The organism is Microbacterium sorbitolivorans (genome assembly GCF_003327285.1).
GTDB classification, from domain to species: domain Bacteria; phylum Actinomycetota; class Actinomycetes; order Actinomycetales; family Microbacteriaceae; genus Microbacterium; species Microbacterium sorbitolivorans.
The window spans coordinates 455713-507328 of record NZ_KZ848475.1 but is presented as its reverse complement, the minus strand read 5'-3'; the positions used below and the strand labels follow the sequence as shown (position 1 = coordinate 507328).

Annotated in this window: 39 protein-coding genes and 2 pseudogenes (1 of these 41 cut by a window edge); 28 read left to right on the top strand and 13 right to left on the bottom strand. The window is 69.0% G+C overall.

Annotated elements, in window-relative coordinates:
- Positions 1 to 75 precede the first annotated feature (75 nt).
- A complete protein-coding gene (locus DTO57_RS11205; RefSeq protein WP_114118308.1) occupies positions 76 to 1644 on the bottom strand; it encodes an aldehyde dehydrogenase (NADP(+)) in 1569 nt (522 codons plus the stop codon).
- A 22-nt stretch (positions 1645 to 1666) separates the two neighbouring features.
- Positions 1667 to 2596: a 5-dehydro-4-deoxyglucarate dehydratase gene (locus DTO57_RS11200; RefSeq protein ID WP_114118307.1), complete on the bottom strand. Its 930-nt coding sequence runs from the start codon at positions 2594 to 2596 to the stop codon at positions 1667 to 1669.
- 75 nt (positions 2597 to 2671) lie between these two features.
- Here DTO57_RS11200 and DTO57_RS11195 point away from each other — a divergent pair, with 75 nt between their 5' ends.
- Positions 2672 to 3556, top strand: coding sequence for a LysR substrate-binding domain-containing protein (locus tag DTO57_RS11195; protein WP_114118306.1), 885 nt, complete (start codon positions 2672 to 2674; stop codon positions 3554 to 3556).
- A 27-nt stretch (positions 3557 to 3583) separates the two neighbouring features.
- On the opposite strand, the gene DTO57_RS11190 is transcribed toward DTO57_RS11195, so the two are convergent.
- On the bottom strand, positions 3584 to 6451 hold the full coding sequence (locus tag DTO57_RS11190; RefSeq protein WP_114118305.1) for a glycoside hydrolase family 2 TIM barrel-domain containing protein: 2868 nt from the start codon (positions 6449 to 6451) through the stop codon (positions 3584 to 3586).
- 181 nt (positions 6452 to 6632) lie between these two features.
- Here DTO57_RS11190 and DTO57_RS11185 point away from each other — a divergent pair, with 181 nt between their 5' ends.
- Entirely contained in the window at positions 6633 to 7628 is a 996-nt protein-coding gene (locus DTO57_RS11185; RefSeq protein ID WP_162785757.1) for a lactonase family protein, read from the top strand.
- Between the two features lie 3 nt (positions 7629 to 7631).
- On the opposite strand, the gene DTO57_RS11180 is transcribed toward DTO57_RS11185, so the two are convergent.
- On the bottom strand, positions 7632 to 8510 hold the full coding sequence (locus DTO57_RS11180) for a LysR family transcriptional regulator (protein WP_114118303.1): 879 nt from the start codon (positions 8508 to 8510) through the stop codon (positions 7632 to 7634).
- Between the two features lie 146 nt (positions 8511 to 8656).
- Between DTO57_RS11180 and DTO57_RS11175 the strand changes: the two genes are divergently transcribed.
- The 14 genes from DTO57_RS11175 to DTO57_RS11110 all read left to right on the top strand — a co-directional run bounded on the left by DTO57_RS11175 (position 8657) and on the right by DTO57_RS11110 (position 24900).
- Entirely contained in the window at positions 8657 to 9802 is a 1146-nt protein-coding gene (locus tag DTO57_RS11175; protein WP_114118302.1) for a tyramine oxidase subunit B, read from the top strand.
- 5 nt (positions 9803 to 9807) lie between these two features.
- Entirely contained in the window at positions 9808 to 10998 is a 1191-nt protein-coding gene (locus tag DTO57_RS11170) for an FAD-dependent oxidoreductase (RefSeq protein ID WP_114118301.1), read from the top strand.
- The gene (locus DTO57_RS11165) at positions 10995 to 12218 is read left to right on the top strand and encodes an allantoate amidohydrolase (protein ID WP_308420499.1); all 1224 of its coding nucleotides are present in this window, start codon (positions 10995 to 10997) and stop codon (positions 12216 to 12218) included. The genes DTO57_RS11170 and DTO57_RS11165 overlap by 4 nt, the downstream gene beginning before the upstream one ends.
- Positions 12219 to 12237: 19 nt before the next feature.
- On the top strand, positions 12238 to 13509 hold the full coding sequence (locus tag DTO57_RS11160) for an ammonium transporter (protein ID WP_114118299.1): 1272 nt from the start codon (positions 12238 to 12240) through the stop codon (positions 13507 to 13509).
- A 15-nt stretch (positions 13510 to 13524) separates the two neighbouring features.
- On the top strand, positions 13525 to 13866 hold the full coding sequence (locus DTO57_RS11155; RefSeq protein WP_114118298.1) for a P-II family nitrogen regulator: 342 nt from the start codon (positions 13525 to 13527) through the stop codon (positions 13864 to 13866).
- Positions 13867 to 14011: 145 nt separating this feature from the next.
- A complete protein-coding gene (dnaK, locus tag DTO57_RS11150; RefSeq protein ID WP_114118297.1) occupies positions 14012 to 15850 on the top strand; it encodes a molecular chaperone DnaK in 1839 nt (612 codons plus the stop codon).
- On the top strand, positions 15850 to 16443 hold the full coding sequence (locus DTO57_RS11145) for a nucleotide exchange factor GrpE (protein WP_114118296.1): 594 nt from the start codon (positions 15850 to 15852) through the stop codon (positions 16441 to 16443). The genes dnaK and DTO57_RS11145 overlap by 1 nt, the downstream gene beginning before the upstream one ends.
- Before the next feature lie 25 nt (positions 16444 to 16468).
- Complete coding sequence (locus tag DTO57_RS11140) at positions 16469 to 17422, top strand: DnaJ C-terminal domain-containing protein (protein WP_114118295.1); 954 nt, start codon at positions 16469 to 16471, stop codon at positions 17420 to 17422.
- A gap of 75 nt (positions 17423 to 17497) precedes the next feature.
- A complete protein-coding gene (locus DTO57_RS11135; RefSeq protein ID WP_114118294.1) occupies positions 17498 to 17929 on the top strand; it encodes a heat shock protein transcriptional repressor HspR in 432 nt (143 codons plus the stop codon).
- 555 nt (positions 17930 to 18484) lie between these two features.
- Positions 18485 to 18952, top strand: coding sequence for a low molecular weight protein-tyrosine-phosphatase (locus DTO57_RS11130; protein ID WP_229730407.1), 468 nt, complete (start codon positions 18485 to 18487; stop codon positions 18950 to 18952).
- Between the two features lie 194 nt (positions 18953 to 19146).
- Complete coding sequence (locus DTO57_RS11125) at positions 19147 to 21465, top strand: beta-galactosidase (protein WP_162785756.1); 2319 nt, start codon at positions 19147 to 19149, stop codon at positions 21463 to 21465.
- A gap of 254 nt (positions 21466 to 21719) precedes the next feature.
- Positions 21720 to 23021, top strand: coding sequence for an ABC transporter substrate-binding protein (locus DTO57_RS11120; protein ID WP_162785755.1), 1302 nt, complete (start codon positions 21720 to 21722; stop codon positions 23019 to 23021).
- A gap of 62 nt (positions 23022 to 23083) precedes the next feature.
- Positions 23084 to 23995, top strand: a complete 912-nt coding sequence (locus tag DTO57_RS11115) for a carbohydrate ABC transporter permease (protein ID WP_229730406.1) — start codon at positions 23084 to 23086, stop codon at positions 23993 to 23995.
- A complete protein-coding gene (locus tag DTO57_RS11110; RefSeq protein WP_114118290.1) occupies positions 23989 to 24900 on the top strand; it encodes a carbohydrate ABC transporter permease in 912 nt (303 codons plus the stop codon). The genes DTO57_RS11115 and DTO57_RS11110 overlap by 7 nt, the downstream gene beginning before the upstream one ends.
- Before the next feature lie 36 nt (positions 24901 to 24936).
- On the opposite strand, the gene DTO57_RS11105 is transcribed toward DTO57_RS11110, so the two are convergent.
- Positions 24937 to 25800 carry an AraC family transcriptional regulator gene (locus tag DTO57_RS11105; RefSeq protein ID WP_114118289.1) on the bottom strand — a complete coding sequence of 288 codons (864 nt, stop codon included), beginning with the start codon at positions 25798 to 25800 and terminating at the stop codon, positions 24937 to 24939.
- A gap of 151 nt (positions 25801 to 25951) precedes the next feature.
- Between DTO57_RS11105 and DTO57_RS11100 the strand changes: the two genes are divergently transcribed.
- Both DTO57_RS11100 and DTO57_RS11095 read left to right on the top strand, forming a co-directional pair.
- The gene (locus tag DTO57_RS11100; protein ID WP_114118288.1) at positions 25952 to 27259 is read left to right on the top strand and encodes a cellulase-like family protein; all 1308 of its coding nucleotides are present in this window, start codon (positions 25952 to 25954) and stop codon (positions 27257 to 27259) included.
- A 10-nt stretch (positions 27260 to 27269) separates the two neighbouring features.
- Positions 27270 to 28010, top strand: coding sequence for an SDR family NAD(P)-dependent oxidoreductase (locus DTO57_RS11095; protein ID WP_229730405.1), 741 nt, complete (start codon positions 27270 to 27272; stop codon positions 28008 to 28010).
- A 56-nt stretch (positions 28011 to 28066) separates the two neighbouring features.
- Here DTO57_RS11095 and DTO57_RS11090 read toward each other — a convergent pair whose 3' ends face one another.
- From DTO57_RS11090 to DTO57_RS11080, 3 genes are read right to left on the bottom strand one after another with little or no spacing between them, the layout of a single operon-like run.
- Complete coding sequence (locus DTO57_RS11090) at positions 28067 to 28858, bottom strand: SMP-30/gluconolactonase/LRE family protein (RefSeq protein WP_162785754.1); 792 nt, start codon at positions 28856 to 28858, stop codon at positions 28067 to 28069.
- Positions 28859 to 28863: 5 nt separating this feature from the next.
- The gene (gene dgoD / locus DTO57_RS11085; RefSeq protein WP_114118285.1) at positions 28864 to 30006 is read right to left on the bottom strand and encodes a galactonate dehydratase; all 1143 of its coding nucleotides are present in this window, start codon (positions 30004 to 30006) and stop codon (positions 28864 to 28866) included.
- Positions 30003 to 30707 carry a FadR/GntR family transcriptional regulator gene (locus DTO57_RS11080; protein ID WP_114118284.1) on the bottom strand — a complete coding sequence of 235 codons (705 nt, stop codon included), beginning with the start codon at positions 30705 to 30707 and terminating at the stop codon, positions 30003 to 30005. Before DTO57_RS11080 ends, dgoD begins: the two co-directional genes overlap by 4 nt.
- Before the next feature lie 42 nt (positions 30708 to 30749).
- Here DTO57_RS11080 and DTO57_RS11075 point away from each other — a divergent pair, with 42 nt between their 5' ends.
- Positions 30750 to 31664: a sugar kinase gene (locus DTO57_RS11075; protein ID WP_114118283.1), complete on the top strand. Its 915-nt coding sequence runs from the start codon at positions 30750 to 30752 to the stop codon at positions 31662 to 31664.
- Positions 31661 to 32260 (top strand): bifunctional 4-hydroxy-2-oxoglutarate aldolase/2-dehydro-3-deoxy-phosphogluconate aldolase, encoded by a 600-nt coding sequence (locus tag DTO57_RS11070; RefSeq protein WP_114118282.1) that lies wholly within the window; start codon positions 31661 to 31663, stop codon positions 32258 to 32260. Before DTO57_RS11075 ends, DTO57_RS11070 begins: the two co-directional genes overlap by 4 nt.
- Before the next feature lie 71 nt (positions 32261 to 32331).
- On the opposite strand, the pseudogene DTO57_RS11065 reads toward DTO57_RS11070, so the two are convergent.
- Positions 32332 to 33656: pseudogene (locus tag DTO57_RS11065) on the bottom strand (Gfo/Idh/MocA family protein).
- 233 nt (positions 33657 to 33889) lie between these two features.
- Between DTO57_RS11065 and DTO57_RS11060 the strand changes: the two are divergent.
- The 5 genes from DTO57_RS11060 (at position 33890) to DTO57_RS11040 (ending at position 39211) form a co-directional block, all read left to right on the top strand.
- Positions 33890 to 35191, top strand: a complete 1302-nt coding sequence (locus DTO57_RS11060; protein WP_114118281.1) for an ABC transporter substrate-binding protein — start codon at positions 33890 to 33892, stop codon at positions 35189 to 35191.
- Between the two features lie 70 nt (positions 35192 to 35261).
- Positions 35262 to 36242, top strand: a complete 981-nt coding sequence (locus tag DTO57_RS11055) for a carbohydrate ABC transporter permease (RefSeq protein WP_373285641.1) — start codon at positions 35262 to 35264, stop codon at positions 36240 to 36242.
- Positions 36239 to 37132: a carbohydrate ABC transporter permease gene (locus DTO57_RS11050; protein ID WP_114118280.1), complete on the top strand. Its 894-nt coding sequence runs from the start codon at positions 36239 to 36241 to the stop codon at positions 37130 to 37132. The genes DTO57_RS11055 and DTO57_RS11050 overlap by 4 nt, the downstream gene beginning before the upstream one ends.
- A 9-nt stretch (positions 37133 to 37141) precedes the next feature.
- Complete coding sequence (locus tag DTO57_RS11045) at positions 37142 to 37795, top strand: hypothetical protein (RefSeq protein WP_162785753.1); 654 nt, start codon at positions 37142 to 37144, stop codon at positions 37793 to 37795.
- 114 nt (positions 37796 to 37909) lie between these two features.
- A complete protein-coding gene (locus DTO57_RS11040; RefSeq protein ID WP_229730403.1) occupies positions 37910 to 39211 on the top strand; it encodes a glycoside hydrolase family 27 protein in 1302 nt (433 codons plus the stop codon).
- A gap of 119 nt (positions 39212 to 39330) precedes the next feature.
- On the opposite strand, the gene DTO57_RS11035 is transcribed toward DTO57_RS11040, so the two are convergent.
- On the bottom strand, positions 39331 to 41526 hold the full coding sequence (locus tag DTO57_RS11035) for a beta-L-arabinofuranosidase domain-containing protein (protein ID WP_114118278.1): 2196 nt from the start codon (positions 41524 to 41526) through the stop codon (positions 39331 to 39333).
- Positions 41527 to 41759: 233 nt separating this feature from the next.
- Here DTO57_RS11035 and DTO57_RS14885 point away from each other — a divergent pair.
- Both DTO57_RS14885 and DTO57_RS14880 read left to right on the top strand, forming a co-directional pair.
- Positions 41760 to 44594 (top strand): annotated as a pseudogene (locus DTO57_RS14885) (fibronectin type III domain-containing protein); the annotation flags it as partial.
- A 663-nt stretch (positions 44595 to 45257) separates the two neighbouring features.
- Positions 45258 to 47486 (top strand): rhamnogalacturonan lyase, encoded by a 2229-nt coding sequence (locus DTO57_RS14880; protein WP_373285645.1) that lies wholly within the window; start codon positions 45258 to 45260, stop codon positions 47484 to 47486.
- Positions 47487 to 47686: 200 nt separating this feature from the next.
- On the opposite strand, the gene DTO57_RS11025 is transcribed toward DTO57_RS14880, so the two are convergent.
- Entirely contained in the window at positions 47687 to 48646 is a 960-nt protein-coding gene (locus tag DTO57_RS11025; protein ID WP_162785752.1) for a LacI family DNA-binding transcriptional regulator, read from the bottom strand.
- Between the two features lie 135 nt (positions 48647 to 48781).
- Here DTO57_RS11025 and DTO57_RS11020 point away from each other — a divergent pair, with 135 nt between their 5' ends.
- On the top strand, positions 48782 to 50314 hold the full coding sequence (locus DTO57_RS11020) for an alpha-N-arabinofuranosidase (protein WP_114118275.1): 1533 nt from the start codon (positions 48782 to 48784) through the stop codon (positions 50312 to 50314).
- A gap of 130 nt (positions 50315 to 50444) precedes the next feature.
- On the opposite strand, the gene DTO57_RS11015 is transcribed toward DTO57_RS11020, so the two are convergent.
- A complete protein-coding gene (locus tag DTO57_RS11015) occupies positions 50445 to 51488 on the bottom strand; it encodes a LacI family DNA-binding transcriptional regulator (protein WP_229730402.1) in 1044 nt (347 codons plus the stop codon).
- 85 nt (positions 51489 to 51573) lie between these two features.
- Positions 51574 to 51616: the end of a LacI family DNA-binding transcriptional regulator gene (locus DTO57_RS11010; RefSeq protein WP_114118273.1), read on the bottom strand. 965 nt of this gene lie beyond the right edge of the window; only the last 43 of its 1008 coding nucleotides appear in the window; its start codon lies beyond the right edge, outside the window; it ends in the stop codon at positions 51574 to 51576.

Here is a 51616-nt window from a genome sequence, read left to right as displayed (position 1 = left end):
TACCCACTCCTTGGCGCCCCAAACACCCGGCGCCGGCGCGCCCCCCGCGGCGACGTTTTTTGGCGACCCTACAACTTAGAACTGGCCGTCGACGAGGCGCGGGACGCCCCAGGGGTTGGCCTCCTTCAGCGGCTCCGGGAGGAGCGCCTCGGGTAGGTTCTGGTAGGCGACGGGGCGCAGGAAGCGCTCGATCGCGAGCGACCCGACGCTCGTCGTTCGCGAGTCGCTCGTGGCCGGGAAGGGTCCGCCGTGCACCATGGCGTGGCCGACCTCGACGCCGGTGGGCCATCCGTTCGCGAGGATGCGGCCGGCTTTGCGCTCGAGCACGGGAAGCAGCGCGCGCACCGACTCGGTGTCCGAATCGGCGATCTGCAGCGTCGCGGTGAGCTGGCCCTCGAGGCGGTCGGCCGCGGCGGGCAGCTCCGACACGTCGGCGTAGCGCACGATCAGCGAGGCCGCGCCGAAGATCTCCGCGTGAAGGATCTCGTTCGACACGAACTGCTCGAGCGTCGCGTCGTGGATCACGGGCGCGGGGGCGTTGGGGCCCTCGCCCTCGGATCCGCGGGCGATCGCCGTCGCGTTGTCGTCGCGCGTCGCGGCGCCGTCGCGCCAGGCGCCGGCGATCGACGGCGAGAGCATCGTCTGGCCGACCGAGGCGTCGATCGCCTTCGATGCGGCGGTGACGAAGGCGTCGCCGTTCTCGCCCGCCGGCACGAAGACGGTGCCGGGCTGGGTGCAGAGCTGCCCGCTGGATCCGGTGACCGACGTCACATAGGAGGTCGCGAGCGCGTCGATGTCGCCCTCGAGCGCGCCGGGGAAGATGAAGACCGGGTTGACCGAGCTCATCTCGGCGTAGACGGGGATCGGCACGGGGCGACCCTGCGCGGCCTGCACCAGCGAGATGCCGCCCTCGCGGGATCCGGTGAAGCCGACCGCCTGAATGGCCGGATCCGTGACGAGCGCCTGGCCGACGGTGCGGCCGGGGCCGTAGATCGCCGAGAAGACGCCGGGGTGCAGGTTGTGCTTCGCGACGGCGCGGGTGATCGCGCCGGCGACGATCTCGCTCGTGCCGGGGTGCGAGCTGTGCGCCTTGAACACGACGGGGCAGCCCGCCGCGAGGGCCGAGGCGGTGTCGCCGCCGGCGGTCGAGAAGGCGAGCGGGAAGTTCGACGCTCCGAAGACGGCGACGGGGCCGAGCGGCACCTTGCGCTGGCGGATGTCGAGGCGCGGGAGCGGGGCGCGCTCGGGCTGCGCCGGATCCACGCGGGCCCCGCGGAACAGGCCCGTGCGGACGACGCCCGCGAACATGCGCAGCTGGCCGGAGGTGCGGCCGACCTCGCCCGTGAGGCGGGCGACCGGGAGGCCGGTCTCCTGCGTGGCTCGGGCGATGATCTCGTCGCGCACGGCCTCGATCTCGTCGGCGATGGAGTCGAGGAACGCGGCGTGGGTCTCGGGGTCGAGGGTGGAGTACGACGGGAAGGCGGCCTCGGCGGCGGCGGTCGCCTCGCGGAGCTGATCGACGTCGATCTGCGAGTAGCCGGGCTCGAGCTGCTCGCCCGTTGCCGGGGCGATCGCGTGGAGCGGCTTGCCCGTGCCGGCTACGGTGCGGCCGGCGATCAGGGAGTGTCCGGTGAGTTCGGTCATGCGACTAATCCTCTCGCGGTTTTCAGAGGGCGGGGCTGACGCCGGCCGACGTGATGAGGGCCGTCAGGTCGGCGAGATCCTTCTCGCCGAGGTTCTCGAGCGGGGCGCGAACGGTGCCGATCGGGCGGCCGACGGCCTCGAGGCCCGCCTTGACGATCGAGACGCCGTAGCCGTTGCCGCGGTCGCGGATGTCGAGGTAGGGGAGCACGAAGCGGGCGAGCTTCTCGCTCACGGCCGCGCGGTCCTGGCGGCGCACGTCGGCGTAGAACTCGAGCGCGAACTCGGGCACGAAGTTGAACATGGCCGACGAGTAGGTGCTCATGCCCATCTGCAGCAGCGGCAGGGCGTAGGTTTCGGCGGTCGGCAGGCCGCCGAGGTAGAAGAGGCGGTCGCCGTTGAGCGTCGTCACCTTCGCGAGGTGCTCGATGTTGCCGAGCGCGTCCTTGAAGCCGATGAAGGTCTCGTGGGCGTCGGCGAGGCGGCCGACCGTCTCGGCCGAGTAGATGGCGTTGGCGCGGTTGTAGACGATGAGCGGGAGCTTCGTGGCCTCGGCGATGGCCGAGACGTGGTTGAAGAGGCCGTCCTGCGTGGTCTCGGTGAGGTAGGGCGGCAGCACGAGCAGGCCCTCGGCGCCGGCCTCCTCGGCCGCGATCGCGTTGGCGACGGCGTTCTTCGTCCAGCCGCCGGCGGATCCGAGAACGGGCACCTCGGGGCGCGAAGCCTCGACGGCGGCGCGCACGACGCGGGCGTTCTCCTCGGGCGTGAGGCTGAAGCCCTCGCCCGTGCCGCCCGCGGCGAAGAGGCCGCCGACCTCGTAGCTTGCCTGCCACGCGACGTGCTCGCGGTAGCGGGCCTCGTCGAACTCGCCATCTGCGGTGAAGGCGGTGACGGGGAACGACAGCAGGCCGTCCTTGAGGTGGGCGGCGAGCTCGGAGGGAGTGAAGTTCGTCATGCCTCCACGCTAGGTCGCAATGGATACCCAAAAAACCTAAAGAATGGATCAAACGATACCTGTAGGGTATGGATCATGATGACGCTCGTGCAGGTCGAATGCTTCGTCGCCGTCGCGGAGGAGGGCCACTTCGGCCGCGCGGCCGAGAGGCTCAGCATGACGCAACCCCCGCTCAGCCGCCATATTCAGGCGCTCGAGCGCGAGATCGGGGCGCAGCTCATCGACCGCTCGCAGCGCGCGATCCAGCTGACCGCCGCCGGCAAGGTCTTCCTGCGCGAGGCGCGCTCGCTGCTCTCGGGCGCCGAGGCGGCGGCGAAGGTCGCGCGGCGCACGGCGCGCGGGATCCAGGGATCCCTGCACCTCGGGTTCACCTCGGCCGTCGGGCGCACGGCGCTCCCACGCGTGCTCCGACGCCTCACGAACGAGGTGCCCGACGTGACCCCGACGCTGCACGAGATGGTCACCGAGCGCCAGATCGAGGCGGTGCTCGGCGGCGTCATCGACCTCGGCATGGTGCGCCACACCTCGCACACGGCGGGGCTCTCGTTCCGCTCGCTGCCCGCCGACCGGCTCGTGATCGCGGCGCCGCGGCAGTGGGGGCTCGCCTCCGGGCAGCCCGTCGCGCTCTCGGCGGTGCACGGGCGCGACTTCGTCATGTATTCGCCCGACGCGTCGCGGTACTTCCACGACATGCTGTCGGCGATCTTCGTCGCGCGCGGCGTCGTGCCCCGCTTCACGCAGCACGTCGTGCAGATCCACACGATGCTGACGCTCGTCGACGCGGGCCTCGGGGCCGCGCTCGTGCCGGCCTCGACGGCGGTGTGGGCCGGGCCCCGCACCTCGATCGTGCAATCGCCCGAGCTCGAGGACTTCCCGATCGAGTCGTCGCTCGTGTGGCGCACGGATTCGGCGAACCCGGTGCTGGCGAGGGTGCTCGACGCCATCGCGCCGGCGGCGTAAACGCGGCGCGAGCACCCCCGTTCTCCGTTAGCCGGCGATCCCCTCGAGGATCAGCGACGTCCGGATAGCGCGCGCCGCGACGCGGTAGCGCGGAAGCGTGCCCGGTCCGCAGCTCGCGGTGCCGACGCCCGACTGCAGCAGGTCGATCGAGACGTGCGTCTTGCCGTCTGCCTCGAGCTCCCAGTTGTGCGTCTTCGCCGCGAGCTCGTCGCGCGAGTGCGGCGAGACAGTGAGGGCGAAGGGCGCGTCGAGCGCGCGGATCCGCAGGGATCCCGCCTCGGTGCCGACGGTCGCGTCGATGACGCCCTGGCGGGCGCCCGACTCCTGCGGCGTGATCGAGTCGACGGTGATCTCGTCTGCCGCGAGCGACCACCAGCCGAAGCGCGCGGCGGCGCGCATATCGGGGTAGGCCGACACGGGGCCGTCGCCGACGAAGTCGAGGCCCGTCGGGGCGGCGTCGATCACGAAGTCGATGCCGAGGCGTGCCCACTCGACGGGCCAGGATCCGTCGGGCTCGATCTCGAGATCGAGGCGCACGGATCCGCCCTCGAGCGGCGTCCACGTCATGCGCGCGTCGATCGCGGCGTCGAGGATCGGCACGCCCGTGCGGGTGTGCACGCGCACGCTCGCGCCCTCGGTCGCGCTCGAGACGACGCGCGACACCGTGCGGTCGTATCCGCCACGACGCCAGCGCTCGGCGTAGGGGGTGGGATCCTCCTCGCCGTGCAGGCGACCCCAGTCGTTGTCGGTCGGCGCGCGCCAGATCCCGACGGCCGGGCCGGCCGCGATCGCGAGGCCGCCGACGCTCGCGAGCTCGCCGGATCCGGTGGAGACGTCGACGGATCCGTCGGCCGGCACCGGGGCGGGCGGGGCCGCGACCCGGACGTCCTGGCCGCTCGAGATCTCGTGGCCGGCCTCGGCCCACGACGCGTCGTGCGCCGTGAGGGCGCGCACCGTGACGACGTCGGCGACGGCCGATTCGCGCGGATCCGAGAGCTCTGCCGGGAGGGCGATCTCGGCCGCGTGGCGCGGGGCCACCTGCGGGGTGTCGAGGCCGACGCGGGCGACGCTCTCGCCGTCGACGATGCGCTCGGCGACGAGGGTCACGCCCGCGAGGTCGACGTGGTCGAAGCGGTTCTCGATCGTCGCGGTCGCGCGCGAGGCGTCGACGCGGATCTGCACCTGAGCGATCGTCGCGGCGTAGTGGATCAGGCCGGGGCGCGGCTCGCGGTCGGGCGAGACGAGGCCGTCGATGACGAAGTTGCCGTCGTGCACCTTCTCGCCGAAGTCGCCGCCGATCATGATGCGGCGCACGCCGTCGTCGCCCGTGACGGCGATGCCCTGCTCGACCCACTCCCAGACGAAGCCGCCCGCGAGGCGCGGGTACTGCTCGAAGAGGTCCCAGTACTCCTGCATCCCGCCGGGGCCCGTGCCCATCGCGTGCACGAACTCGCACTGGATGAACGGCAGCGTCAGGCGGCGGGCGTGCGCGGCGTCGAGGCCGGCGGCGGCGGGCTCGAGGCCCTCGCGGCCGATCTGCGCGACCTCGTCGTGCGAGGCGTACATGCGCGAGTAGACGTCGGCGATGCCGCACGACCAGTCGCCCTCGTAGTGCGTGAGGCGCGAGGGGTCGAACTGCTTCGTCCACAGCAGCATGGCGTCGATGTTCTGGCCGACGCCGGCCTCGTTGCCCATCGACCACATGATGACCGAGGCGTGGTTCTTGTCGCGGTGCACCGTGCGCTGGATGCGGTCCATGAGCGCGTCGCGCCAGGCCGGATCCGCGCTGGGGTTGCCGCGCCAGTCGACCATCACGAACTCGTGGCTCTCGTAGTCGCACTCGTCGATGACCCAGAAGCCGAGCTCGTCGAAGAGCGCGAGCGTCTCGGGGTGCGGCGGGTAGTGCGAGGTGCGCACGGCGTTGATGTTGTGGCGCTTCATGAGCTCGAGCTCGGCGCGCACCCATTCGGCGTCGTAGACGCGCCCCTTCTCGGGGTGGTGCTCGTGGCGGTTGACACCCCGCAGCAGAATCGGGGATCCGTTGACGAGGATCTCGGTGTTCTTCACCTCGACGCGGCGGAAGCCGATGCGCAGCGACACCGACTCGCTCGGCGTGCGCACGACGACGTCGTAGAGGCGCGGGGTCTCGGCCGTCCACGGCTCGACGGCGAGGCCCTCGAGCGATCCGGTCGAGTCGATCCCGAGTTCGGGGATCTCCACGCTCCACTCCGCGGCGGCGTCGACAACGAGCGCGAGGGATCCGGTGCCCGTCGCGGGGTCGAAATCGCCCGTCGCGAACACGTCGCGGATCCCGCCCTCGGGGCGGGCGAGCAGCGTGACGTCGCGGAAGATGCCGGGCAGCCACCACATGTCTTGGTTCTCGAGGTACGTCGCGTCGCTGAACTGCGCGACGCGCACCGCGAGGCGGTTCTCGCCCGCGCGCAGGATGCCCGTGACGTCGAACTCGTGGGCGAGGCGGCTGCCGCGCGTCGAGCCGAGCCACTCGCCGTTCAGCCAGATCTCGCCCGCCGACTCGATGCCGTCGAAGCGGATCAGCTGCTCGGCCGCGGCGAGGAGGCTCTCGTCGGCGACGAAGTCGAGGATGTGGTCGCCGATCGGGTTCGCCTGCGGCGGGTGGGGCGGATCCACCGGGAACGGCATCTGCACGTTCGAGTACGCGGGCGCGCCGTGGCCCTGCAGGACCCAGTGGCCGGGCACCTGGATCTCGTCCCACGCGGCGGTGTCGTCGTCGCGCCACTCATCGGGCGCCTCGTGGAGCGTGGGGGAGAGGCGGAATCGCCACGACCCCGCGAGCGATTGCTGCGGGGCGTCGGTTGCGAGGTGCGCGCGCGGGGCGAGCGCGCCAATTCCGGGGGCGGGGCGGGAGATCTGCATTGGTCGGTCCTTCCGTCGGGTTCGGGTCAGCGCAGACCCTGGCTGCGGAGCTCGGCGGCAGCGGCAGTCATCGTCGTCGACATCATCCCCTGAATCCTGGCATCAACTGCCACGTTTCACTATTTGACGCGAGTCCGATATGAACGTCTCTGAACGGTCGTGCCAGACGAGCGGAGTGATCATGACCCAGACCCTCATCATCGGCGGCTACACCGACCGCGACGACGTGCCCGCCGGCGCGGCCGCGGGCCTCGGCCTCTACGCGTTCGACGGATCGGCGGCGACGCTCGCCGCCACCGTGCCCGTCACGAACCCGACCTGGTTCGAGTGGGACGCGCGCCGCCGCGTGCTCTACGTCAGCCAGTCGAGCCTCACGACGCTCACGGCCGTCTCGATCCCCGAGGGCCCCGAGTCGGCCCGCGTGCTCGACGAGATCGAGCTCGACGCCGTGAATCCCGCGCACCTCGCGCTTGCCCCGACGGGCGACGCGGTGCTCGCGGCGTGCTTCACCGAGGGGCAGGTGATCACGGTGGGGCTGACGGAGGACGGCCGCTTCGACGGCGTCCGCGGCCGCGTCGATCTCGCGACGGAGCGCAACGCCGAGCCGCACCAGATCTCCTTCGGCGGATCCGGCTTCGCCGTGCCCGACCGCGCGCGCGACGAGGTGCACCGGTTCTCGTGGGCCGCGGGATCCGCGCCCGAGCTCGTTGGTTCGGATCCGCACCCCGCCGGCCGCGGGCCGCGCCACCTCGCGTGGCACCCGGCGCATCGCGACATCGCCTACCTCGCGGGCGAGTTCGACAACACCGTGACGGCGCTGCGCCTCACCGGTGGGCGCTTCGAGATCGCCGGATCGGCCTCGACGCTCCCCGAAGGCTTCTCGGGCGAGAACTCGGTCGCGGCGATCTTCGTCGACGCCGCGGGCACGCTCTACGTTTCCAACCGCGGGCACGATTCGCTCGCGACCTTCGACATCTCGGATCCGCTCGCGCCGCGCCCCACCGATTTCGTCGACGCGGGCGGCCGCACGCCGCGCTTCGCGGGCGAGATCGCCCCCGGGCTCATCGCGAGCGCGGCCCTCGACTCGCACGCCGTCGACCTGATCCGCGGCGGCGAGGAACGGATCCGCATCGCGCACGGGGCTCCCGCCTGCGTGCGCCTGATCGACCTCGCGTAGCCGCTACAGCCCCGCCGCGACCTCGCGGATGCACTCGACGAAGACCTCGCGCACGGCCGCGCCGCCCGCGCGCGTCGGATAGGCGGCGAGGAGGCGGGTCGTCGCGTCGCCCGCGATCGGTACGACGGCGATCGAGGCGGGGGCGAGCTGGCGCACCGACTCGGGCAGGATGCTCGCGCCGACGCCCGCGGCGACGAACCCGAGCGCCGTCTCCTGGTGCACGACCTCCTCGACGACGTCGAGGGCGCCGACGGCCTGGGCGACGCGGTCGACGTAGCCGGGCATGAGCGAGCGCGGGTACGAGATGATCGGCATCGTCGCAAGTTCCTCGGCGCTCACCTCCTCCTGCTCGGCGAAGGGATGGCCGAGGGGCAGGCACGCGACGAGCCGCTCTTCGTAGACCACCTCGGCGGTGAAGTCGTCGTCCTCGGGGAACTCGTCGCGCAGGATCCCGACGTCCAAGGATCCGTCGCGCAGCCGCGCGAGCTGCTCACCGGAGGTGAGCGGAATGAGCTTCAGCGAGACCTGCTCGCGCCGTGCGCGGAACAATTGCACGACGCCGGGGAGGACGGTGTAATTCGCTGAGCTCACGAATCCGGCGGTGATCTCGCCGGCGTAACCCGTCGCGAATTCGCTCATTTCGTCGCGGATCTGATCGAGGTTCGCCAACAGCGAAATCGCCCTCTCGTGCAGGTGAACACCCGCCGGGGTGAGGGTGACGTGGCGCGTGTTCCGCTCGAAGAGGGGCGTGCCGATCTCCTCCTCCAGGCGGCTGACCTGCACGCTGAGCGGCGGCTGCGACATGTGCAACCGCTGCGCCGCCCGACCGAAGTGCAACTCCTCTGCGACGGCTATGAAGTAGCGCAATTGGCGGAGTTCCATTCGGGAAGGATATGGGTCAAAGATTGCCGTTTTGTTTCGAATAAATTGCGAGCAAAGCGCTATTAATCGGCGTGACAAATGGTATTTGACCTGGGGTTAATGTCATTGCTTATCTGAAGGAGAACCTTTCCCCTCAGGAGGACACGATGACCACTCCCAGCACCCGCCTCGACCTGCTCTACCTCAGCGAGCCCGAGGTCATCGAAGCAGGCATGAAAGACATGGCGCGCTGCATCGACGTGATGGAGGAGGTGCTGGTGCTCGTCGCGAAGGGCGACTACCGCATGGCCGGTAGCACCTGGAACTCGCACGGTGCGCAGATCAGCTTCCCCACCTCGTCGCCCTTCCCCGGCATGCCGCTCGACGCCGCCGACCGCCGCTTCATGGCGATGCCCGCCTACCTCGGCGGCCGCTTCGACACCGCCGGCGTCAAGTGGTATGGCTCGAACATCGACAACCGCGAGCAGGGCCTGCCGCGTTCGATCCACCTCATCGTGCTGAACGACAAGGAGACCGGCGCGCCGTTCGCGATCATGTCGGGCAACCTCGAGAGCGCCTACCGCACGGCCGCCGTTCCCGGCGCCGCCGCGAAGAAGCTCGCCCCCGTGAACGCGAAGACCCTCGGCATCATCGGCCCCGGCGCCATGAACAAGTCGGCGCTCCACGCGATGACGACTGCCCGTCCGACGCTCGACACGATCAAGATCAACGGCCGCCGCCGCTCGACCTCCGAGGCCTTTGCGGCCTACGTGAAGGAGCACTACCCGCAGTTCACGACGATCGAGATCGCCGACACTGTTGAGGCGGCCGTACGCGACTCGGACATCGTCTCGGAGGCCGTCACGGGCCTCGTCGGATCCGAGAACTACCCCTACATCGATGGTGACTGGATCAAGCCGGGCGCCTTCCTGAGCCTGCCCGCCAACCTCAAGATGGACGAGGAATACACCCTTTCCGGCAAGGCCCGCCTCATCGCCGACGCCAAGAAGATCTACGAGGCCTGGGCCGAGGAGTACCCCGCCCCGAGCCACGAGACCGCCTTCGGCATGATCGGCCTGTACTGGCAGGACCTCATCGGCCTGCGCAAGCTTGACGAGTCGCGCGTCGTCAACATCGGCGACGTGCTCGACGGCACCGAGCCGGGCCGCGAGTTCGACGAGCAGCCCGTGCTGTTCAGCGTCGGCGGCATGGGCGTCGAGGACGTCGCGTGGGCGAAGACGATCTACGAAAACGCCGTCGAGAAGGGGATCGGCACGAAGCTGAACCTCTGGGACGCGCCGGACCTGGTCTGATACCCGTGGTCGCCTCCTCGCAGCGGACCGCAGAGTCCGCCACCTACGCCGTCGTCGGCGCCGGCCTCGCCGGCTCGTCGGTCGCCTGGCGCCTCGCCCAGCAGGGCGAGAGCGTCGTCCTCCTCGAGCGCGATGTGCCCGCATCGGCGCTCGGATCCTCCCACGGATCCGCACGCATCTTCCGGTACGCATACCCGGATCCGTTCTACGTCGGCCTCGTCGCCGACGCGCGCCGCAGCTGGGACGAGCTCGAGGCGGTGGCCGGCAAGCGCCTGATCACGCCGAGCGGCTCGCTCGATTTCGGATCCATCCGCAACCCGCGCGGGCTCGCGGGCGGGCTCGAAACCCACGGGATCGAGCACGAGCTGCTCTCGCAGGAGGAGGCCGGATCCCGCTGGTCGCAGCTCTCGTTCGACGGCGAGGTGCTCTGGCACCCGGGCGCCGGCGTGATCGACGCCGAGGGCTCGGTCGAGGCGATGGTCGAGCTCGCCGCCGCCTCCGGCGCGGTCGTGAAGACGGGGTGGGAGGTCGCGAGCATCCGCCGCGCCTCGTCGGGCTACGTCGTCACGTCGTCGACGGGCGAGGCCGTGCACGCCGAGCAGGTCATCATCGCCGCGGGCGGATGGCTGCCGTCGCTCCTGGCCGACACCGACGTCTCGGACGCCTTCGCGATCCCCGAGCTCGAGGTCATGCAGGAGAACGCGTACCACTTCCCCTACCTCTCGGCCGCCGACCGCGGCGAGACGCCCGCGGGCGCGGCCACGAGCTGGCCGACCTTCATCTACAAGGGCGAGCGGATCCAGGTCTACGGCCTCCCGGGAGGCCGCGACGCCGACTTCGCGGGCCAGAAGGTCGCCGAATACATGGGCGGCAAGCGCATCGCCTCGGCCTACGCGCAGGACGGCATCATCGACCCCGCCAACCGCGTGCGCGTCACCGACTTCGTGCGCGAGTTCACGCCGGGCCTCGAGGCCGCGTCGTACGCCGAGACGACCTGCCTGTTCACGAACGTGCCGCGCGACGACATGATCATCGACCGCGCCGAGGGCATCACGATCATCTCGCCCTGCAGCGGCCAGGGCGCGAAGTTCGCCCCGCTGTTTGGCGAGCTGGTCTACGACCTCGTCGCCGGATCCGGGATCGCGGGCGACCGCTTCCGCGCGACCGGCCAGCGCTTCGAGAGGATCCCCGCATGATGGCCTTCGCCGATGCCAACGAGCTCCTCTGCCAGATCGAACGGATCGGCGTCGACGCGGAGCGCGGCGGATACAGCCGCCCCGTCTTCTCCGAGCCCGAGATGGAGCTGCGCCGCTGGTTCATGCGCCACGCGGAGCGCCGCGGCCTCGAGCTCGAGACCGACGGCAACGGCATCATCTGGGCGTGGTGGGATCCGGCCGGCCTCGGCCGGGACGGCGCGATCGCGACCGGATCCCACCTCGACTCGGTGCCCGGCGGCGGCAACTTTGACGGCCCACTGGGCGTCGCGAGCGCCCTCGCGGCCGTCGACGTCCTCGTCGGCCGCGGCGTGAAGCCCGCCCGCGCCCTCGCGGTCGCGGTCTTCCCGGAGGAGGAGGGATCCCGCTTCGGGATCGCCTGCCTCGGATCCCGTCTCGCGACGGGCGTCTCGGATCCGGCGACCGTGCACGGCCTCACGGACGCGCGCGGCATTACCTACGACGAGGCCGCCCGCGGCGCGGGCTTCGACCCGTCGCTCATCGGGCCGGATCCGGAGCGTCTCGCGGCGCTCGGCGCCTTCGTCGAGCTGCACGTCGAGCAGGGCCGCGGCCTCATCGACCTCGACCGGCCCGTCGCCCTCGCCGGCGGCATCATCGCGCATGGCCGCTGGCACGTGCGCATCGACGGACGCGGCGACCACGCGGGCGCGACCCGCATGGCCGACCGACAGGATCCGGTCGTCGTCGCCGCCCGCGTCATCGAGAGCCTGCGCGAACAGACCCTCGCGATCGACGAGGCGCGCGGCACCGTCGGGCGCGTGCAGGTCACCCCCGGCGGCACGAACGTCATCGCCTCGGCCGTCGACCTCTGGCTCGACGTGCGCCACCGCGGCGACGCCGAGGTGCGCACGATCGTGGCGGGCGTGACGGCGGCTGCCGTTGCGGCGGCTGAGGCTGAGGGATGCACCGTCACCGTCACGGAGCAGTCGTTCTCACCCACCGTCGACTTCGACGCCGAGCTGCGCGACGCGATGGCGTCGGCGCTGCCGGGCGCACCCGTGCTTGACACCGGCGCCGGCCACGACGCCGGTGTGCTGAGCGAGGTCGTGCCCTCGGGCATGCTCTTCGTCCGCAACCCCAGCGGCGCCTCGCACACCCCCGCGGAGCACGCCGAGCCCGCCGACGTCGCCGCGGGCGTCGTCGCGCTCGCCGACGTGCTCGAACACCTACTTACCCGCTAACCCCTCGAAAGGAGCACCCATGGACATGTCCTCGGCCATCAACACCGGCTGGATGCTCACTGCCACCGTCGCGGTCACCCTCATGGTGCCCGGCCTCGCCCTCTACTACGGCGGCCTGTCCCGCACCAAGAACATCCTCAACACGATGATCATCGTGCTGAGCGGCTTCGCGGTCACGGCCGTGCTGTGGGTGCTCTACGGCTACGGCCTCACGCTCGGCAACTCGATCGGGGGAGCGGGCCTGCTCGGCAACCCTGACGGCCTGTTCGGGATCCAGTCGCTGCTCGGCCAGGAGACCCCCGAGGGCGCCGTGCCCGCGATCCTCATCGCGGTCTTCCAGCTGATCTTCGCGGGCCTCACCGTCGCGATCATCGGCGGCGCCGTCGAGGGTCGCATGAAGTTCTCGGCCTGGCTCGTGTTCGCCGGCATCTGGGCGACGCTCGTCTACTTCCCCGTCGCGCACTGGGTGTTCGCGTTCGACTCGGGTGACGGATCCGTCATCGGTGGTTTCATCGCCAACAAGCTCAAGGCCGTCGACTTCGCGGGTGGAACCGCGGTGCACATGAACGCCGGCGTCGCCGCCCTCGTGCTCGCCCTCTTCCTCGGCAAGCGCCGCGACTTCCCGAACGTCGGCCGCCCCGGCAACCTGCCGATCGCCCTCGTGGGCGCGGGCCTGCTGATGGTCGGCTGGTACGGCTTCAACGGCGGATCCTCCGGAGGCATCAACGACAGCGCCGGCGTCGCGCTGACGAACACCCTCATCGCCGCGTGCACGGGCCTCATCGGATGGCTGATCGTCGAGCGCGCGACCCGCAAGGTCGCCACCTCGCTCGGCGCGATCTCGGGCATTATCGCGGGCCTCGTCGCGATCACCCCGGCGGCCGCCTCGGTGTCGCCGCTCTCGGCGCTCGTCATTGGCCTCTTCGGCGGCGCGATCGCGTTCTGGGCCCTGGGGCTCAAGGAGAAGCTGGGTTATGACGACGCGCTCGACGCCGTCGCGATCCACATGTTCCCCGGTATTTTCGGGACCCTCGCGATCGGCTTCCTCGCGGATCCGTCGTCGCCGACCGGCGAGACCGGCATCTTCTACGGAGGAGGCTTCCACCTCCTTGGGATCCAGGCGCTCGCCGTCGCGATCGTTTTCGTGTACACCTTCGTGGTGACGGGCATCATCGCCTTCGCCATCAAGAAGACCATCGGCCTCCGCGTGCCGGACTCGGTCGAGAGCGCGGGCCTCGACCGCACCCTCCACGCCGAGACCGCGTACGACTTCGACGACATTCGCTCCTAGCCAGAAGGAAAAGCCATGAAGCTCATTTCCGCAGTCGTCCAGCCCAGCGCGCTGGATCCCGTGAAGAACGCTCTCGACGAGGTCGGCGTGACCGGCATGACGATCGTCGACGCGAAGGGCCGCGGCGCCCAGTCCGGCAAGGTCGAGGTCTACCGCTCGCAGCGCGTGAAGGTCGACTTCCTGCCGAAGATCCTCATCGAGATCGTCGTCACCGACGAGAAGCTCGACACCGCCCTCGGGGCGATCGAGGATGCGGCCCGCACCGGCGCCATCGGCGACGGCAAGATCTGGGTCACCGACGTGCTCGAGGTGATCCGCGTCCGCACGGGCGAGAAGGGCCCCGAAGCCGTGCAGTAACTCCTCGCCGACCTCACGAACGTGTGAACTACTTATGAACTTGAGTCGAACCGGCTCAACTTTTTTGACACGTTCGTGAGGTCGTCGTATAGTTGAGCCATCGCGACTCAAGTCTCGCGAGTTCCTCAACGAAACGGAGCAAGTCATGGCACGTGCTGTGGGTATCGACCTCGGAACGACGAACTCGGTCGTTGCCGTTCTCGAGGGTGGCGAGCCGAAGGTTATCGCCAACGCCGAGGGTCTTCGCACGACCCCCTCGATCGTCGCATTCGCGAAGGACGGCGAGGTTCTCGTCGGCGAGACCGCGAAGCGCCAGGCCGTCACGAACGTCGACAAGACGATCGCCTCGGTCAAGCGTCACATGGGCACCGACTGGACGTTCGACGTCGAAGGCAAGAAGTACACGCCGCAGGAGATCTCGGCGCGCATCCTCCAGAAGCTGAAGCGCGACGCCGAAGCATACCTGGGTGACACCGTCACCGACGCCGTCATTACGGTCCCCGCCTACTTCAACGACTCCGAGCGTCAGGCGACGAAGGAGGCCGGTGAGATCGCGGGCCTCAACGTGCTCCGCATCGTCAACGAGCCGACCGCCGCCGCCCTCGCCTACGGCCTCGACAAGGGCCAGGAAGACGAGCTCATCCTGGTCTTCGACCTCGGTGGCGGAACCTTCGACGTCTCGCTGCTCGAGGTGGGCAAGGACGACGACTTCTCGACCATTCAGGTCCGCGCGACCTCGGGCGACAACCGCCTCGGTGGCGACGACTGGGACCAGCGCGTCGTCGACTACCTGAAGGACGAGTTCAAGAAGGACACGGGCGTCGATGTCTCGGGCGACAAGATCGCCCTGCAGCGCCTCAAGGAGGCCGCGGAGCAGGCGAAGAAGGAGCTCTCGAGCGCCCAGTCGACGACCGTCAGCCTTCCCTACCTCTCGCTGACCGCCGAGGGCCCCGCGTCGCTCAACACGACGCTCTCGCGCGCCAAGTTCGAGGAGCTCACCGCCGACCTCGTGCAGCGCACGAAGAAGCCGTTCCAGGACGTCATCGCCGAGGCCGGCGTCAAGCTCGCCGACATCGCCCACGTGGTGCTCGTCGGTGGCTCGACCCGCATGCCGCAGATCGCGGAGCTCGTCGAGAAGGAGACCGGCAAGTCGGCCAACAAGGGTGTCAACCCTGACGAGGTCGTCGCCGTCGGTGCCGCGCTGCAGGCCGGCGTGCTGAAGGGCGAGCGCAAGGACGTTCTGCTCATCGACGTGACCCCGCTGTCGCTCGGTATCGAGACGCAGGGCGGTCGCATGACCAAGCTCATCGAGCGCAACACGGCCATCCCGACCAAGCGCAGCGAGACCTTCACCACGGCGGAGGACAACCAGCCCTCCGTCGCGATCCAGGTCTACCAGGGCGAGCGCGAGTTCACCCGTGACAACAAGCCGCTCGGCACCTTCGAGCTCACCGGTATCGCCCCGGCGCCCCGCGGCATGCCGCAGGTCGAGGTCACCTTCGACATCGACGCGAACGGCATCGTGCACGTGTCCGCCAAGGACAAGGGCACGGGCAAGGAGCAGTCGATGACCATCACGGGCGGCTCGTCGCTCTCGAAGGACGACATCGAGCGCATGGTGCACGAGGCCGAAGAGCACGCCGAGGAAGACAAGAAGCGCGCCGAGGCCCTCGACCAGCGCAACCGCGCCGAGACGCTCGCGTACTCGGTCGCGAAGCTGCTCGACGAGAACGCCGACAAGCTGCCGGAAGACGTCAAGACCTCGGTTCAGGCCGACGTTGACGCTCTGAAGACGGCGCTCGCGGGAGAGGACGACGACGCCGTCAAGGCGGCGTTCGACAAGCTCAACGAGTCGCAGTCGAAGCTCGGCGAGGCACTCTACGCCCAGTCGCAGCAGGAGGCTTCGGAGCCGCAGGCCGAGGCCTCGAGCGACGAGGACGTTGTTGACGCCGAGGTCGTCGACGAAGAGGACGAGAAGAAGTAATGACTGCTCAGGACCCGATCGAGCCGGGCGACGGCGAAGACCAGGTCCAGCAGGGCACCGAGGCGGGGGCTGACGAAGCCCCCGCCACGGGCGCATCTGCTGAGGACGGTCTTACTGTCGACGACATCCTCGACGCGGAACAGACCGACGAGGCCGTGGAGCAGGAGAAGAGCGACTACGAGACGCAGCTCCTGCACGACCTGAAGCGCATTCAGGCCGAGTACGCCAACTACCGTCGCCGCACGGAAGACCAGCGTCAGCTCGACATCGAGCGGGCGAAGGGCGACGTCGCGAAGCGTATGCTCGGCGTCCTCGACGACCTCGACCGCGCGGCCAAGCACGGCGACCTCGAAGAGGGATCCGCGTTCGCGATCGTCGCCGACAAGATGCGCGCGGTGGCGACCGATACGGGCGTCACGGTCTACGGCGAGGCCGGCGAGGCCTTCGACCCGCAGCAGCACGAGGCCGTCTTCCAGGCGCCGACCCCCGGCGTCACGGAGGCGACCATCCTCGAGGTCGTGGAGGTGGGATACCGCCTCGGCGGCGTCGAGCTTCGCCCGGCCAAGGTGGTCGTGGCGGTTCCCGCCGAATAATCGGTAACTCTCGGAAAGGCGATCGATGGCCAGTCAGGACTGGTTCGACAAGGACTTTTACAAGATCCTCGGCGTCGAGAAGACGGTTGAGGCAGCCGAGCTGAAAAAGGTGTACCGAAAGCTCGCCCGCAAGTACCACCCCGACTCCAACCCCGGAGACGCGGCGGCCGAGGCGAAGTTCAAGGACATCAGCGAGGCGTATTCGGTTCTGTCGGATCCGGAACAGCGCAAGGAGTACGACGAACTCCGTGCGATGGGTTCGGGCGCGCGCTTCACTGCGGGCGGATCCGGTTCTGGTGGGTTCGAAGACGTCTTTAGCCGCTTCCAGCGAGGCGGCGGGGGCGGCGCGGCCGACCCCGGCTTTGATGATCTCTTCTCGATGTTCAATCAGGGCCGGGGATCCCGCCGCGGCGGCTTCGGCGGCTTCGGCGGCCCCCAGAAGGGAGCCGACGTGCGCGCCCGCACGACGCTCGACTTCCTCGACGCGGCGAAGGGCGAGACGATCTCGCTGAAGGGCGAGGACGGCAAGACCTTCAAGGTCAAGATCCCCGCGGGTGTCGCAGATGGGCAGAAGATCCGTCTGCGCGGCCGCGGTCGCCCCTCGCCGAACGGCGGGGACGCGGGCGACATCGTGGTCGAGGTCACGGTGCGCTCGCACCCGGTCTTCAGCCGCGACGGGCTGAACGTGCGTCTTACCGTGCCGGTCACCTTCACGGAGGCCGCGCTCGGCGCGACGATCGAGGTGCCGACGCTCGACGGCGGCCGCGTCAAGCTGCGCGTCGCCCCCGGCACCCCGTCGGGGCGCGTGCTCCGCGTGAAGGGCCGCGGGATCCAGACCACGAAGGGCACGGGAGACCTGCTCGCCGAGGTCGAGGTCGCGGTGCCCGCGCACCTGAGCGATGCCCAGCGCGAGGCCCTCGAGGCCTACCGCGCGCTCGAGCCGAACGAGAACCCGCGCGCGGGCCTGTTCGCCCACTAACCATGTCCCAGTTTGTGCGGGAATAGCGCCGCTATTCCCGCACAAACTGGGACACGCAATCGAAGGAGCGGAGAGATGCAGCTTCCAGAGGGTGTGACCGAACGCGACCCGATCTTCCCGATCGCGGCCGCGAGCGAGCTCTCGGGCCTGCACCCGCAGACCCTTCGGCAATACGACCGCATCGGGCTGGTGGTCCCGGGCCGCACGCGCGGCGGATCCCGGCGCTACTCGGCCCGCAACATCGTGCAGCTCCGCGAGGTCGCGGGCCTGTCGAGCGAGGGCGTGCCCCTCGCGGTGATCCAGCGCATGCTCGACCTCGAAAACCAGGTGCAGGAACTTTCGGCCGAGGTAGCCGGCCTGCGCGTGCAGCTGCAGGAGGAGCGCGACAACCGCCCCGGCGCCCGCGTCTTCGCGACCAACGCCGCCGGCGGAGTCGTGACGCTTAAGGGCACGACCCGCGTGCGGCGTCAGACCGACGTCGTGCTGTACCGGGGGCCCCGGGGGTAGCATCGGGGCCCCCGCCGTCACGGATGTCGGAGAAATCACGAGTCTCGGGGCATCTGCCCGGATTCCTCCGACTTTGGTGATTCTTCCGAGTTTGGTGTCGGCTCGGGTGGCGGCGCCGTGCTCGCTTCACGGCAGTCGGGGCTTCTGCCCGAATCCTTCCGATTCTGGTGATTCTCCCGAGTTTGGTGCCGCGTGCGCGTGCTCGCGCGACGCCCAGCCCACCACGAGTCTCGGAGAAATCACGAGTCTCGGGGATTATCCCCGAATTTCTCCGACTCTCGTGATTCTTCCGAGTTTGGTGTCGCGACGGCACGGTCGCACGCTGCCTCTGCAGGCACGGATCTCGGAACTATCACCGGAGTCGGAGCCTTTGAGCGATTCCCTCCGACTCTCGTGATTCTTCCGAGTTTGGTGTCGCGTGCGCGTGGCGGCGCGGTGCTCGTGTCACGCATACCGGAGAAATCACGGCAGTCGGGGCTTCTGTTCGAATCGCTCCGATTCTCGTGATTTCTCCGAGTTTGGTGCGCGCTTCGGCGCGCGAAGTAGGCTCTCAGCGTGAGTATTTCGCGCATTGTGGTCGTCTGCACCGGGAACATCTGCCGCTCGCCCATGGGCGAGGTGGTGCTGCGCGACCGCCTCGCGGCGGCCGGCCTCGATGTCGAGGTGGTCTCGTCGGGCATCAGCGACGAGGAACTCGGCAACCCGATCGACCCGCGCGCGGCCGACGCGCTGCGGATCCGCGGGTACGAGGTACCGCGCCGCACGGCGCGCTGGGTCGACGACACCGACGACCTCGAAGCCGACCTGATCCTCGCGATGACGGAAACGCACCGCGCGGCGCTTATCCGCCGGGGTGCGGATCCGGAACGCACGCGGCTCTGGATGGATTTCGTTCCCGGATCCACGACCCGCGACGTGATCGATCCCTGGTACGGCACGCGGAGCGGCTTCGACGACACTCTCGACGTGGTCGAGGCGGGCGCCGACGAGGTCGTGAAGTACGTCCGCGAATCCGCGCGATAGCGTCCCCGATCTCGGAGAAATCACGAGACTCGGGAATCCTGCGGGGGTCCTTCCGATTTTCGTGATTCTTCCGGGTCTGGTGTCGTCCGTCGCGTGTCCCGACGTCGACATCAGCGTGTTGTCCATGTTCCCCGTTCCTTTGTCGATGGGGAAGCGGGGCGAAGCTCGATAGCTTCGAGCGAGTGAACATCCCGATGACCGAAGCCACCACGAACGTCGTGCGCGTCACCGCGCCGAAGCCGGCGACCGAGACGCCCCTCGAAATGGGCGACGACCGCAGCGTCGAACAGAGCATCAGGCTCACCAGCCGATACGTCACGGTTGACGGTACCCCGTGGATCCCCGTGATGGGCGAGTACCACTTCAGCCGCGACCTGCCGCAACGCTGGGAGACGGAGCTGCGGAAGCTGAAGGCCGGCGGCATCAGCGTGCTCGCGACCTACCTGATCTGGAACATCCACGAGGATGTCGAGGGGGAGGTGCGATGGGACGGGCACCGTGATGTGCGCCGCTTCATCGAGATCGCCGACCGCGTGGGGCTCAAGGTCATGCTCCGCATCGGGCCGTGGGCCCACGGCGAGGCGCGCAACGGCGGCTTCCCCGACTGGCTCCAGGCGATGCCGATGCGGCACCGCTCAGATGACCCCGCCTACCTGGCGTACGCCCGCACGTGGTACGCCGCGATCGAGGAGCAGGTGCGGGGACTCTTCCACACGGCCGACAACCCCGCCGGCCCGATCATCGGCATCCAGGTCGACAACGAGCTCTACGACAACGGTCCGCACCTCGCGACACTCCGCACCATCGCGGAGGAGGTCGGCATGCGCGCGAGCCTCTGGACGGCGACGGGCTGGGGCGGCGCGGAGCTTCCGTACGGGCGCGTGCTACCGGTGTACGCGGGATACTCCGACGGTTTCTGGGAGGAGAGCACGACGGGCTGGCCGGGCTTCGGCGTCATGCACTTCACCTACAACACGGTGCGCGACGATCTCACCGTCGGCGCCGATCTCCGGGACGCGCCGGTCGAGATCGACGACGACGCGAACCTCGGCACGGGCGACCCGTGGCCGTTCGTCACGTGCGAGCTGGGCGGCGGCATGGCGGTCGCCTATCACCGACGTCCGCTCGTCGATTCCGATGACGTCGCGGCGCTCGCCCTGACGAAGGTCGGGAGCGGATCGTCGTGGCAGGGCTATTACATGTACCACGGCGGCCTTCAGGCGATGGGCCTGCAGGAATCACACGACACGGGCTACCCGAACGACGTCCCCGCGCGCGACTACGACTTCCATGCGCCGCTCGGCACGGTCGGCAGCCAGCGCCGCCACTACCACCTGCTTCGCCAGCAGCACCTCATGCTGTCGTCGTTCGGATCCGCGATCGCCGACTCGGTGACGACGATCCCGGAGCAGCACGAGGGATCCCCGCGCTGGGCCGTGCGCTCCAACGGCCGGAGCGCCTTCCTCTTCGCCAACAACCACCAGCCCGCGATCGCGGCGCTCCCCGCACTCGACGACGTGCAGTTCACCGTCGAGTTCGACGACGCGAGCGTTACGATCCCGACATCGCCGGTCTCGCTGGCCTCGGGTGCGTACTTCGCCTGGCCGCTGCGTCAGCGCTTCGGATCCCTGGCCGCCGCGTCGGTGACCGCCCAGCCGGTCACTGAGTTCGAGGGCCCGAACGGTCCCGTCGTGCTCTTCGCGGCGAGCGAGGGGATCGACGTGGAGATCCAACTCGAGGGATCCGCGGGAGACGTCGAGGGTGCGACGGCGATCTCGGACGGTGAGGTGCTCGTGCTCCGCCCGGACGCGGCGCGGGGCCTCGGCCGCGAGGTACGCATCGGTGACACGACCCTCGTGTTCCTTGATGGTGCGACGGCCGAATCCGTGTGGCGCGGTGACATCGACGGACGCGACTCCGTCGTGCTGTGGCGAGGCGGCGGCTGGTTCGGCGAGCGCGGTTTCGAGGCCGTCCTCGGATCCGCCGGGCAGGAACTCGACGTCTTCCCGCCGCTCGAGGGTGCGGAGCGCCTGAGCGGCGAGGGATCTGTCTTCGCACGGTACGCGGTTCCCGCCGCGCCCGCCGAGCGCGCTCTCGAGGTTCCGGCATTCGGATCCGCGCCGGTCGCACCGGTGCGCCGCGCGGGATCCTCCGGTCGCCTCTCGGCGCCCGTCGACTTCTCGGGCGCGGCGAGCATCGAGGTGTCGGTCCCGGCCGAGGCGCTGACCGCGGATCGCGCGATCCTGTCGCTCGACTGGACGGGCGACGTCATCCGCGCGTACGTGGGCGATGAGCTGATCGCCGACCAGTACTGGTACGGCCGCATGCTGGAGATCGATCTCGCGCCGTATGCGGAGAAGCTCGAGGAGACGCCGCTCACCCTCCGCGCGTTCGCCTGGGAACCGGCCACCGAGGTGTACGTCGACGAGCGTGTGCGCCCGCAGAGCGAGACGCCCGTGCTCGAGGTACGTTCGGCGATCGTGCGCCCGGTGGCGACCCGGGCTTTCGCGTAGCGACGCTGTGACAGTCACCGTTGAGATAGCGCCAGTGAGACGGGTGCCGTTCGCCCTGGTGAACGGCACCCGTCTCACTTAATGGATAGTGATTCCTTGACCACGCCTCGGCGTCACGATGAATATTTCATAAGAGTGGCGAATCATCCATGTGAACACGCGAAGTACCCATGTTTTGTCGCATATTTCCCGCGTAACATCGTGCGATGTCCCTGGGGAAATATCCATCCCCGACTCCGCGCGAAGGAGCGTCCATGTCTATATCACCTCTGAGCCGCCGCTGGCTCGCAGCATCCGTCGTCATGGCGACGGCGGTGTCCCTTGCCGCATGTTCATCGGACGACTCGTCGTCGGACGGCCCCGTCGAACTCACCTTCCAATCCTGGGTCCCGAACATCGACCAGGTGGTCGACGCGTTCAACGAGGCTCATGACGATGTGCACGTCACACTCGAGACCGTGACAGCGGGTCCGGACGGCGGATACGCGACCATGCAGTCGGCCGTGCAGGCGGGCAACGCCGCGGATGTCGCGCAGATCGGCTACGACGCGATTCCTGACTTCCTCATCAACGACGCACTCGAGGACATCACCGAGTACGTCGAGGACGACGCCGATCTCTTCACCGAGTGGCAGTGGCAGACCGGTGTCTTCGGCGGTTCGGTCTACTCGATTCCGCAGGCATCGGGCCCGCTCGGCCAGTTCTACCGCGCCGATGTCTTCGAGGAGCTCGGCATCGAGTACCCGGAGACGTGGGACGAGTTCTACGAGGCCGCGAAGACGGTTCGCGAGTCGGGTGCATACATCGCCGCGTTCGCGTTCAACCAGGCGCCCTGGATGATCGGTCTCGCTCAGCAGGGCGGTGCGCAGTGGTTCACTCCCGAGAACGACGCCTGGACCGTGGACATCAATGGCGCCGACACGCTCAAGGTCGCCGAGTTCTGGCAGAAGCTCGTGGACGAGGATCTCGTCAAGGTCGAGGCCGACATGTCGAGCGAGTGGAACGCTGACATTCAGAGCGGCAAGGTCCTCACCTGGATCTCGGGTTCGTGGGCCGATGCGATCCTGCGCGGCACCGCGCCGGACCTCGCGGGCAGCTGGGCAGTCGGTCCTGTTCCGCAGTGGAACGCGGACGAGAACGTATCCGCGACGTGGGCTGGCGGATCCGCCAGCGCCGTGCTCAAGGGCTCGAAGCACCCGAAGGAAGCGGCTGAGTTCGCGGTGTGGATGAACTCGAACCCCACCAGCGTCAATCTGCTGACCGAGGTCGGCGCCGGGTGGCCCGCCATCGACGACATCTCCGAGATCACGGCTCTCGAGGACTCGGAGGTCTTCGACTTCTACGGCGGACAGAACATCTGGGACGTCTTCGCCGAGTCTGACAAGGCCGTCGACACCTCGTGGACCTGGCCGCCGCTGTCGTCGACCCTGTTCGCCGACCTCGTCGACAACGTCAAGGCCTCCGTCGACGGCGGCAAGCCGCTTGTCGACGCCTACAACAAGACCCAGGAAGACATGATCGCGGCGCTCGAAGAGCGCGGCATCTCCGTCAACTGATCGATCCGATCGGGGGCGGCGCGCCGAGCTCGGCGTCCGCCCCCGACCCCTTGGAGGAGACCGTGGCAACACGCACTCATCGCACCCGGGCGCGCATTCCCCGCGCGGCCTGGGTACTCATCCTGCCCTTCGTCATCATGTTCGCGGCATTCTTCATCGCCCCGATCGTGTATGCCGTTGTGCAGAGCCTGTTCGCCACGGAAAGCTCGGGACTCGGCTTCGGAGCGCCCGAGACCAAGTTCGCCTTCTTCGACAACTATGTGCGCGCGTTCTCGGATCCAACCTTCTCGCAGAGTCTGCTGCGTCTGCTGTTGTTCTCCGCGATCCTCGTCCCGCTCATGGTCGTCACCGCGCTGGGTCTCGCGCTCCTGCTCGACTCCGCGAGCGCACGCTTCCCGCGGGTCTTCCGCATCATCTCGTTCGCGCCGTACGGCGTCCCGGGCGTCGTCGCGACGCTGCTCTGGGGCTTCCTCTACGTGCCTGCTACGAGCCCGATCCTGCAGGTGCTCAGCAACTGGGGGATCGACGTCAACCCGTTGTCGTCGAGCGTGGTCCTCTTCGCGATCGCGAACATCTCCCTCTGGGGCTTCGCCGGATACAACATGGTGATCCTGTCCTCGGCGCTCGACGCCATTCCCTCGGAACTGTACGAGGCGGCGCGAGTCGATGGTGCGTCGGCGTGGGCGACCATCTTGCACATCAAGCTTCCGCTCGTGCGTCCCTCGGTGATCCTCGTCACCGTGTTCACCATCATCGGCACGCTGCAGCTCTTCGTCGAGCCGCTCGTGCTGCGACCGCTTACCACGGCGATCGGCACGACCTTCACCCCGAATCTCGCCGCATACAACCAGGCGTTCGCACAGGGCAATTCGAACCTCGCCTCGGCGATGGCAGTGATCGTCGCACTGCTCGGCTTTGTCGTGTCGTTCGGATTCCTGCGATTCGTCAACCGAAAGGGGAACCGCGCATGGTGACCGCAACTCGCAACGTAACGCGCGCCCTGACGGTCGGCGACAATGCCCCGCGCCGTCGCCGCCAACCCGCCGGACCCAGCGTCTACGCCGTCAACCTGGTCCTCATCGTCGCGGCCGTCTACTTTCTTCTGCCGCTGATCTGGGTGATCATCGCCGCGACGAAGTCGCCTGCCGACCTCTTCGGCACCTTCGGCCTGTGGTTCTCGGACACCCCGGCCGCCTGGCACAACCTGGTCGCGCTGTTCACGCAGGACGGCGGCGTCTTCACGCGCTGGCTCGTCAACAGCGTGATCTACTCGGGGCTCGGCGCGCTCGTCGCGATGGTGCTCGCGGCAGCCTGCGGCTACGCGATCGCCAAGTATCCGTTCCGGGGCCGCGAGGCGCTCTTCAGCGTCATCCTCGGTGGTGTCCTCGTTCCCGCAACCGTCATCGCGCTTCCGCTGTACTTCCTCATGAACGAGGTCGGGCTGGTCGGCAGCTATTGGTCGGTCCTCCTGCCGAGCATGGTGAGCCCCTTCGGCGTCTACCTGGCGCGCATCCACGCGAGCGCGTCGGTGCCGGACGAGGTCATCGAGGCCGCCCGTCTCGACGGCGCGGGCGAGATCCGCATCTTCGCGCAGATCGCGTCGCGCATGATGACGCCGGCGTTCGTGACGATCTTCCTCTTCCAGTTCGTCACGATCTGGAACAACTACCTGCTGCCGCTCGTCATGCTGGACGACACGAAGTCCTTCCCCGTGACGCTCGGCCTGACCCTGTGGAACGGCCAGACGCAGCGCGACCCGATGTTCTACGCGCTCGTGGTGATGGGATCCGCCGTCTCGGCGCTGATCCTCGTCGCCTTGATGTCGAGTCTGCAGCGATTCTGGCGCGCGGACTTGACGGCGGGGGCGACGAAGGGCTAAACGCAGGGGCCGGGGTTCTTCCCGGCCCCTTTGGCCCTACCCCTTGCGCAGCGCGCGATACGCGCGGGGGCTCACGCCGTGCACGCGGCTGAACTGCCTCGAGAAGTAAAACGGATCGTCGCGACCCACCGCCTGTGCGATCTCGGCGATCGACAGCGACGTGGTGTCGAGCAGGGTGCGGGCATACGCCATCTTGAGGGCGTTGTGATGTGCGAGGACCCCGCCGCCCGTGGCCTCGCGGAACAGCGATGCGAGGTGGGAGGGCGAGACACCGACGAGGTCGGCGAGCTCGGGTACCTGCACCTGCGAGTCGATCCGCTCCTCGAGGTAGCGCATGGCGCGTTCCAGCGGCGTTCCCTCTGCGGGGAGGGAACGATCGGCGGCGAGCATCGTCAGCAGATGCCACGCAATGCCCGACGCCGCCAGGATCCGCGCCGGCGTCGTGTCGCGAGAGAGCGAGACAGCCATCTCGTCGAGAAGCGCGGTCGCGCGCTCGACCGCGCGAAGCGCGACAGTGCGCGAGCCGCGGGTGATGCCCGCCGCGTTGATGAGCTCGGGCACGTCGGTGCCGCGCACGTGGCACCACCAGATCGTCCAGGGATCGGAGTCCGAGGCTCCGTATGAATGCGCGACGCCCTCGGGGATCACGAGCGCGGTTCCGCGCGTGATCCGGGTGCGCATCCCGTCGATCTCGGCCCAGCCAGAGCCGGATCCGCAGACGATCACGATCGTCTCGCGGGACCCCTCGGGACGATGCCGTCCATGATGACGCGCCTGTGGGAAATACCCTGCGTCGGTGACCAACATGCGCTGGGTGACGGCCTGGCCGAGCGCCCGTTCGGCGATCGGACGCGGTAGCACGCTCATACGTTGGCGATCGAAGCCGTCTGCGAGTTCCATACGGCAATCCTGCCACGCAACATCATCGGATCGTCCATGTAAGTGGTGAGAACGGCCATGCTCGGGGCTCGAGGAACTCGGTAACGTGAAGGTCTGCTCGGTGGCGAGGCCGTACCGGGTGAGCGTGGACCTAGACAGATACGGAGCCCCCATGACAGAGCGTTATCTCGGCGCGGGCACGATCGCCCGCGACCACTCGCAGCTGACCGGCGTCGTGCCGGCGCATCTGCCGCAGCGGCTCACGATCACGCTGTGGGACTTTTCGTGGTATACGCAGGCGGGCCCTGGACAGCCTTACGAAGACCTCGACGCCGTCGTCGCCGACGCCGCGTCGCTCGGTTACAACGCGATCCGCATCTGTGCCGCACCCATGTTGATGTTCGGCGGGCTCGGCCTCGACGACCTCGCCCGGGATCTGGAGATCGAGGGGCTCGGACCCGCTCCCGATGGCGGCTTCTACGGTCAGCGCACCCGCTGGTACGACACAGCGGGCGGCTTCCGCGTCGACATGTTCGCGCGCACGCGCCAGCTCTTCGAGGCCGCGCGCCGCCACAATCTGGTCATCGTGCTCGCGAGCTGGGAGTACCAGCAATCGGCATCATTCGCCGCCTCGCCGCGCTGGTTCGAGGCAATGGACGCCATCGCTCTCGATGGGCGTTACGACGCCCTCGCCGCCGCCTGGACCCGCATGATCGTCTGGCTCACGGAGGCCGGCTTCCGCGACATGATCGCGCTCGTCGAGGTGCACAACGAGGTCGACTTCTCGATCCTGCCCGACATCACGCTGCCCGCCGGCCGTGCAGCCGTCGCGGGTCTCGCGGAGGCACATCCCGACCTGCTGGTGACCGCCAGCTATGGCAAGCCGCCGCACCTGTCGATGCACGAGGTCCCCGAAGAGCTCGGCACGGCGCAGTTCCACATCTACAGCTACGGCGTGCTCGACGAACTGCAGAAGCGCATCGATATTCGATCCGAAGGTACGGAGGACTTCCCGAACGCGACCCTGCGATCGCTTATGCGGCGCGACGCCCCGGCGTTCGGCGAGTACGGCCGCCCGCTCGACTGGAAGATGCGCGCCACCGTCATCACCGACCAGATGGTCTACGGCTACGACTGGGTTGATCCTGAGGCGTGGGATGGCTGGCTGAACGAACACTACGCTCCATTCGCCGAGGTCATGGCCCGGGAGATCGAGTCGCGCGTCATCGCGATCGCCGAGTGGGCCCGCTGGCGCGGCATCCCGGCGATGGTCGGCGAGGGCTGGATCGGATACACGCCGCTGCACGGCACCTTCGAAGAGGGCGAGATCGGTCGCGGACTCGCCGAGCACGGGATCCGCACCGCGCTCGCGCGCGGCGTATGGGGCATGGTCCTCTGCTCGAACGCCGCGCCTCATCACCCGATGTGGCAGCTGCGCGAGTGGCAGCGGGCGATGAATGCCGAAATCCTCGCAGCTTAGGAGCAACGACGTGACGAAGACCGCAGTGATCACAGGATCCGCAGGCGGCATCGGTGCCGCGACCGCGGCGGTGATGGCCGAGGCAGGCGCCAACGTGTTCCTCATCGACCGTTCGCCTGAGGTCCTCGAGACCTGTGACCAAATCCTGGCGGCAGGTGGAAAGGCCGCCGCGCGCGTCATGGATGTCTCCGACCCGGACGAATGGCGGGCGGCCGCCGACGAGTGCCGCAGGACGTTCGGTCCCGCCGACGCGCTCGTGAGCAACGCCTACACCGTCGAGATCGTCGACATCGAGCAGACCTCGCTCGAGAGCTGGGAGCGCCAGCTGAGCGTGAACCTCACGGGCGCATTCCTCGGCTTCAAGGCCCTGCTGCCGCAGCTCCGTGAGAACGACGCCGCGTCGGTCGTGTTCGTCTCCTCCGTGCACGCGCATTTCGGTCTGCCGGGGCGGCCGGCATACGCCGCGACGAAGACCGCGCTGACGGGGCTTACCCGCCAGCTGGCCGTCGAGTACGGGCCCACGATCCGCGTCAACGCCGTGCTTCCCGGGCCTGTCCTGACCGCGGCGTGGGCCGAGATCGGTGACGAAGACCGCCGCCTATCGGCGGAGGCGACCGCGGCGGACCGCCTCGGAGACCCGTCAGAGGTCGGTGAGGCGATCGCGTTCCTCTGCTCGGATCGCGCCTCGTTCATCACGGGCGTCGAGCTGCCGGTCGACGGCGGCTGGAGCGTCAAGAAGGCGTCGTCCTGAGCTTCTGGTAATGGAAGATGCTCTTCCCCCAGTCAGGGAAGAGCGTCTTGCATTACTTAGATGACGTCATCGAGCGGCGCGACCAGCGTGTGGCCGTCGAACTCGTTCGGTTCGGTCAGATCCGACGTCGCCGAGGTGACGTACACGTGGCCGTCGTGAACCAGCACGCTCGTCGGCTGCGAAACCGGCACCGCGATCGAGTGCAGCAGCGCGCCCGTCGGCTCGTAAACATCGACGCGTGAGCCGCCCCACACGGCGTTCCAGATGCGGCCCTCTCCGTCGACATGGATGCCGTCGGGGGATCCGCCCTCGACCTTCGCGAACACGCGGCGGTGGTCCGGCGCGGTGGCGGGGACCTCGTAGATCACGCCGCGCGGGCTGTCGGCGAGGAGGAAGCTTTCGCCGCCGGGGAGGAAGGTCGGGCCGTTGGGGATCGCGAGCCCGTCGATCTCGCGCGTCATCTCGCCGGTGGCCGGGCTGTAACGCCACACGAATCCCTCGCCTGCGGCACCCTGCCACGGCATCGTGCCGAACCAGACGGACCCGTCGGCGGCGATATCGCCGTCGTTGACGCGGTTCGATGCGAGGTCGAGGCCCGTGTCGCCGATGGCGCGTGCGTCGCCCGCGAGCGAGACGAGGCTCGTGCCGAGGATACCGATGAGTGTTCCGTCGGGCGCGCGGTCGGCGAAGCCGAGCGGCGCGGCCTCCTTGCGGACGAGCGCCGTCGAACCCTCACGATGCGCGTACAGCTCGCCGGCAAGGAGGTTCACCCAATGGGGTGCGCCGTCGACGAGGCGGAGACCCTCGCCGAGTTCGTGCGGGGTGAGGGAGATTGTCTTCCAGGTCATGCTGATCACCATTCTGCAAAGGCGCCATCGTCATCGCGCCAGGTCGGCGAGATCCATTCGAATTCTGCCTTGTCCGCGGCGCGGACGGCGGCCTCGTCGATCTCGATGCCGAGGCCCGGGCTGGTGAGGCGCGGGATTGCGCCGTTCTCGGTCGTGAACACCGAGGTGTCGACGAGGTAGTCGAGCAGGTCGGCGCCCTTGTTGTAGTGAATGCCGGCGCTGATCTCCTGGATGAGGAAGTTGTGCTTCGCGAACGCGATCTGCAAGCTCGAGGCAAGCGCGATCGGGCCGAGCGGGCAGTGCGGCGCCACGTGTACGCCCCATACCTCGGCCATCGTCGTGATGCGCGCGACCTCGGAGATGCCGCCCGCGTGGGAGATATCGGGTTGAGCAACCGAGATGCCCGCTTCAAAGGCAGGCAGGAAATCCTGGCGGCTGAACAGTCGTTCACCCGTCGCGATCGGCACGCCGAGGTTCGTGAGCTGGGGAAGCAGATGCGTCTGCTCCGGCACGACGGGCTCCTCGATGAAGAGCGGTCCGGTCTCGGCCAGGCGCGGTATCATGCGGCGCGAGTCCACGATCGACATGCGTCCGTGGAAATCGATCGCGAAGTCGCCTTCGCGACCCAGCGCCGAGCGCGCCTCCTCGGCGCGGGCCACGACGCTATCGAGCTCGGCGTTCGTCGAGATCGCGCGAGTCCGACCGATCGCATTCATCTTGATGGCGGTGGATCCTTTCTCCACCTGCTCGCGCACCGCGTCCGCGATCTCGGCGGGCTCGTCACCGCCGACCCACGAGTAGTAGCGCACCCGGTCACGCACGGGGCCGCCGAAGAGTTCGTGCACGGGCACCCCGTGCATCTTCCCCTTGATGTCCCACAGCGCCTGGTCGATGCCGGCGACGGCACTCGAGAGGATCGGGCCGCCGCGGTAGAAGGTGCCGCGCGTCATGTGGATCCACAGGTCTTCGATGCGCGACGGATCCCTGCCGATCAGCAGCGGGCGTAGCTCCTCGACGGCGGTCTGCACCGTGCGGGCGCGGCCCTCGAGCGACGGCTCGCCCCAGCCGACGAGCCCCGTGTCGGTCTCGATGCGGCAGAGCAGCCACCGCGGGGCGACCAGGAAGGTTTCGATGCGTTCGATCTTCACGGGCGTACTTTCGTGTGTGCGGCGACGGCGTCGTCCGACGCTCGTCCCAGGAGGTCATCGGTGGCGCTCCGCGCGGCGGCTGCGTCGCCCGCGGCGATCGCGTCGAGCAGGGTCGCGTGTAACGCGAGCGCGGCGGACCCCGGCACCTGCGCGTGCACGACGCGGTCGCGCTCCTCGAAGAGGGAGCGCGTAAGCAGTTGCACGCGGGCCAGGAGGTCGTTCTTCGTCGCGCGGAAGATCGCGCGGTGGAACGCGAGGTCCGCCGCGGTCTCCCCCGCCGAATCCCTTGCATGCTGCATCTCGGCGAACGCCTCGCGGAGGGCGGTCACATCGTCGTCGTTCCGGCGTTCGGCCGCGAGTTCCGCCGCTGCAGGCTCGAAGATCGCGCGGATCTCATCGAGCTCTCGGAGCATGTGGGGGAGCGTCTCGGGCGTGATCTCCCACGCGAGGACGTCCGGATCCAGCAGGTTCCAGCTGCTTCGTGGCTGCACGAAGGTGCCACGGCGCTGACGGGCATCGACGAGCCCCTTGCCGGCGAGCACCTTGAGCGCCTCGCGCACGACGGTGAGGCTGACGTCGTGGTCCACCTGGACTCGATCGAGGTCGAGCGTCTCGCCCTCGGCGATATCGCCTCGGACGATCGCGCGGCCTATCGCATCGACCACCAGGCCGTGTCGACCGCGGCCGTTGTAGCTCGTCATCCCGCCTCCTCAATAATTCATAATAATTATATGATGGATGGCATGACCCCCTTCGACGCCATCACGATTGGCGAGACCATGGTCGCGCTCGTGCCGGACGACGCGAAGCCCATCACGGACAAGAGCCGCATGGTGCTGCGCGTCGCGGGCGCCGAATCGAACGTGGCGACATCGCTCGCCCGCCTCGGTCACTCGGTCCGCTGGGTGAGCGCCGTCGGCGCGGATCCGTTCGGCGAGATCATCACGAACGAGCTCGCGGCCGCGGGTGTCGACCTCGGCGCCGTGACGCTGTCGGGCGACGCGCCCACGGGCATCTTTGTGAAGAACCCGCAGGGGGAGTCGACTCGCGTGCACTATTACCGCCGGGGATCCGCCGCCGCGCGCATGACTCCCGGGGTGATCACAGGTGACGCGCGACTCGTGCACATCAGCGGCATCACGCCCGCTCTGAGCGAGAGTTGTCGGGAGCTGACGGAAGCCGTCATGGAGTTCGAAGCGACCGTCAGTTTCGACGTGAACTATCGTCCCGCGCTCTGGCGCGACATCGGCGAGGCCGCCGGGGTCCTGGCCGGGCTCGCGCGCCGGGCCGACATCGTCTTCGTCGGACGCGACGAGGCTGAGGAGCTCTGGGGCACGGCCACCGCCGAAGACGTGCGGGACTTCCTGCCCGAGCCACGGATTCTCGTCGTGAAGGACGCCGCGATCGAGGCCGTCTCGTTCTCCGCCGAGGGGACGGTACGCGTGCCCTCGCGGCGCGTCGAGGTCGTCGAACCCGTTGGTGCGGGCGACGCGTTTGCCGCCGGCTGGCTCAGCGGATATCTCGACGATCGTGCGGCGCGCGAGTGCCTGCTAATCGGCCATCTGCTCGCGTCCCGCACCGTCCAGATCGTCGGCGACTGTCCCGAGGTGCCCGCCGCCGACGAGATCCAGGCCTATCTTTCGGAGGACCAGCAATGAATGACATGTTCGACTTCGCGTTCGCCAGCACTCGCGTGATGGGAATCTTCCGCGGCAAGTCTCCTGCCGACACCGTGCGGCTCTGCCGTGCCGCCTGGGACGCGGGCGTCGTGGCGGTCGAGGTGCCCGTGCAGAACGACGCGGCCTTCGACGCGCTCGCCGCGGCTGCGGCTGAACGCGGCGAGGGTCGGCTGATTGGCGCCGGAACCGTGCGCACGCCCGAGCAGCTGCGTCGCGCCGTCGATGCCGGGGCGCAGTTCACAGTCGCGCCGGGAACCGACACCGACATCATTGCGCTCTCGATCGAGCTGGGCGTGCCTCACCTGCCGGGTGTCGCCACCTCGAGCGACATCCATCGCGCCCTGCTCGCCGGCGCGCAGTGGGTCAAGGCCTTTCCCGCGGCCGAGCTCGGCGCCTCGTGGATCACCGCCCAGCTCGCGCCGTTCCCCGAGGCGAAGTTCGTCGCGACGGGCGGGATCAGCGCCTCGAACGGCGCCGAGTTCATCGCCGCGGGCGCGCGAGGCCTCGCCATCGGGTCGGCGTTCGAGAACCCCGAGCTGCTCGCGGCGATGAAGGCCCAGGGACTACTGGGCTAAGCCTCCACAACTCCACTTTTCTCCCACATCTCCTACGCTCATGCGGCGAGAATTGTGGGAGAAAAGTGGAGTTAGCCCAGTAGCTTCACGCCGAGCTCCGATGTCTTGACGGGGAGGCCGGTCCCGAGGGAGATGTTGCCCGCGATGCCCACCGCGATCGACCTCACCCCGTCGCTCCAGTCCGCGGGCCGCGCCAGCGGGTCCTCGCCCGGGCCGAGGAACAGGTCATCGAGCAGGAGCCGGTCACCGCCGCCGTGCCCGCCGGGGCCCGAGACGATGTCGATCTCGACGGGTTCTTCCCAGTGGCGCTGCAGGATCAACCGGTCGCCCACGGGCCGCAACGAGTCGGCCTCGACGGCACTGTAGGAGGGGTCGAGCACGGGGTGCAGGCCCTCGCTCTCGGCCAGCGATCCGCGTTCGACGACGTCGAGCTCGACGCGGCCCTCGGTGCCGTTGACGGCGACGCGGTACCCCTCCCAGGGGGGAGTGGGCGTTGAGGGAGTAGCTGAGGGTGGCGCCGGAGGCGTAGTCGACGATGAGGGCGAGGTTGTCTTCGATGGTGATGCCGTCGGTGAACACGTCCGTGTCGCGGATGTAGCCGTCTTCGGCTTCGGCGTCGAGGTAGAGCGCTTGCAGACGCGGGTCGTCGCGCAGGTCGAGCTCGAACGGGTCGTGGGTGCCTTCGTGGGTGCCGCGAGGGGGACGGGCGGGCAGGCCGCGGGAGGCGGCGTTGTCGGATCCGTAGAAGCGCAGGGCGCCGGAGGCGTAGACGCGGCGGGGTGCGGAGTCGATCCACCAGTTCACGAGGTCGAAGTGGTGGCTGGATTTGTGTACGAGGAGGCCACCGGCGTTGGTCTTGTCGCGGTGCCAGCGGCGGAAGTAGTCGGCGCCGTGCTTGGTGTCGAGCATCCAGGAGAAATCGATCGAGGTGACGGTGCCGATGCGGCCGGATTGGATGACCTCGCGCAGTGCGGAGTTGCGGGGGGAGTATCGGTAGTTAAAGGTGACGACCACGTTCCGGCCGGTGCGGGCGACGGCGTCTTCGATCGCGGCGGCGGATTCGGCGTCGATGGTGAGGGGTTTTTCGACCATGACGTCGATGCCGGCCTCAAGGCAGCGGATGATGAGGGTGGCGTGGGTGTCGTCGCGGGAGGCGATGATGGCGCGGTCGATGTTCTCGTCGCGGATCATCTGTTCGAGCTCGTTCGGGTTCCACACCGTGGGGGGGGCGGGGGCTCCGTTAGCCGTCGCCCGGGCGACGTAGTAGGTCGCGGGCGGTGTTGGGGTCGCAGAGCGCGGCCAGCGTCGTCGTCTCGGGGTAGAGCGTGGTGATGGCATCGACGTACATCTCGGCGCGGTGGCCGGTACCGTCAATGGCATAGCGAGTGGTCGTCATTGATCTCTTCCTCCCAGGTGATGAGAACGTTCACATTAGCGAACGACGCGCGAGGTGCGGAAAACCGGGGCATGCGAGACGGCGTGCTCGTCCACCAGCCCGTTATTGTCACAAATTTGCAACGGCATCTTGTTGAAACGTTTTTTGTATCGCTACAATCGCGATTGGGCCCTCGCCGATGAGGGGATACCGAGAGGACTTGCCGCGATCGCGGCGGTTTCGAAAGGACGAAGATGTTCACGAAGAAGCGACTGCTGGGCGGCATCGCCCTGGCGGCGAGCGCGGCCATCGCGCTGACGGGCTGCTCGAATGGATCCGGTGCGCCGGCCTCGGGGGAGGCTCAGGAGTTCGACCCGGACGAGAAGGTCACGCTCACCCTCGCCTTCTGGGGCGACGAGACGCGCGCGGGCTTCTACGACGAGGCCATCGCGGCCTTCAACGAGGAGTACCCGAACATTACTGTGAACGCCTCGTTCCTCGACTACGCGGGCTTCTGGGAGAAGCGCCAGACCGAGGCCGCGGGCGGCGGCCTGCCCGACGTGATGCAGTTCGACTACTCGTACCTGCGCCAGTACGGCGAGAACAACCTGCTGCTCGACCTCGCCCCGTACCTGGGCGAGGAGATCGCGACGGATGCAATCCCCGAGTCGGCCGTCAACATCGGCGTCGTGGGCGACAAGACCGTCGGCCTGCCGACCTCGACGAACGCCTGGGCGCTCTTCCAGAACGCCAACCTCGCCGACGAGCTCGGCGTGGGAACCTTCCCCGACGGCGGCACATACGAGGAGTACGAGCAGTGGATCTCCGACGCGACCGAGGCCGGCAACGGCGAGGCGTGGGGCGCGGGCGAGTTCACCGGCATCATCCAGTTCTTCGAGCTCTACCAGCGCTCGAACGGCAAGGACCTCTTCACCGACGACGGCCAGCCCAACTTCACCGAGGAAGAGCTCGCGAACTTCTGGAAGCTCGGCGAGGACGTGCGCGGCGGCGAGGGCATCACGACCCCCGAGGCCATGGAGTTCGACCCGGTCGGCGCGTTCGCCTCGGGCAAGCTCGCCGCGGAAATGACGTGGGACAACTTCGGTGCCGGCTACCTCGCGCAGCTGCCCGAGGGCTACCAGGACCTCGAGATCACGGCCCCGCCGGTGTGGGTCGAGGGTGCGAAGGACCTTTACCTCAAGCCCTCGATGCTGCACACGATCTCGGCGAAGACCGAGCACCCCGCCGCGGCGGCCGTGCTGGTCGACTTCCTCATCAACAGCCCCGAGGTCGGCGCGATCTTCGGCACCAACCGCGGCCTGCCGGTCTCGCAGACGCAGCTCGACGGCGCTGACCTCGACGAGCTGAGCACGAAGGTGCGCGACTACGAGGCGTCGATCGCCGACCGCCTCGGCGACGCCCCGCCCGTTCCGATCAAGGCCTACGGCTCGCTCGAGGGCAAGTTCCGCGAGCTGGGCGAGGAGCTCGGCTACGGCACGAAGACGCCGGAGGACGCGGCCGCAGAGTTCTTCACCGAAATGGAAGCCGCTCTCTAAGAGCTGATTGTCGGCGCGGGCAGGGTCGAATACTGGCCCTGCCCGCGCGGGCTCGAGTCGAGGAGGACTTGTGACCAGCACGACCACGCGCGCCGTGGTGACGGATGGTGCGCCGAAGCGCGCGTCGCGTCAGCAGGTGCCGCATTCGAAGGGCGCCAGCGCCCGCCAGCGGCGCGACAACATCGCAGCGTATACGTTCCTGATCCCGTGGCTCATCGGATTCTTCGGCCTGACGGTCGGCCCGATGCTCTACACGCTGTACCTGTCGTTCACGAGTTACGACATCTTCTCGCCCCCGACGTGGACGGGCTTCGATAACTACATTCGCCTGTTCACGAAGGATCCGAACTTCATCCAGTCGGCGCAGGTCACGCTGATCTACGTGCTCGTCGGCACCCCGCTGAAGCTCGGCGTCGCGCTCGGAGCCGCGATGCTGCTCAACTACCGCGACACCGCGGCGAGCTTCTTCCGCTCGGCCTTCTACGTGCCCTCGCTCATCGGCGCCAGCGTCTCGGTCGCGATCGTGTGGCGCGCGATGTTCGTGAGCGACGGACCCGTCGACTCGGCCCTCAGCTTCTTCGGCATCAACCTCGGCGGCTGGGTCGGCAACATCAACCTCGTCGTGCCCATGATGATCCTGCTCGCGGTGTGGGGCTTCGGCGGCACGATGATCATCTTCCTCGCGGGCCTCAAGGGGATCCCCGCGGAGCTGTACGAGGCCGCCGACGTCGACGGCGCCGGCCCCTTCCGCAAGTTCCGCAACATCACGATCCCGATGCTGTCGCCCGTGATCTTCTTCAACCTGCTGCTCGAGACGATCGGCGCGTTCCAGGTCTTCGGATCCGCGTACATCATCTCGAACGGCACCGGCGGCCCCGCCGGAATGACCAACTTCTACACGCTGTACCTGTACAAGCGAGCCTTCACCGACGGGCAGATGGGCTACGCCTCGGCGATGGCCTGGGTGCTGCTGATCGTCGTCGCGATCGTGGCGGTCTTCATCTTCCGCTCGTCGCAGTCGTGGGTGCACTACGCGGGAGACGAAAAATGACCCTCACTACGCAGGCGGTCGTGACGGGCGTCGCGAAGCCGCAGCGCCGCATCAAGCGCAACACGTGGAAGACGGTCATCTGGCTCGTCGCCATGATCGTCATCGCGGCGATCATCCTCTACCCGCTCGTCTGGCTGACGCTCGCGACGCTCAAGCCGTCGAGCGAGTTCGGTACCAACCCGGGCCTCATCCCCGAGAACCCGACGTGGCAGAACTTCGTTAAGGTCTCGCAGGGCATCGCGGGTGTGCCGATGTGGCGCTTCTTCTGGAACACCATCGTGCTGTCGGTCATCGCGACCGCCGCGACGGTCGTCTCGCACGCGCTCGCCGCCTACGCGTTCGCGCGCATCACGTTCAAGGGATCCAAGATCCTGTTCACGTGCATGATCGCGACCCTGCTGCTGCCGTTCCACGTCGTGATCATCCCGCAGTACATCATCTTCAATAACCTGAACCTCGTCGACACGTACGTGCCGATCCTCATCGGCAAGTTCCTCGCCACCGAGGCGTTCTTCGTGTTCCTGATCATGCAGTTCATCCGCTCGATCCCGCGCGAGATCGACGAGGCGGCGCGCATCGACGGGGCGGGCCACGCGCGCATCTTCTTCTCGATCATGATGCCGCTCATCGTGCCGACGCTCACGACGGTCGCGATCTTCACCTTCCTCGGTCAGTGGAACGACTTCTTCGGACCGCTGCTCTACCTGACCTCGCCGGAGAACTACCCGCTGTCGATGGCCCTGAAGATGTACAACGACCAGACGAGCGTCTCCGACTACGGCGCGACGACGGCGGCGTCGTTCATCGCGCTCGTGCCGGTGCTGCTCTTCTTCGTCATCTTCCAGCGCTTCATCATCACCGGCATGGCGGCCGGCGCGGTCAAGGGATAGGTGGTCACGATGGGCAGGAACATCACGCGCGCGCAGAAGGAGGCGCGCCGCGCCGACCTCTCCGGAAGCGGCCCGACGCGGCGCGGGGAGAGCGACGCCGCGGGCGCGCTCTCGCCGTTCCAGCTGTTCGGCGAGGCGATGCTGACGGGCATTCTCGTCGCCGTCGCGTCGGTGCCCATCGTCACCCTCCCCGTCGCGCTCGCCGCCGGATCCCGCCACCTGACGGCGTTCATCCGCGGCGACGCGTCGCCGTGGGCGACCTTCTGGCGCGAGATCCGCGCGGGGCTCGCCGGATCCGCGGGCCTCGGGCTCGGCCTCGTCGCCTTGAGCCTCGTGTTCGTCGCGAACACGGCGCTCGCGCGCACGGGCGCGCTCCCCGGCGGGGTCGCGATCGCCTGGATCACCGGATCCGTGACGGTCGTGTTCGCGACCGCGATCGCGCTCGCCGGCACGGCGTGGGATCCGGAAACCGGCTGGATCCCCGCGCTCCGCGCCGTGCCGGCGCTCGCGGGCGCGGATCCGCTCGGCACGCTCTTGTTTGTCGTGTCGATCGTGCTCGTCGTGTTCTTGACGATGGTGCTCGTGCCGCTCATCGTGCCGCTGCTCGGCTGCCTCGCGCTCGCGATGGTCGCGATCCCGATGCGCCGCGGCGTGGCGGGGTAATTCCTCACTTTCCCCCGCCCCCTGCAATTCTCCGCGCGATCGTATGCGAATCGCATACGATCGCGCGGAGAATTGCAGATTTGGGGCCCGACTCCTCAGAGCAAGGACAACGCAATGACGCTGCGCAAGACCGCCACCCCGCCGATGGGGTGGAACAGCTGGGATGCCTTCGGCACCACCGTCACCGAAGACGAGGTGCTCGAGAACGCCCGCTTCATGGCCGAGCACCTGCTGCCGTACGGCTGGGACACGATCGTGATCGATGCCGATTGGGCGGATCCGGGGGCGCGGGCGCACGGGTACAACGAGCACGCCGAGCTCGTGATCGATGCGCACGGGCGGCTGCTGCCGGATCCGGTGCGCTTCCCGAGCGCCGCCGGCGACGCGGGCTTCGGGCCGCTCGCGGAACGGATCCACGCGCTTGGGCTCAAGGTTGGGTTCCACGTGATGCGCGGGATCCCGGACGTCGCGGTCGCGGCCGACTCGCCCATCGCGGGCACGTCGCTCACCGCGTCGCAGATCGCGGATCAGGCGAACCGGTGCGAGTGGAACCCGCACTACGCCGGGCTCACCGCCGAGGGCGTGCAGGCGTATTACGACTCGTGCCTGGCGCTCTATGCCGAGTGGGGCATCGACTTCATCAAGGCCGACGACATGCTGTGGCCCTATCAGCGCGCCGACATCGAGGCGTACGCCGCGGCGATCGAGAAGGCGCCACGCGACATCGCGCTCTCGCTGTCGCCGGGGCGCCACATGTCGATGGCGCACCTCGAACACCTGCGCGAGCACGCGACGATGTGGCGCGTCAGCGACGACATCTGGGATAGCTGGACCGACATCGAGCCGAACTTCGCCCGCCTCGCGCGGTGGGCGCCGCACGCGTCGGCCGACGGCTGGCCCGACGGAGACATGCTGCCCCTCGGGCGGATCGGCGTGCGCGCGGAACGCGGCGAGCCGCGCGAGGCCCGCTTCACCCCCGCGGAGCGCCGCTCGATCGTCACGCTCTGGACGATCGCGCGCTCGCCGCTGATGATCGGCGGGCACCTGCCCGAGTCGGATCCCGAGACCGTCGCGCTCTTCACGAACGCCGACGTGCTGTCGATTCTCGCGTCATCGCGCAACAACCGCGAGCTCTTCCGCGAGCGCGACCTCGTCGTGTGGGCGGCCGAGGGGCCGAACGGCGAGCGCTGGGCGGCCGTCTTCAACGAGCGCGACGTCGCCGCCGACGAGACGCTCGATGCGAGCTGGCTCGGGTTCGGATCCGCCCCCGGCCCGGTTATCGACGTCTGGACCGGGGACCCGGTGCCGACCGAGATCGCCTGCGAGCAGAGCCACGACGTCTACAGCGTGGCCCCCGGCAGCACCGCCCTGCGCCTGACACTCGAGCCCCACGGCTGCGTGCTGCTGCGGGTGTAGGGAGCGGGGCGCAATTCATCCATTTCCCCACCCCTCATCAACTCTCCGACAACTCTGCCACCGGCAACGGCAGAGTTGTCGGAGAGTTGATGAATTGAGGGTGCGGGAACCGCGCCCGCCTACCGGTCCGAGTCGCCCGCGAGCAGGCGGGCCTCCGTGAGGCGCGGGGTGGGGGATCCGGAGATCTCGATCTCGTGGGTGACGGTGCCGGGATCCGCGCCGAGGGCGATGTCGAGCGACGATCCCGAGACCGAGGCAGCAGACAAGAGAACCCGCCCACCCACGCTCACCCGCAGGGTCGCCGCGTCGTCGCCGCACCAGGCGAGGCGCAGGGTGTCGGCGGTGCCGCTCCAGTCGTTGAGGGTCACGCGGATCCGCGACGACGTGCGCCGCCACCGCACGTCGCCCTCGCGGCCGATCTGCTCGTCGTCGGCGACGAGGCCGTGGTCCGACTCGGGCTGCTGTTCGCCGAAGGTCACGACGTCGCGCGTGCGGGCCTCAAGTCCGAGGGACGCGGCGTCGATCCGGGCGAGCTCCTCGAGATCGCCGAGCGGCCACGCGAGCGTGCACCGGGCGTCGTGGATCCCGTTGAACGGCTCGAGCTCGATCGGCCCGCGCGACGACGGCACGCGCACGCGCCCCGGCCCCGTGCGCTCGGCGTGCACGAGGTCGAGCACGGGCGTCTCGGCGAGCGGCCGCAGGGGGCCGACGGCGATGTGGCTCATCCGCGCCTCGGATCCGCGGTACGCGACGGTGTCGTCCGGGATCCGCTGGGCGAGCACGTCGGGTCCGTCGACGACAAAGCCCCAGGCGGATCCGTCGCTCGCGTGCTCGAAGCGCAGCGAGCGCGGGTAGGCGATCGTGACGGTCGCGGATCCGCCCTCCACCTCGACGCGCAAGCGCGCGCCGGGCTCGGCCGTGGCGCCCGTCTCGGCGCCCGTCGCGAAGCCGCAGACCCAGTCAGGCACGAGGATCGACAGCGTCACGGGGTAGTCGGAAGAGACCGTGATGGTGACCGACAGCGCGAGCCCCACCTCGGCGACGGTCTGGGCGACGCGCACGCCGTCGGCGTCCCACGTCGCGGGCACCGGCGCGTTGACGCTGACGACGGATCCCTCGCGCGCGAACGCGAGCGCGCCGTGCAGCGCCTGCGCCTCGAAGCCCGACCCCATGCAGCACCAGAACCCCTCGGCCTCGGCCGAGTACACCCGGTAGTGCGCGGGGCGCTGCGGCGTGAAGTAGGCGAGCCCGCCGTGCTCCGGGTGCTGCGCGGAGCGCAGGTGGTTGCGGCGCCCGCGCTCCGCGAATTGCAGGTAGCGGTCGTCGCCCGTGAGCGCGTGAAGCTCGGCGGCGAGCTTGATCATGTTGTGCGTGTTGCAGGTCTCGGGGCCCTCGCGCGCGATGAACATGCTCGCGAGCGACGAGTCGAAGTGCTCGCGCACGCTATTGCCGCCGATCGCGACGGATCGGTGCCGGGCGACGCGCTCGAAGAAGACGCGGGCGGCGGATCCCTCGTACGCCTCGACCGCCGGCACGAGCTCCGGGGCGACGAGCCGCGCCGCGCGCTCGATCGTCGCGAAGCCGACGACGACGGGGATCCGGGTGTTCGCGTGCAGGCCGTCGAGCTCGTCGCGGCTGGCGGCGAGCGGATCCGCGAGAACGCGCGGCACGAGCCGGCGCGCCAGCGCGAGGAAGTGCGCGTCGCCCGTGAGGATCGCGAGGCGCGCGAACGACTCGGTGAGCCCGCCGAACTCGCACTCGAGCACGCGCTGCAGCGCGTCGTCGTCGAGCGCGTCGAGCTGTTCGCGCCACCACGCCGCGTAGGCGAGGAGCACGTCGCGCGCGGCGCCGTCGCCGATCTCGGCGGCGTCGATGAGGCCCGCGAGCACCTTGTGCAGGTTGTACAGCGGTACCCAGCGGTCGTTGAGCGCGAAGGCCCCGGCGTCGATCCGCCCGGCGCGCAGCTCGTCCCAGAGCGCGACCCCGCCCGGCACGCCGCCGATGTAACCGGATCCGAGAGCGGCCTGGCACTCGGCGAGCCCGGCAATGAGCGCCCGCCGCATCGCGGTGGTCCGCGGATCCCCGCCCGCCGAGAGCGTCGAAAGCGACGAGAGCACGTGCCCGGCGGTGTGGCCGTCGAGCCCCGTCGCCTCCCATCCGCCGTAGGTCTCGGCGTGGGGGAGGCCCGCCTCGCGCCGGAAGGGCGCGAGCAGGCGGTCGACGTCGAGCCGCAGCACGGTATCGCGCACCGTGTCGATCGCGCGACCATCGGCGCCCGCGACCACGACGGATCCGCGGGAGGGGAAAGAAATCATCGCGTCTCCATCGACGTGGTGCGGAGTGTATCGATACAGCCTACCCTCCCGTCAAGAGATTGAAACGTTTTTCAGAAACTACTTGATCGATACAAAAACTCCTGCCATGATCGAGCGGCAGGAGGGTCATAGCGACCCTCCGATCCCCGCGCGGCACCGTTATTCGGCGTGCCCGCGGTGCCGCATCCGCGGCTCGGAAGAACCTTCGATGGCGAAGTTCTAAGGAGAAAACGGTGGATCCATCCACGCAGCATTCCCGATCATCCCGCGCGAAATCGCGCCTCCGCAGGGGTGCCGGCGTCGGCACCGCGGCCGCGGTCGTCGCGACGCTCCTCGCGGCATCGCCCGCGACGGCGGCGCTCGACCCCGGCGAGGACGGCAGCTGGCGCTTCGATTTCGGCACGCCGACGAGCCCCGTCGCCGAGGGGTACCAGCAGGTCACGACCTCCTCGCTCTACACCGAGGAGCAGGGGTGGGGCATCACGCTGCCCGACGGCGCGAGCCTCTTCGACCGCGACCGCACCGGTAACCTCGCCGAGCCCGACGCCGTCGCGGAGGACTTCGTCGCAGGCACCGCCTGGGGCTTCCAGGTCGACGGCGTGCCCGACGGCGAATACGACGTGACCGTCACGATCGGCGACGCGCTGGTGGGAACCTCCGGCACCAACGCCACGCTCGAGATCGAGGGCGTCGCGCAGGACCGCATGACGACGGGCCGCGGCGGCACCACGACGGCGACCTTCCGCAGCGTCGTGACCGACGGCCAGCTCACGATCTCGATCACGGGCGGCGGCCTCGGCGCCTACATCAACGGCATCGTCGTGGCGCCGGCGCTGCCCGAGGCGCCCGCGGCCCTCGAGGCGACGAAGATCGCCTGGAACGGCGTGGGCCTCTCGTGGGGCGCGGTCGAGGGCGCGGCGAGCTACCGCGTGCTCCGCGCCGACGGTGAGGGCGACTTCGCCCAGATCGCCGAGACGGCCGAGGCGAGCTACACCGACGCCGACGTCGCGGCGGGCTCGAGCTACACCTACGCCGTCGTCGCCGTGAACGACTTCGGCGTCGAATCGGCGCGCAGCGAGAGCGTCGACAGCGGCGTGATCCCCGAGCTCGCGGCCCCCGCGACGCCCGCGGGCCTCGCGGTCTCGCGCGTGACCGACGGATCCGTCGTGCTCGTGTGGGACGCGACCGCGAACGCCGACGAGTACGTGCTCGAGCGCGCGGGCGCCGACGGATCCTTCGCTGAGATCGCGACCGTCGCGGAGCCCGGCTACACCGACGAGGTCGACACGTCCGCGGCGTGGAGCTACCGGGTCTCGGCGCGCAACACCGCCGGATCCTCGGAGGCGACGGGCGCGGTCACCTCGGCCGCGTACACGCGCCCCGAGGCCCTCCCCGAATTGGAGGCGGGCGACTCGGTCACCTTCGATTTCGGATCCGGCGCCCCCGCCGACGGCGCCCTGGGCGTCACGAGCGCGACCGCGTTCGACGACGAGTGGGGCTACGGCTTCTCGACCGCGCCGTCGGCCGCGACCGCCGACGTCGACCGCGGCACCGGCGACACCGTGCGCGGCGACTTCGTCGCGGCCGCGGGCGGTGTCTTCGAGATCGACCTGACCGCCGCTGACTACCAGGTCGACATCGTCTCGGGCGACGCCGAGAACGCCACGACCACGACCATCACGGCCGAGAAGATGGCGAAGGTGCAGGAAAACCCGCAGGCCGCGGGCGAGTACCTCGAGATGGGCTTCCCGATCGCGCTGATCGACGGCCGCCTCACGCTCGAGTTCGGCGGCGACGCCGCCGCGATCAACGCGCTGACGGTCACGCGCCTCGCGGCGCGCCAGGCCGCCGCGATCCCGACCGCCTACATCGCGGGTGACTCGACGGTGCAGACCTACGACCCGATCGCCTATGCGCCGCAGGCCGGCTGGGGCCAGATGATCGACCGCTTCCTCGCCGACGACATCGCCGTGGATAACCACGCGATCGGCGGCCGCTCGTCGAAGAACTTCATCACGCAGGGGCGCCTCGACGAGATCCTCCGGAACATTCGCCCGGGCGACTACCTCTTCGCGCAGTTCGGCCACAACGACGCCACGCAGGGCGTCGACGACCGCTACGCCTCGCCCGAGGACTACAAGGAGTACCTGCGCGAGTACATCCAGGGCGCCCGCCAGCGCGGCGCGACCCCGGTCATCGTCACGCCCGTCTCGCGCCGCTCGTTCAACGCCGACACCGGCGAGGCCAACGTGAGCTTCCCCGAGTACGTCGCGAAGGCGATCGAGGTCGCCGAGCAGGAGGACGCCCTGCTGGTCGACCTCTCGGCCTCGTCGCGCGCGTACCTGACCGAGATCGGCGCGGAGGCGGCGAAGGCCGTGTTCCTCCACGTGGATCCGGGTGTCTTCGCGAACCGCCCCGCGGGCACGGCCGACGACACGCACTTCCAGGAGTACGGCGCGATCCAGATGGCTCGCCTCGTCGCGCAGGACGTCGCCGAATTCGACGACCCCATCGCGGCGAAGGTGACCGACATCGAGGCGCCCGCCGAGGTTCCCGCGGTTCCGGCCGACGTCGTCGCCGGCGCTATCAGCAACGGCGGCGCCACGCTGCAGTGGACCGCCTCGCCGACCGCCGACATCTACAAGATCTACCGCCAGGACGCCCCGGACGGCGAGTGGACCCTCGTCGGCATGGTCACCCAGCCGAGCTCGCTCGTACAGGGTCTCGAGGAGGGGCGCACCTACAGCTACCGCGTCGTCGCGGTCAACGGCCGTGGCGAGTCCGAGCCGAGCGCGGCCGTGACCTTCACGACCAAGGAGGCGCTGTACAAGTACGACTTCCAGCTCTCCGGCAACCCCGTGATGGAGGGCTACACCGAGATCACCCCCGACACGCAGTACAGCGAGGAGACCGGCATCGGCTTCCTCCAGGCGCTGTCGGCCGATGCGGGCCGCGACCGCGGCGACCAGGGCGGCACCGCCGATAACCTCGCGCGCGACTTCGTCCTGCCGGGCGATAGCTCGACCTTCGCGCTCGACGTGCCGAACGGCACCTACTCGGTCAAGACCTACTCGGGCGACTTCATCGGCTCGAGCAAGACGAGCTTCCGCATCGAGGGCAAGGAGGCCGGCAGCGGTAACGCCGGCAAGGGCGGCGTCAACGAGACGCTGCGCGGCCCGTTCCTCGTGACCGACGGCCGCATCGACATCGAGGCGTACGGCGCTGCCGCGGGCTCGCGCCTCAACGGCCTCGAGATCACCCCGATCCTCCTCGGCCCGACCGGCCTCGAGGCGACCGACGTCGACGCGGATCCGGAATCGCCGGCGATCTCGCTCGCGTGGGACGACGTCGACGGCGTCAGCTGGAACGTCTACCGCACCTCGCTCTTCGACACCGCGCCGGTGCTGATCGACGCCGTCGACGAGCCCGGCTACACCGACACCGACGCGCGCGTGGGCCTCGAATACGAGTACTACGTCACGGCCGTCGACCAGACCGGCCTCGAGTCGGTGCCGAGCGAGTCGGTTCCCGTCTCGCTCGTCGACCCCGACGTCGCGCCGCCGGCGGCGGCGACCGGGCTCGAGGTGACGGACACCGAGAAGAACCTCGTCTCGTTCTCGTGGACCCCGGCCGACGACGCCGTCTTCCACCTCGTGTTCCGCTCCGAGAAGTCGGGCGAGCGCGGCGAGCTCATCGGCATCGCCGACGGCGACGAGTACGCCGACGACGACGTGCTGACGACGATTCCGTACTACTACACGGTCGTCGGCGTGAACGCCGGCGGCGCGGGCGACGACTCCGAGCAGGTCGCGACCGAGGCCATCACGACGCTCGAGCGCCAGACCGAGTACCTCGACCGCGCGCCCGTCGCGGTGCACGCCGACAACGGCGTGCTCGTCTCGTGGCGCATGCTCGGATCCGACCCCGACGACATCGCCTTCCACGTCTACCGCGACGGCGAGAAGATCACCGATGAGCCGGTCACAGGATCCACGAACCTGCTCGACGAGGCCGGATCCGACGGATCCGTCTACACCGTCACGCAGGTGCTCGACGGCAGCGAATACACCGCGACCGGCGACTTCGGCGTGCAGGCCGGCGACTACCTCTCGGTGCCGCTCGACAAGCCCGCCGACGGCTACACGAAGGACGGCCAGCCGTTCACCTACTCGGCGAACGACACGAGCGTCGGCGACATCGATGGCGACGGCACCTACGAGCTCTTCGTGAAGTGGGATCCGTCGAACGCGAAGGACAACTCGCAGGCCGGCTACACCGGCAACGTGCTGCTCGATGCGTACCGCCTCGACGGCACGCGGCTGTGGCGCATCGATCTCGGCCGCAACATCCGGGCCGGCGCGCACTACACGCAGTTCCAGGTGTTCGACTACGACGGCAACGGCAAGGCCGAGGTCATCATGAAGACCGCCGACGGCACGATCGACGGCGCCGGCACGCCCATCGGCAACGCCAGCGCCGATCACCGCAACAGCTCGGGATACGTGCTGCAGGGCCCCGAGTTCCTCACGGTGTTCGACGGCGCGACCGGAGCCGCGATCGACACGATCGACTACAACCCGCCGCGCGGCGACGTCGGCGCCTGGGGCGACGGCTACGGCAACCGCGTCGACCGCTTCCTGGCCGGCACCGCCTACCTCGACGGCGAGCACCCGAGCGCCATCTTCAGCCGCGGCTACTACACCCGCGCGGTCGTGGCGGCCTACGACTTCGACGGCGAGAAGCTCATCGAGCGCTGGGTCACCGACTCGAACGACGAGGCGAACGAGGCGCTGTTCGGTCAGGGTAACCACAACCTGTCGATCGCAGACGTCGACGGCGACGGCAAGGACGAGATCATCTACGGCTCGGCCACGCTCGACGACGACGGCGGGCTGCTCTACTCGACGGGCCTCGGCCACGGCGACGCGATTCACGTCTCCGACCTGATCCCCTCGCGGCCGGGCCTGGAGGTCTTCGCCGCCCAGGAGCACGTCTCGGCCGAGGGCGGCATGGGCGCCACGATGCGCGACGCCGCGACGGGCGAGATCCTCTGGTCGATCCCCGCGGTCCGCGACACCGGCCGCGCGGCGGCGGGCGACGTCGACCCGCGCTACGAGGGCGCCGAGGGATGGGCGATCGGCGGCGACTCGGCCTGGAACTCCGAGGTCGGGCAGCTCGTCTCGGCCGACGGCGAGGTCATCTCCGAGGCGATCCCGCCGGCGAACTTCCTCGCGTGGTTCGACGGGGATCCGCTGCGCGAGATCGTCGACCACACCTTCGACCAGGAGGGCTACTGGGGCTACCCGACGATCTCGAAGTGGAACTGGGAGACCGGCACCACCGACGTGATCCTCGCCGACGAGGGCGCGCGCTCGAACAACGGCACGAAGGGCACCCCGAACCTGCAGGCCGACCTGTTCGGCGACTGGCGCGAGGAGATCGCCTGGCGCAGCGCCGACTCGAGCGAGCTGCGCATCTACTCGACGACCGACGAGACCGAGCTGCGCCTGCGCACGCTGATGCACGACCCGGTCTACCGCCTGGGCGTCGCGTGGCAGAACACCGGCTACAACCAGCCCCCGCACACGAGCTACTTCCTCGGTGAGGGCATGGAGATGCCGGCCGCCCCGTCGATCCGCTACACCGTCGACGCCCCCGAGCCCGAGCTGATCGAGGGCTCGACCCACTCGGTCTCCGCCGAGATCACGCACCGCGCGATCGGCAACGGACTCGTGCTGACCGTCACGGTGACCAACACGTCGGACGACTTCGTCACGGCGCAGGTCGTCACCCCGTACGGCGAGAAGAAGATCCAGCGCCTGAAGGCCGGCGCGAGCCGCTCGATCGCCTTCCAGACGCGGTCCGACTCGTTCGACGCCGGATCCGTCGAGATCACCTACGTCGGCGACGACGGATCCGAGGGAACCCTCGTCGTCGACTACGAGGGGGTGACGGGCTAACGCCCGGCCGCGGCGGCCCTCCGGGGCCGCCGCGCGGCGCGGGGTCGCGCTATTCCGGGGTCGCCGCAATTCCTCACTTTTCCCACAGCTCATCAACTCTCCGACAAATCTGCCCACGGTAGCGGCAGACTTGTCGGAGAGTTGATGATTTAGGGCGCCGGCGCCGGCCCGGGCATGGGCCCTGGCCGGCGCCGCGCGGCCTACCGCGAGGACTCGCGCTCGATGAGCGTGTGCGGGATGGTGAAGGTGCGCGGCGGCACGGTGGATCCGGCCATGCGCTCGAGGAGGAACTCGAGCGCGGTGTGGGCGGTCACCGCGTGGTCGGGCGCGATCGTCGTGAGCGACGGCACCGTGAGTGCCGCGAGCGGAACGTTGTCGAAGCCCGTCACGAGCAGGTCGTCGGGCACGCGCAGCCCGGCGTCGGCCGCGCCGCGGATCGCGCCCACCGCGAGGTTGTCGGTAAACGCCGCGATGGCGTCGAACTCGAGCCCCTGCGCGAGGGCGGCGCCGACGGCGCGCGCGCTGGATCCGATATCGAGCGCCTCGATCTCGATGAGGATCGGCTCGAGCCCCGCGGCGGTGACGGCCTCGAGGTATCCGGCGCGGCGCGGATCCATGTCGGTGTCGGGGCGCTTGAGGTACGCGATCTTGCGGCGGCCCCGCGCGATCAGGTGCTCGGTCGCCTCGCGGGCGCCCTCGTGGTTCGGCATGATGATGTGGTCGAGCGGGGCGTCGAAGAGGCTCTCGCCGAGCAGCACGATGGGGTAGTCGACCTGCAGCAGGTCGGTGTCGGCGTCGGTGAGGCCGGCGGTCGAGAGCAGCAGCCCGTCGTAGAGGCGGTTGCGCGACGTCGAAACGACCTCGATCTCGGTCTCGCGGGTGGCGCCGGTCTGTTCGATCGCGACGCGCAGCCCGCGCTCCGCGGCCTCGTCGACGACCCGCGCGATGAGGTGCGCGAAGTACTGGTTGTCGATCTCGGGCACCGCGAAGCCGATCGTGCCGGTGCGCCCGGTGCGCAGGTTCCGGCCCGCGGCGTTGACGCGATAGCCGAGATCCTGAATCGCCGCGAGAACGCGCTCGCGGGTTTCGGGCTTGACGTGCGGGCGGGCGTTTACGACGTTCGACACCGTCATCGGCGAGACTCCGGCCGCCTGTGCCACGTCTTGCATCGTCACCATAGTGCTGTACCCCCGGGGATAGATTCTGTCATCCCGCACCTTTGCGGGCTTGACAGGAAGCGCGAACCACTCCAGTCTATGTAACGATACAAATAATTTCGTCACCTGCGAGGAAGCATGTCCCACGAATCCGCCCGCGTCGTCGTCAATCTCGACCTTCCGGGATCCCGCATCAGCCGTCACCTGTACGGTCACTTCGCCGAGCACCTCGGCCGCTGCATCTACGGCGGCTTCTTCGTCGGCGAAGACTCCGACATCCCGAACGAGGGCGGGATCCGCCTCGACGTCGTCGAGGCGCTGCGCGCGCTGCAGGTCCCGAACCTGCGCTGGCCGGGCGGCTGCTTCGCCGACGACTACCACTGGAAGGACGGCATCGGCCCGCGCGAAGAGCGCCCGCGCATGGTCAACTCGCACTGGGGCGACGTCGTCGAGGACAACTCGTTCGGCACGCACGAGTTCATGCAGCTCTGCGAGATGCTTGGCGCCGACGCGTACGTCAACGGCAACGTCGGCTCCGGCACCGTCCGCGAGATGAGCGAGTGGATCGAGTACCTCACGCGCGCCGACGACTCGCCCATGGCGGCGCTGCGCCGCGAGAACGGCCGCGACGAGCCGTGGAAGGTCCCGTTCTTCGGCATCGGCAACGAGGCGTGGGGCTGCGGCGGCAACATGCGCGCCGACGCCTACACCGACCTCGCGCGCCAGTATGCCACCTACGTGCGCGACCACGGCGACAACAAGGTCTACCGCATCGCCGCCGGCGCCAACGTCGACGACTACAAGTGGACCGCCGCGCTCATGCGCGGCCTCGGCTGCCTCGGCGGCTGCCCGGGCGAGAGCTCGTCGCCCTACCAGGCGCTGTCGCTGCACTATTACACGATGACGGGCCCGTGGGCCGATAAGGGATCCGCGACGGAGTTCACGGAGGATGAGTGGTACGTCGCGCTGTCGCGCGCGTTCCGCATCGAGGAGCTCCTCACCCGCCACAGCACGGTCATGGACGGCTACGACCCCGACAAGCGCGTCGGCCTCGTGCTCGACGAGTGGGGCACGTGGTGGAACGTCGAGGAGGGCACGAACCCCGGCTTCCTGTACCAGCAGAACTCGCTGCGCGACGCCCTCGTCGCCTCGGTGCACTTCGACGCGTTCCACCGCCACAGCGACCGCCTCGTCATGGCGAACATCGCGCAGACGGTCAACGTGTTGCAGGCGATGCTGCTGACGGATCCGGAATCCGGCGCGCTCGTGAAGACGCCGACGTATCACGTGTTCGAGATGAACACGGGCCACCACGACGCCGACTCGCTCGAGGCGCACGTCGTCGGCGCCGAGACCCGCGAGATCGACGGCCGCAGCCTGCCGATGATCTCGGCCTCGGCCTCGATCAAGGACGGCCGCGCGCTCATCTCGCTGTCGAACCTCGAGGCGAGCGAAGACCGCACGGTCACGCTCGACCTGCGCGGCGCCGAGCTCGGATCCGTGACCGCCCGGATCCTCACCGCCGCCGACACCGCCGCGCACAACACCCCCGAGAACCCGGACGCCGTCGCGCCCGTCGCCCACGAGGGTGTCCGCGCCCACGCGCGCGGCCTCGAGGTCGACCTGCCGGCCCACTCGTACGTCACGGTCTCGGTCGAGGTCACCGCGTAACCCACGGTCGCCACAAATCGTCGCCTCACGCACCGCCGAGGCGACGATTTATGGCGACCCACACCCTCTGGGTAGGGTCGCCACAAATCGTCGCCCCACGGTGGTGCGAGGCGACGATTTGTGGCGACCCTTAGGCGGGGGAGCGGCCGATCGTTGACTCGCGCACCGAGAGCGTCGGCTCGTAGACGATGTTTTCGACCTCGGTCGCGTCTCCCGCGATGCGCGCGAGCAGCAGCTCGGCGGCGCGGTGGCCCATCTCGCGCGCCGGCTGGCGCACCGACGTCAGCGGCACGGCCGCGATCGCCGCGAACTCGATGTCGTCGTAGCCGACGATGGCGATGTCCTCCGGCACCCGGATCCCGCGCGAAACGAGCGACGACACGATGCCGATCGCGAGGTGGTCGTTCGGGACGACGAGCCCGTTCGGGCGGTTCTGCGGCGCGCGGTCGGCGAGCTGTTGGCCGAAGGCGCGGCCGATGTCGGAGTTCACGCGGTCGGTCCAGATGCGCTCGAGGCTCGCACCGCCGTGCGCGTCGACCGCCTCCTCGGTTCCGAGCAGGCGGTCGCGGATCTGCCGCACCTCGGCGCGCGCGCCCACGAACGCGAGGCGCGTGCGGCCGAGCGAGAGCAGGTGCTCGGCCGCGAGCCGGCCGCCCGCGACGTCGTTGAACGACACCGACGAGAACTCGCCCGCGTCGTCGATCGCGTCCACGAACACCGTCGGGATCTTGCTGTCGCGCAGGCGCTGGATCCACGCCTCGGGGCCGCCGAACGGGCTCACGAGCATGCCGTCGACGTGCACCGACTCGAAGAGCTCGAGGTGGTCGCGCTCCTTCACGAGCTCGTCGTTGGTGTTGCCGACGAGCACGCGCCGCCCGCCGCGCGCGACGGCCGACTCGGCGCCGGCGACGAGATCCGCGAAGAACGGGTTCGCGATGTTGATGACCGTCATGCCGATGAGGCCGCTGCGGCCCTGGCGCAGCTGTTGCGCGGCGCGGAGAGGCACGTAGCCGAGCTCGTCCGCGGCCTGGCGCACGCGATTCGCGAGCTCGTCGCTGACCATGTCGGGGCGGTTGAGCGCATTCGACACCGTGCTGATCGATACTCCCGCCGCCGCGGCAACATCGCGGATCCCCACGCGCTTCACGCTGTTCTTCTCCTCAGGCCCCGCCACAATTCCTCAATCTTCCCCCACACCTGCAATTCTCCGCGCGCTCATCTGCGATTCGCAGATGAGCGCGCGGAGAATTGCAGAGTTGTTAGGCCCGCGGGGCCGCCATCGTCGCCCCGGGCACGTACTCG

Bases quoted from the DNA above. Each gene is read 5' to 3' on its own strand.
- DTO57_RS11205 (WP_114118308.1), bottom strand. From the start codon at position 1,644: ATGACCGAACTCACCGGACACTCCCTGATCGCCGGCCGCACCGTAGCC.
- DTO57_RS11200 (WP_114118307.1), bottom strand. From the start codon at position 2,596: ATGACGAACTTCACTCCCTCCGAGCTCGCCGCCCACCTCAAGGACGGC.
- DTO57_RS11195 (WP_114118306.1), top strand. From the start codon at position 2,672: ATGATGACGCTCGTGCAGGTCGAATGCTTCGTCGCCGTCGCGGAGGAG.
- DTO57_RS11190 (WP_114118305.1), bottom strand. From the start codon at position 6,451: ATGCAGATCTCCCGCCCCGCCCCCGGAATTGGCGCGCTCGCCCCGCGC.
- DTO57_RS11185 (WP_162785757.1), top strand. From the start codon at position 6,633: ATGACCCAGACCCTCATCATCGGCGGCTACACCGACCGCGACGACGTG.
- DTO57_RS11180 (WP_114118303.1), bottom strand. From the start codon at position 8,510: ATGGAACTCCGCCAATTGCGCTACTTCATAGCCGTCGCAGAGGAGTTG.
- DTO57_RS11175 (WP_114118302.1), top strand. From the start codon at position 8,657: ATGACCACTCCCAGCACCCGCCTCGACCTGCTCTACCTCAGCGAGCCC.
- DTO57_RS11165 (WP_308420499.1), top strand. From the start codon at position 10,995: ATGATGGCCTTCGCCGATGCCAACGAGCTCCTCTGCCAGATCGAACGG.
- DTO57_RS11160 (WP_114118299.1), top strand. From the start codon at position 12,238: ATGGACATGTCCTCGGCCATCAACACCGGCTGGATGCTCACTGCCACC.
- DTO57_RS11155 (WP_114118298.1), top strand. From the start codon at position 13,525: ATGAAGCTCATTTCCGCAGTCGTCCAGCCCAGCGCGCTGGATCCCGTG.
- dnaK (WP_114118297.1), top strand. From the start codon at position 14,012: ATGGCACGTGCTGTGGGTATCGACCTCGGAACGACGAACTCGGTCGTT.
- DTO57_RS11145 (WP_114118296.1), top strand. From the start codon at position 15,850: ATGACTGCTCAGGACCCGATCGAGCCGGGCGACGGCGAAGACCAGGTC.
- DTO57_RS11140 (WP_114118295.1), top strand. From the start codon at position 16,469: ATGGCCAGTCAGGACTGGTTCGACAAGGACTTTTACAAGATCCTCGGC.
- DTO57_RS11135 (WP_114118294.1), top strand. From the start codon at position 17,498: ATGCAGCTTCCAGAGGGTGTGACCGAACGCGACCCGATCTTCCCGATC.
- DTO57_RS11125 (WP_162785756.1), top strand. From the start codon at position 19,147: ATGACCGAAGCCACCACGAACGTCGTGCGCGTCACCGCGCCGAAGCCG.
- DTO57_RS11120 (WP_162785755.1), top strand. From the start codon at position 21,720: ATGTCTATATCACCTCTGAGCCGCCGCTGGCTCGCAGCATCCGTCGTC.
- DTO57_RS11110 (WP_114118290.1), top strand. From the start codon at position 23,989: ATGGTGACCGCAACTCGCAACGTAACGCGCGCCCTGACGGTCGGCGAC.
- DTO57_RS11105 (WP_114118289.1), bottom strand. From the start codon at position 25,800: ATGGAACTCGCAGACGGCTTCGATCGCCAACGTATGAGCGTGCTACCG.
- DTO57_RS11100 (WP_114118288.1), top strand. From the start codon at position 25,952: ATGACAGAGCGTTATCTCGGCGCGGGCACGATCGCCCGCGACCACTCG.
- DTO57_RS11090 (WP_162785754.1), bottom strand. From the start codon at position 28,858: ATGACCTGGAAGACAATCTCCCTCACCCCGCACGAACTCGGCGAGGGT.
- DTO57_RS11080 (WP_114118284.1), bottom strand. From the start codon at position 30,707: ATGACGAGCTACAACGGCCGCGGTCGACACGGCCTGGTGGTCGATGCG.
- DTO57_RS11075 (WP_114118283.1), top strand. From the start codon at position 30,750: ATGACCCCCTTCGACGCCATCACGATTGGCGAGACCATGGTCGCGCTC.
- DTO57_RS11070 (WP_114118282.1), top strand. From the start codon at position 31,661: ATGAATGACATGTTCGACTTCGCGTTCGCCAGCACTCGCGTGATGGGA.
- DTO57_RS11060 (WP_114118281.1), top strand. From the start codon at position 33,890: ATGTTCACGAAGAAGCGACTGCTGGGCGGCATCGCCCTGGCGGCGAGC.
- DTO57_RS11050 (WP_114118280.1), top strand. From the start codon at position 36,239: ATGACCCTCACTACGCAGGCGGTCGTGACGGGCGTCGCGAAGCCGCAG.
- DTO57_RS11045 (WP_162785753.1), top strand. From the start codon at position 37,142: ATGGGCAGGAACATCACGCGCGCGCAGAAGGAGGCGCGCCGCGCCGAC.
- DTO57_RS11040 (WP_229730403.1), top strand. From the start codon at position 37,910: ATGACGCTGCGCAAGACCGCCACCCCGCCGATGGGGTGGAACAGCTGG.
- DTO57_RS11035 (WP_114118278.1), bottom strand. From the start codon at position 41,526: ATGATTTCTTTCCCCTCCCGCGGATCCGTCGTGGTCGCGGGCGCCGAT.
- DTO57_RS11020 (WP_114118275.1), top strand. From the start codon at position 48,782: ATGTCCCACGAATCCGCCCGCGTCGTCGTCAATCTCGACCTTCCGGGA.